Below are 54,631 nucleotides of genomic sequence, written 5' to 3' on the forward strand. Positions count from 1 at the left end.
GCATCCGTACCTGGTGGCCGGCGCCGGTACCGTCGACGACTGGACGCTGGAGCTGCCCGCGGCGGACGTGCTGCACGTGACGCCCGACCGTCTCATCCCGACGGAGCTGCGCGCCGTGGACGCCGATGACCCCGCACGGTTCGACTACCGCATCCCGCGGACAATTGGGGACGCCGAGATCGATCACGCCTACACCGGGCTTCGTCGCGACGGCGACGGCATCGCGACCGTGCGGGTGACGGATGCGGACGGCTCCGGCGTGGCGATGACGTGGGATGCCGCGTGCGGCTGGGTGCAGGTGCACACGGCCGACCTGCCGACGCGCGGGCCGGGGCATCGCGGCGGCCTGGCCGTTGAGCCGATGACCTGCGCACCGGATGCGTTCCACGCATCCGCGTACCCGTTCGACACGGGGCTTCTCGTGGTGGGACCGGGGGAGTCCGTCGACGCCGGGTGGCGTATCGCCGCCATCTGAGCGGGATCGCGCGCGGGTCGGCCGAGGCCGAGGTCAGGACGACCGCGGGCCTCGGGTGATCAGTGCCCGTGGCCCGGGTCGACCATGTGCTCGCTGTGACTCGGGGCGAGCTGGCCCGCCTCGGTGGACGCGAGGGCGGGAGTCACGAGGGCGCCGACGACGGCGGCCCCGATCAGCACACCGATCGCGCTCGCGCGGGCGGTGCGGGGCGCTGCCGTCGGATCGGTCGCCCGTGCGGTGCGCCGTGCCTGCAGGGCGCACGCGACGCCCACGACGACCAGCATTCCGACGGCGACGCCGACCGCGAGGATGCTCGTGCGGGCAGGCTCGACCATCAGCATGGCCGTCAGGACGAGGATCGAAACCAGGGCTCCCAGCATCCCGAGTCGCGGACCGACGATCCGGCCGCGGGTCAGGGAGAACGCGGCCCAGCCGAGTGCTGCCGGTCCGAGGACCAGCAGCACTGCGGCCAGGACACCGGGGCCGGTGGCGCGCGATTCGCCTCCGGCCCCGGTGACGACGCCCGCCGCGATGGCGAGCTGGATCAGCCCCGCACCGACCGCGGCCAGCGATGGCCACGACCGGGTGAAGCCGACGTCCTCTTTCACGCCACGGCCGTCCGCGTGTCGCGGTAGCCGCGCTCGGTGCCGAGTCCGACGCCCAGGAGCACGAGGGCGCTCGCGAGGTGCAGGAAGTGGTCAGCCGTGTTCAGCGCGAGGATGTTGGCGGCGGTGCCGGCGAGGAAGAAGCCGACGATGCCGAGCAGCAGGTAGACCGCGCCGATCGTGACGTTGACCGACTTGGCGCCGCGGACGGACGAGAGTCCGGCGACGAGGAGTGCCGCTCCGATGAGCAGGTGCGCGATGTTGTGCAGCGGGTTGACCTCGAAGATGCCCAGCAGCAGGCCACCCTCGGTGGCGATGAAGTCGACGCCACTCGTGGCGGCGAAGCCGAGTGCGCCGACGAGCAGATAGACCGCGCCGAAGATGGTCGCGACGATCCGGTTCGGTGAAGAGCTCATGTTCGTCCTCTCTGATTGATGCAGTGTGAGCGACGAATGCCGCACCATGTATTCGGACCGAGGGCCCGAATGGATGTGAGTTGGCTGAATCATCCCTGTGAGCACCATCCGGCTGGCCCGAACGTATTGCCCCGGTCGGGGCCGGATCCTGGGCTTGCGCGTGCGCGGAGCGGTATGCATTCCGGGGCGGCGGGAGCCCGCCATACTGTGCCTATGCGCTTCGAGACGACCCTGTCGCAGTTCGGGAACAACACCGGTATCGAGGTGCCGGCGGACGTGATCGAGGCGCTCGGGGCCGGGAAACGCCCGGCCGTGCGGATCACGGTCAACGGGTACGAGTACCGCTCGACGGTCGGCGTCATGAACGGGCTGTCGTTGGTGCCGTTCAGTTCCGACAAGCGTGCCGCGACGGGGATCGCGGGCGGCGACCCGATCGCCGTCGACATCGACCTCGATACCGCACCGCGCGAGGTCGAGGTGCCGACCGATCTCGCGGGGGCGCTCGATGGGGCCGGGGTGCGGGCCGCGTTCGACGCGCTCGCGCCGAGCCGGCGGAAGGCCCATGTGGTCGCCGTCGAGGGGGCGAAGGCCGCGGAGACCCGTGCCCGGCGCATCGCAGCGGTCGTCAGCGCGCTCGGCGACTGAGTGCCCGTGTCGGCGTGCTCGCGGATCTCGGTTCGCCCGGGGCGTGTCGGGGGCTCGCGGGTAGGATCGATGCGAGGGGAGTGTCGTGCCCGAAGATGAGGATGAGTCGGTCGCGCGCGGTGCGTTGAGCGCTGTGCGCGCGAAGCTGTCGCCCCGTCCGAGCCTCGCCGATATCGTCGCCGAGGGGCTGTACATCGCCGCGGCGGCCACGCGACTCGCGCTGAAGAACCGCATCCTGGTCGACATCCTCTCCGCCGGCGAAGGCTTCGACGCCGACCGGTTCGTTCCGGACGCGAAAGAGACGCTGCTGGCGCTGGCCGCCGAGGCGGAAGCGGATGCGGAGCGGGCGGAGCGCGAGCGGAAACTGGCCCGCCGGCGCTTCAGTGATTCGGATGGCACGCACGATTACCGCAGCCGCGACGTGCGGAACCTGCGCCGCCGGCGCAAGCAGTCCGAGCGCATCGCACAGGAGCTTCGGGAACGCGCCGAAGACACCGACGAACTCGTCGCGCTGGTCGAGGCCGCGCGAGAAGCCGCGTGGTCTGAAGTCGCTCGCAACATCGACAGCACGCTGCGGATCGAAGCGGCGCGACCCGACCTCGAACCGGGTTACGCGCAGATGCGGCAGGCTCGGATGCAGAGCCTCCGCCTCGTCGATCTGCCACGGCTCGCGGCGCATCGTCGTCGGGTGAAGGACCGCACCCGCGCCGACCCGAAGAAGGACTGACCGCGAAGCCCGTCTCGATTCGCGACGCGCTCGCGGTTGGGGTAGTCTCTCCTAGTGCCCGCGCGCCGGTTCGGACGCGGCACGAGCGCCCGTAGCTCAATGGATAGAGCATCTGACTACGGATCAGAAGGTTAGGGGTTCGAGTCCCTTCGGGCGCACACTGTGTTGAGACAGTGAAGACCCGGGATGCATCTGCATCCCGGGTCTTGTCTTTTTTCCCGGCGGCCGCTTCGCTCCGCCTGCGCGTCGCTGTCGCGTCGCGAGATTCGGAGATGCGACGGGATTCGGGCCGGATCGGGCGTCAGCATCCGAATCTCGCGACATCTCCGAATCTCGTGACGACTCAGAGCAACGGCGTCACTCGCAGGCGGGGCGCAGCTTCTCGGTCAGCGCCAGCAGGGTGCGTAGCTCGTCGTCGTCGAGCGCCGCCATCCGTTCGGCGATCGACCGGCCGTGCACCGCGGCGATCGACCGGAAGGTGCGCGCGCCCTCTTCGGTGGCGGCGACGAGGGCGCCGCGGCCGTCTTCGGGATCGGCGCACTTGCGCACGAGGCCCCGGGCCACCATCCGGTCGACGAGCCGGGACACGCTCGGCTGGCTGATGAGCATGTTGCGCGTGACATCGCGCAACCGGGTGGTCATCTCGGGTGCGCGGGTGATGGTGAGGAGCACGTCGTACTCGCCCTGAAGCAGCCCGGTGCCCTCGAAATCCGCGCTGATCTCGCCGAAGATCTCGTGCTGGGCGCGGAACAGGCTCTCCCAGGCATCGATGGCGAGGCGGCGGTCGGTCATGCGGTTAAGCGTATCGGCGACCTAGGCTGTCGGCATGACGGAGCGACGGATGCCGCACGCCCTGGTTCGCTATCTTCTCGCCGCCGCGGCGACCCTGCTGCTCGTGTGGGGCGTGGGGGTGGCGCCCGCATCCGCCGACGATGACGACGATGCGCTGAACGACTTCACCTTCACGAGTCTCGACGCCGACTACACGCTGACGCGTGCGGACGACGGGACGAGTCGGTTGCGGGTCGTCGAGACGTTTACGGCGGAGTTCCCGGATGCTGACCAGAACCACGGCATGCGACGCGCGATCCCGACCACGTACAACGGACAGCCGCTGCATCCGGAGCTGGTGTCGGTGACGGATGGCGACGGCGCTCCCCGCCCGGTCGAGACCGACACCGACGACGGCGCCTTCACGATGACGTCGGCGGACGAGGACTTCGTGCACGGCGCGCAGGTGTACGTGTTCACCTACGACCTCGAGAACGTCACCTGGCGCTTCCCGAACACGGATGCCGACGAGTTCTACTGGGACGTCAACGGGGTCGACTGGCCGCAGGACTTCGGGCGCATCACCGCGACCGTGCACGTCGCCCCCGAGCTCGCCGGCGCGCTCACGGGCGATTCCGCCTGCTACGTCGGGACGCAGGGCGAACAGGATCGCACCTGCGATATCGACCTCGACCGCAACCCGGACGACGCGGTCGCGGTGGCGTTCGCATCCGGGGTCGCTCCTCACGAGACCGTGACCGTGGCCGTCGGCTTCGAGCGCGACACGTTCGTGCTCTACGACACGGGCTACTTCGCGTCGCCCTGGGGCTGGTGGCAGGCCGGCTCGTTCCTCGTGCTGCTGATCGGCCTCGCGTGGGGGATCGTCGTGCGGGTGCGGGCTCTCCGCGATGCCCCCGGGCGGAGCGTCATCATCGCCGAGTACGAGCCGCCGGTCGGAGTGGACGCGCTGACGGGCGCCGTGCTGCTCGGCAAGACCTCGAAGGCCATCCCGGCCGAAGTGCTCGAGCAGGCGGTGGTCGGCAGCATCCGGATCGAGGAGGGCGAATCGTCGCGATGGGGCGGTGCCAAGCTCCGGGCCGTGCTCGTCGACCGGTCGCTCGCCGACGGCGACGGCACCCAACTGCTCGACGGAATCTTCGGGGCGGATGCGGTGCCCGGCGCCGAGTTCGAGTTCGGGTCGACCGACACGCGCCTGTCGTCGACCGCGCAGAAGCTGCTGGCATGGGCCGCGGGGCACCTCAAGGACGACGGGTACTACCGCGCGGTGCGACCCGGAACCCGGCTGATTCCCGCGGTGCTGGTCGGCATCGCCACGCTCGCCACGCTCGGCTTCGGGATCGCGGCGCTTTTCGCGTTCGTGTCGCCGGCGCTGCCGGTCACGCTCCTCGTGCTCGCTCTGCTGCTCGCCGTAGTGTTCGGTGTCGTCGTCGCGCATCGCCCGCTGAGCGCGCGCGGCGCCGAAGCGCGGGATCACCTCGAGGGCCTGCGCGAGTTCATCGCCTGGGCGGAGGCGGACCGCATCCGGATGCTGCAGTCCCCTCGCGGCGCGGAACGCACGCCGGTCGACACGGGCGATCCGGCGCAGGTGCTGAAGATCTACGAGCCGCTGCTGCCGTACGCGGTCGTGTTCGGCCAGGAGAAGGAGTGGGCGGCGCGTCTCGCCGACCTCTACGGCGACGGCGTCTCGCCCGCGTGGTACGCGGGAGCGGCCGCATTCAACGCCTCGGCGTTCTCGTCCGGGATCGGGTCGCTGTCGGCCAGCGCGATGGCGTCCTCGAGCACGACCGGCGGATCCACCGGCGGTGGTTCGGCCGGCGGCGGTGGAGGCGGCGGCGGAGGCGGCGGGGTCTGAGGCAGGGCCAGCGTTGCCTTCGCCGAGCGGCCCGCGACGGATGCAGTAAGGGCCGGTCGGAGAGGCTTCCGACCGGCCCTTGTCCCTTTGCACCAAGAGAGTCCTGCAATCACATGTCGGTAGCTGCCACAGCAAAACAACTACCGTTCCTGAACTGTATAACGGCGAGGTAACGGAACGGAAGGGCGCGCCGTTATCTTTTCGTGATTCTTTGGTGACGCATAGCTTCGGCTCCGCGGATGCATAAGAAATCGGCCCGGCGCCTTCGTGGACCCGGGCGTGGCGGAGCTACCTGGTGGGTTTCGCCGTAGCATCGTCACGTGTTGACGGCCGTCGATCCGATCCCACTCCGGCCGCGACGCATCGTGGTGGCGGGGGTGGCCGGAGTCGGCAAGACGACGCTCGCGCGTCGCATCGCCGAGGTCGCGAAAGTGCCGCACATCGAGATCGACGCGCTCTTCCACGGGCCGAACTGGACCCCGCGCCCGACGTTCCTCGGCGACGTCGACAGACTCGTGGTTCAGGATGCGTGGGTCACCGAGTGGCAGTACGCGGCCGCTCGGCCGCTGCTCGCGGCCCACGCCGACGTGCTGGTGTGGCTGGATCTGCCCTTCTGGACCCTGACGTTCCCGCGTGTGGTGCGCCGCACCGTGCGTCGGCGCGTGCGACGCGAAGTGCTCTGGAACGGCAACATCGAACCACCGTTCCGGCGGATCGTGACCGACCCGGAGTACATCGTCCGGTGGGCGGTATCGACGCGGCACAAGTATCGCGATCGCATTCCTCAGCTCGATGCCGATATGCCGGGCCTGTCGGTGGTGCGGTTGAGGTCGGACCGAGACATCGAGCGATGGATGGCGGGCCCCCTCGCGCGCGCCGTCGCGCCGCACGCGTCATAGACGCGGGAACGCCCGGGTATCCCTTTCGCAGACGCCCAGGTTGGATGGGCGGATGACGCGAGCGTGCGCGCCGTCTTCGCGTCGGTCGCGCTTCTCCCCCGGTCGGTCGATGACCTCGTTCAGACGTCGAAGGAGTGCAGTCCGAGGTCGGCGCTGAGCCGGTCGCTCACGCGGTGGCTGCGCACACTGGTCCCGCGTTCGTCCAGCGGCGGACTGACGACCGCCGCGCCCAGCACGCCCGGCGCGGCGAGCACGATCGCACCGGACACGCTCGACTTCGCGGGCACCCCGACCTCCCGCATCCAACGCCCGGAACCGTCGTAGACGCCGCAGGTCGCCATCACGGAGATCACGTCGCGGGCGACCTCGCGAGAGACGACGCGCTCGCCGGTGCGGGGGTTCACCCCGCCCGCCGCGAGGGTTGCGCCCATCGTCGCAAGAGCTTCTGCATCGACCAGCACCGCACAGGCACGGGCATAGACGAGGATCGCCTCGTCGGCGTCGACTTGCAGCGTGCCCTCCGCGCGCATGAGGTGCGCGAGGGCGTGGTTGCGATCGCCGAGCAGATGCTCGCTGGCAGCGATGTCGTCGTCGATCTCCAGTGATCGGCCGGCGAAGGCGGAGAGGCCCGAGACGATCCGCTCGGTGCGCGCATCGACATCGCCCCCGTCGACGATCGAGCTCGTGAGGATCGCGCCCGCGTTCACCATCGGGTTCGGCGGCCGGCCCGTGCCGCTCTCGAGCTTGATGGCGTCGAACGCCTCACCGGTCGGCTCGATACCGACCCGGCCAAGCGCCGCGCGACCGGTGTCGTGCAGCGCCAGCGCGAAGAGGAACGGCTTCGCCGCCGATTGGATGCTGAACGGCGCATCCGCATCCGGCGTCGTCCGCAGCTCGCCGTCGATCGTGACCACGGCGATCGCGCAGAGGTCCGGATCGGCATGTGCGAGCTGCGGGATGCTGTCGGACACGGTTCCCGAGGTCTCCGGCATCACGCGATCGCGGAGGGCGTCGAGGTCGTAGGTGAGGATGTCGGTGGCGGCAGTCACTCGTCCAGCCTGCGGGACGAGGCGGGCTTCGACGACCGCTTGCGTTGCCGCCGGCGTCTGCGCAGTCCGCGGCCAGAGTGCCGACATGGCCGTCGTCCGGGTAAGAAGAAGGGCCGGTCGAAGAGGCTTTCGACCGGCCCTATTCCCTCTGCACCAAGAGTTGTCCTGCAATCACATGTCGGTGACCGCCACAGCAAACGATCACCGTTCGATGACTATATAACGGAAAGATAACGGAAGGGAAGAGGTGTCGTTATCTTTTTGTGATCATGTGCTCGCGTTCGCCCGAATCCATTGTCCGATGACAACCCAGCTGTAGTTTCTGCCGTCGATTCTGTGGTTCTGACAGACGACCTGTAGTTTCTGCCAACCGATCTGTAGTTCGGGAGGTCAAGCAGGTCGCAGATCCAGTACGACTTCTGCGCGGGCGGGCCCGTCGTCGGCAGCGCGCATGACGGCCCGGCGCTCGGCATCGATGGGTCGAGGGGATTGGTCTGTCACCGACCTGGATTCGACCAGGTCCTCCGTCTCCATCGCGTGGACGATCACCGGCCCGTCGCCGGTGTCGATAAGCATCGCCGTCTCATGGGCGACGCCCTCCGCCGCGAGCGACTCGAGTGCTTCTGCGCGGCGCGGGCCGTCGACCTCGCCTAGCGAAGCTGCGACGCGGTCGCGCTGGTCGAGTCGGATCCGGCGGGCGACAAGGTGAATCACGACACCAGCGTACGAGTCGTTTGAGTGATGTAACGGTTAGTATCTGTTACATGACAGATGTCGCGACTCTATCGTTGAGTGAGTTGACGACGCTGTCGACGGCTGTGGCTCGCGAGATTCGCGCGCGGCGGTCGCCAAATCGGATATGCGCGGCTTGTGGGCGCGGCTTCGCAGCGCGCAGTGACGCGCTCTACTGCAGCAGTCGGTGTCGCGTAGCCCAGCACCGCCTGCGTCATCGGAAGGAACGAGACGTGAGCATCGAAGGAATCGGATACGAGGGGCAGACCGTCGACGCTCTAGTCTCGAAGCTGCGTATTCGCGGAGTGGCGACGCTCGTCGACGTGCGACTTAACGCGATCTCTCGCAAACGTGGATTCAGCAAGCGCGCTCTCGCGGCCGCTCTCGCGGAGGCGGGCATCGCGTACGTCCACATGCCGGTGCTGGGCAACCAGCGCGACAACCGCGCTGGATATGGCGAGCTCGACTCCCCGCTCGCCCGTCAGGTCCGCGAAAGGTTCACAGCGGAACTCGAAGCACAGGGCGCAAGGAAGGCTCTGGAGGAGCTGGCCGATCTCGCTCGAACGGGGCCCGTCGCGGTCTTCTGCTACGAAGCGGACGAGCAGCACTGCCACCGCGAGCAGGTGCTCGAGCAGGTGCGGGGGATCCTCGATCGCGATCTCGTCTCGCGCTAGAAGAGTGCCGGCTGGGGAGCGACGGCGTCTTCTGCCTTCGGCCAGTACACGCCCAACACGCTGAACTTGCCGCGGCGGGCCGCGAGTTCGAAGTTGCCCATGTAGAACCCCGTCCGCCGGTCCGAGGCGAACATCTGATCCAGGAACTTCTCTGTCACGCCAGCCTTGACGTCCTTCCCGTCGTGGCGGAGCCGGTTCTGCAGGGCCGTCAGTTCCCAGTCGAGGATTCGGCCCTGGTGTCCACGACAGGTTGTGCTCTCGCAGCGGTAGCGGTAGCGAACCTTGAACGCTGGCTCCTTCAACACGGAGGGTATGGAGCCGCTCATTGGAATGAGGGCCGTTGACTCCTTGAGAATGCGGTCCTGCATCTTCGCGAGTTGTTCCGGCGTCCACTTCGGGTGAGGCTCGAACTCGAGTCGGTCCACGTCGGCTGGGTAAACGAGTCCTAGGGACGTCGCCGCCGGGTCTGCGGATGCGGCGGTCATTAGCTCGCAGGTCGTGGTCACCGGGAGGCGGCCGATCACCTGGTGGCGCGACTTGCCTGGCCGGAGGTGGTTGATCTTGTGCCACGAGTCCTGGGCGGGGGAGTAGCTCTCCGTCCGGGTGTCGGAGTCTCGGCGGCGCACTTCGAGTTCGATGACGTCGTACTTCGCGAATTGAGACTCGCCGTCGAGCCATCGAAACGCGATCGGATAGAGGCGAATCCAGGTCAGCAGTCCCGATCGTGTCACGAGGCAAAGCGGCCGTGGAAGCCGCATTCGGCATGCGCCAAAGGACCCACAACAAGCGACCCGCCGCCCTCGAAAAGGCACTCATCGCCAGCTCGCATCGTCACCGCAGTTGCCTGCTCCGACACCTCAGCACCGTCCGGATCCAGATCCGCCCGTTCACACCCGGTCTCGCCGCGCCCAAGAACAGCGTGCTAATCAACCGTCGACCGCAGCCCGACTGAGACTTCAGTCCACGCTGCACTGAGACGAGAGCTGCATGTGAATAAGTCCATCGATCGTCGTGGAGTCGCGGATGCTCATCTTCTCCACCGGCAACGCGTCGCTGTAGCGGATGTCCTCTTGCATGGCTTGGTCTGGGGAGTAGCCCTCGGCATCCCAAACTTGGAGGATTCGTGCCAGCGAGGAGCCGTTATCCGCGGTCGCAAATGTGAACCCGAGCCCACTTCGGGAACCGTCCTCCCCGCACGCGGTCGCCACTACTGAGAGCTCAGCGGGGTCGAGCAGCCCCCCTGAAGAGTCGCGCACCGGGCCGACCGCTGCCTCCAATGACGCCGCGATCATGTTCTGGAGGCCCGCTCGTGCCTCATCCGCGTCGTAGGTCGGCGTTGCGGGGGCTGGAGGGATAGGCGTACGTGCGCCTGTGCTGACCCCGCAAGAAAGCGTGCGGTCGGTGAGCTTCGGGACCGTGAACGCAGGGTCGCCGTCGGCGGACACCGGCGTTGCCGAGTAGTCGACGGCGAAGCTGTACCAGACGTCGAGTGAATCGCCCGTATCGACCACGGTATACGCGCCGTCCGCGAAGGGGTGGTAACCGTCATCAGCGGTGAACTGGTCGACGGCGGTGACCAGCAGACCATCCCGCCGGTACACAGTCCCCCACGCCGCGAAAAGAAACGACTCCTCTTCGACTACGTATCCGGTTTCACAGCCCGCGGCCACCAGCGGCACGACGGTTGCCGAGGAAGTGAGTATCCACATGGCCCCGGTTAGCGCGGTGGCACCGATGGCTACGATGCGGGCAGGAATGAGCAGGAGGAGCCAAGCCCTACCTACTGGAATGACGCACAGTCCGACTGAGAGAGCGGCGAGAGCGATGCCAAGCGCAAGAGCGGCGAGTCGGTCCGAATCGAGAGTGCCGATTAGCACAGAGGTCTCGCCATCCGATGCTGTAGAGACGAGCAACAGCATCGCGAGCGCGGCGGTGGCGCACAGAAGGCTCGCTCCGGCGACCAAGAGACCGATGCGTCGACCTCTGCGCGGCAGCGGCGGCGGGTTGCCCTCAGCCGCAATTGCTGTCACAGGTGCAGTCGACACACTTAGAGAGTACGAGAAGCGCAGACCGAACCTGTCGCGGCCTCAATCGAATCCGCTACGGTCATGTCATGAAGCTCGCTGGCAAGGTCACTGCGGGGATCGCAGTTCTCGTCGTGGGCGGGCTCGTCGTCTTGGCTGCACCAGCCGTTGCTGCCGTGCATGGTGAGCTGTCGTCATGGAGGGTCTTCGCTCCAGTTGAAGAGGAAGAACCTGAGGTTGCGTCGGCAGACGACCCACTCGGCGAAAAGATGATCGACGAGCTGGGCGACGATTACGTGTACGTCGGGGGTGGGACCGCCATTCCGAAGGACAGTCCGCCCGGCTGCGATGAGCCCGCCTGGATGCATCTCGGTGCGATGAGTGCGAGCCTCAGCGGTAATCTCATCGACCGCGGCGCAAGCGACTTCGCGGCGGGGACCGTAGGCCTAGGTGAAGAAGGTCAGATCCTCACGTACACCGTGGAGGCCGGTGACGCGCTGTATTCGATCGGTGACAGATTCTGTATTGCGAATGCTCTGACGATCGCCACCCTCAATCACACTCGAACGATTCAACCTGGCGAGGTGCTTCTGCTCGCCCCAGACAGCTCCATCCCCTGGATCCCGTATTTCAACCCGGCTGACGCCCCCGCTGGTTATCAGCAGATCCCATATCAGCTGGCTGTCGAAGCGATGAGTTCCGCCGCGCAAGCGGGCGACGTCGGCGCGATGCGCGAGATCTTCGAAGGCGAGCTATCCGCGCTGTTCCCCAACTCAGCCGACGCTGACCTGATCGCCGATGCGCTCGAGACTGGCGATCTCAAAGTGCTGCGCCAGATGTTTGCATAGTCGACGGCAAGACGATTGTCGTCGGCTCCTCGCGGTGCCGAGCGCGAGTCTGCTTCCCAGGTCCAAGGTGCGCGCAGAGTCCACTCCGCGGATCCAAGCTTCGATGACGAACTACAGGTCTAATGGCGCGCGACCGCGCCGGGCGATTGGCGCCTCAGTTGCAGGTGCCGCGAGTTCCTCCAGACTCAGCCACAACATCGTTGACACAAACTACTGATGGCTTGTCATTGGACATCCATCCGCGTCGGTCCCGCGCAGCGGCCGAGGCCGTTCACGTGGTCCGTGGGCCCGCGAGAGTCCTAAGTGGCTGCGAAACCGGTCCGTAGATCTCCATCTAGCGAAGGAGGCCCAGCCAAGATGCTCCTCCTAACCTGGGAGACATGGACGACTTTCTTGGCTGGGGTGCGATCGTGGTTGTGCTCGCCATCCCGATCGTCTTCGGGGTGGTGGGAATCGCAACGCGCCGGCGCCATCGTGCAGGCGACGCTGGCGCGCCCTCATCCGCCGGTTTGCTCGGCTTTGATGAGCTCTTCCACCCGTCCGCTCACAACGCGCGGATCGCGTGGGAAGCCGAGCAGATGATTCCTGTCCCGGCACCGACGCCCGACAAGGGGCCGGGGGTCATCGACGGCGACAACAGGATCGTGATCGAGATCTCCGAATGATGCAGTCGTCGGACGACTGGCCTCGCTATCGCCAGAGCACATCTGCTCCGCGGAGGCCGGACACACGACACGGCGCACCCGGGATGTTCCCGGATGCGCCGTGTCGTGGTGCGGTCGGCGTGCTTACGCCTGGATGAAGGCGAGCAGGTCGGGGTTGATGACGTCGGCGTGCGTGGTCAGCATCCCGTGCGGGTATCCCTCGTAGATCTTGAGCGTCGCGTTCGGGAGGAGCTCGGCCTGCTTGAGGGCGGCGTCCTTGTACGGAACGACCTGGTCGTCGTCGCCCTGCGTGACCAGAACCGGCACGGTGATCGCCTTCAGATCTTCGGTCTGGTCGGTCTCGGAGAACGCCCTGATGCCCTCGTAGTGGGCCAGCGCGCTACCGGTCATGCCCTGACGCCACCAATTGTCGACGACCGGCTGCGAGAGCGTCACGCCGGGCCGATTGAAGCCGTAGAAGGGCCCCGAGGCGACGGCGACGTAGAACTCGGCGCGGTTCGCGGCCAGCGCGCTGCGGAATCCGTCGAAGACCGAGACCGGGGTTCCGTCGGGGTTCGCGTCGGTCTGCACCATGAGCGGCGGCACGGAGGAGACGAGGATCGCCTTCGCGACACGGCCCTGCGGCTCGCCGTACTTCGCGACGTAGCGCGCGACCTGCCCGCCCCCGGTGGAGTGCCCGATGTGGATGACGTTGCGGAGATCGAGGTGCTCGACGACCGCTGATGCGTCGCTGGCGTAGTGGTCCATGTCGTGGCCGGTACCGATCTGCGACGAACGACCGTGACCGCGGCGGTCGCTGGCGACGACGCGGTAGCCCTTCGAGAGGAAGAAGAGCATCTGGGCGTCCCAGTCGTCGGAAGACAGCGGCCATCCGTGGTGGAACATGATCGGCTGGGCGTCGGTGCTGCCCCAGTCCTTGTAGAAGATTTCTGCGCCATCTTCTGTGGTCACAAACGGCATGATCGACCTCCGAGTTCGTCTCGCGCCGAGTCGTGCTCGGAACGATTCCTGGGAAATTCGCTCCTCGACGAATGCGAGGCGCGCGATCACCGTAACGCGGTGGGGGCGGCCCGGTCCCGGCTACGGGCGAAGTCCCGACACCTGTTCAGTCGCGTTCGTTCCGATGTCGATTTCTCGGCGGATGCCGGTGCTGCCGAGTGACCGCCCCGCGAGCGGGGTGGGGGTGGGTTCGCGCTCGAGCGCGGGGCGGGGCGTGCTCAAGTGGCGCAATCCGTCGCCCCCGGATGCGGATCGCGACACGTGAGCGGGATGGGGGTGGGTTCAGGTGGCGCAATCTGTCGGGTCGGGGCGCGGATTGTGACACGTGAGCGGGGTGGGGCGGGTTCGCGCTCGAGCGCGGGGCGGGGCGTGCTCAAGTGGCGCAATCTGTCGCCCCCGGATGCGGATCGCGACACGTGAGCGGGGTGGGGGCGGCATTCATGATCGGACCGCTGGCCCAGTTCTGGCTGATCCCGTACATGAACACGGATGCGGGGCGAAACGCCTGGGGGTGGCTGCTGGGTGACGGCGAGGCACGGGGGATCGCGCTGGTGTTCGTGCTCGCGAGCCTCGTGATGCTCGTGCTCGTTCTGCTCGCCCTGATGTCGCCGCCGTACCGACGGCTGTCACGGTCGTACGCGAGTGCCGCGCCGCCCCTCCCGGCGGAGGTCCCGGCCTGAGCCGCGGCGGAGCAGGCGCCCCGGGCGGGGGAGGATGGAGGGGTGACCGCATCCGCATCCGTTCCCGTGCTCGCTGACCGACTCGACCTGCGGCTCGTCGCCGTCGACATGGACGGCACTCTGCTCGACGAACACGGCCAGGTGCCCGAGGGGCTGTGGCCGATGCTCGACCGGCTGCGAGAGCGCGGCATCCTCTTCGCCCCCGCCAGTGGCCGCCAGTACGCGACGTTGCGGCGAGAGTTCGGCGCCCACGGCGATGACATGGTGTTCATCGCCGAGAACGGAACGTACGTCGTGCAGCACGACGAGGAGATCAGCTCGGATGTGCTCGCGCCCCCGGTCGTCGCCGACGTCCTCGCGGCAGCCCGCGCGCTCACGGTCGACGCCGGCGTCGTGCTGTGCGGCAAGCGTTCGGCGTACATCGAACGGACGGATGCCGCGTTCCGCGCCGAAGCCGACCGCTACTACGCCGAACTCGCCCCGGTGTCGGACCTCGGCGCCGTCGACGACGACATCATCAAGATCGCGGTCTTCGTGTTCGGCAACGCCGAGACCGAGGTGGCGCCGGAACTCGAGCGCTTCCGCAGCTCGCTGCAGGTCGTCGTGTCGGGTGAGCACTGGGTGGACGTGATGAGCACGGGCATCAACAAGGGCGAGGCGCTCGGGCGACTGCAGACCGCCCTCGGGGTGACCGCGGCGCAGACCGTCGTCTTCGGCGACTACCTCAACGATCTCGAGATGATGGATGCGGCTGAGCACTCCTACGCGATGGCGAACGCGCACCCCGAGGTCGCGGCGCGAGCCCGCCATCGTGCCCCGTCGAACCGCGACCACGGCGTCATCCGCGTGCTCGAGCAGCTGCTCGATCGCTGACCCGGGCCGCATTCGCGCGACCGACTCGCCCCGCGCTGACCCGGCCCGCGATCGCGCCCCGCGGGGCGCCCGCTCAGGCGCTCCGAGACAGGCGCGGGAGAAGCACGGGAGTGCGCCGCTTGTACGCCTGATAGTCGTCGTCGCCACCCCACTTTCGCTCGGCCTTCGCCTCGAGCAGGGGGATGCCGCTGACCCGGGTGAGCAGCAGGATCACGAAGAGCGGCGAGATGACGGCGATCCACTGCCAGCCCGACAGCACCGGCGCGGCGACGAGGAACACCCCGATCCAGAGCACGATCTCGCCGAAGTAGTTGGGGTGCCGCGACCGGGACCACAGGCCCGACGCGATGAATCGCCCGGAGTGGGCGGGATCCGCGGTGAAGGCGTTCTTCTGCGCGTCGGCGATGACCTCGATCGTCATGCCGAGCACCCAGACGAGCACTCCCACGATCGTGAGCCAGCCGATCGGCTCGCGTGCGGTGCCGCTCATCGCGATCCAGGCGGCGGATGCGGTGAGGCTCACCCATGCGCCCTGGATCACCCAGACCTGCAGGAACCGCACCGGATCGCCCTTGATGTCATCGAAGCGGTCGTCGGCGCCCGAGCGGCGGATGCGCAGGAACAGGAACGAGCCGAGCCGTACCGCCCACAGCGTCACCATCGCGGCGAGGATTCCGCTCCGCACGTCGGCGCCGGGCGAAAGCACGAACAGCCCGATCGAGATGAGCGTGAAGGTCACGGCGCCGGTGAGATCGAAGAAACGCTCCGTGCGCGCGATCACCGACGGGATGTAGACGAGAACCTGGATGCCGAACGCGGCGGCGACGGCGATCGCGAAGAGCGGGATGCCGCCGAGCGTGGCGCCGCTCGCACTGCCCGCGAGGGCGACGAGGGCGCCGATGACGAGGGCGACGACGATGGTCGCGATCGAGGTGCGGGTCTTCTTGGTTGCCATCCGTCGGAGGCCTTTCGGTGCAGAGGAGTGCGATTCGGATGCGGACGCGGTCCGCGGGGTCAGCGGTAGAGGTTCTCGATCGACGAGGCCGCGCGGGCGAGCACCGCACGGCGCTTGATCTTGAGCGTCTGGGTGACGAGCTCGGTGTCATCGAGGTCGGCGAGCACGATCGCGAAGCGTCGCACTTGCTCGCTGCGCGAGACCCGCGCGTTCGCGCTGTCGACGATCCCGCGCAGATGCGCGCGGAGACGCGTGTCGGTCACCTCGGTGAGAACGCCCGCCGCATCCCGCTCGAGCGCACTGCCCGCCGCATCCGCCCACGTACCGGCGGCAGCGGGGTCGAGCACGAGGAGCGCGGAAAGGTACGAGCGGCCTTCGCCGATCATCACCGCGTGGGCGACGAGCGGGCTCGCTTCGACGGCGCGTTCCCAGACGCTCGGCACGACGGTCTTGCCGTTGCTCGTGACGATCACGTCTTTCAGGCGACCCTCGAGCACGACCCGGCCCTCTGCGTCGAGGCGACCGAGGTCGCCGGTGCGGAAGAACCCGTCGACGAAGGCGTCGGCCGTGTCCGCGGGATCGCGGTAGCCCGCGAACACGCCCACGCCGCGCGCGAGGATCTCGCCCTCGGCGGAGATACGCACGGTCGACCCGGGGAGCGGGCGGCCGACCGTGCCGGAGCGGATGTCGCGGGGCAGGTTGCCGGTGAGGGGCGCGGTCGTCTCGGTCAGCCCGTATCCCTCGATGACGGGAACGCCGATGCCGCGGAAGAACAGCGACAGCTCGGGGTCGAGAGCCGCGCCGCCGGAGAGCACGTAGTCGACTCGGCCGCCCATCACGGCGCGCAGCCTCCGGAAGAACAACCGGTCGAAAAGGGCGCGGCGGGCGCGCACCGAGAGGCGCGCAGGCGCGCGGTCCTCGGCGGCGGAGCCCGCGGTGACGGCCGTGGACACCGCGGCAGCCCACACCCGGCCGAGCCGCGCGTCGGCGGCTTTCTGCGCCGCCGCGGCCTGGATCTTCTCGAGCACGCGCGGCACGGCGACGAGGAACGTGGGGCGGATGGTGCCGAGCGTCTCGACGACGCGGGTCGTGTCGGAGAGGTGGGCGATCCGCATCCCGCTCGCGAGGCAGATGAGCTGCAGCCCGCGGGCCAGCACGTGGGCGAGGGGCAGGAAGATGATCGTGTTGCCGCCGGGATGCACGACCTCGCGGTAGGCGGCCGCGATGTTCAGCACCTGGCCGACGAAGTTGCGGTGGGTGAGGATCGCGCCCTTCGGCTCGCCGGTAGTACCGGACGTGTAGACGATGGTCGCCGGAGCATCGAGGTCGGCGTGAATGCGTCGCCGCTCGAGTTCGTCGTCATCGACCTCCGCGCCGCGAGTCGCGAGCAGGGCGACGCCGTCCGCCGCATCCATCGACCAGGCGCCGAGCCCCCCGGTGCCGGTCTGAGCGAACGCCTCGCGGAGCACGTCGATCTGGGCCGCGCCTCCGATCGCCAGGCGCACCCGGGCGTCGCGCACGATCGCGGCCACCTGGGCCAGTGACGAGGTCTCGTACACGGGCACGACGACGCCCCCCGCGAACCACGAAGCGAGATCGGCGACCGCCCAGGCGTACCGGGTGGGAGCCATGATCGCGATCGCGTCGCCCGGCGCGATGCCCGTGGCGATCAATCCCTTCGCGAGTTGCCGCACCTCGGCGAGGAACTCCGCGGTGGTGACCGGATGCCACGGCGCGGCGGGGTCCGCATCCGGCACCTCGAAAGCCACGTGCTCGGGTGCCATCGCGGCGCGCTCGATGAGCAGATCGGTCACATTGCGCCGGTCGTCGATATCGACGAGTGGTTCGGTGGTGTGCTCCTGCATAGCGCGGGTGGTCCTTCCTGCCGTGATCTGCCGTGCGCGCTGCGGTGACGACAGCGGGGGCGCACGCGGAAGCAGCCGCTTCCGCCCCGGAGCACGATCGGCTCGGGCGCCCGAAAGGTCTTCGGAGCGGTCGGCTCAGCGGATGGCAGGAGGATGCAGCGGAGGGTTACGCGTTCTTGAATGCGCGCAGGCGCGCTAGCAGCGCGGGAGCGTTGCGATCGAAGGAGCGACCGCCGAGGAACACCCCGCCCACCGCGAATACGGCGCCGAGACCGAACCCGGCGACCAGCGCGACCCAACCGAACAGCGCCTGTCCGGTGGCCGCGGCGAGGATGGCGGGCACGAGCGAGGGGAGCCCGAGCACACCGATTCCGAGCCAGATGCCGAGCATCGTCAGGCCGGCGAGGGCGTTCGTGCCGGGGACCCGCTTGAACGGGCTGTCGCCGGGCGCCGGAACCGGCACCACGATGTACGCCGACGTGACCGCGCTGACGCCGTATCCGGTGAGCAGAAGCCCGATGCTCGCACCGAGCACCGGCGGCAGCAGCTCCCAACGCCCCGACAGCCCCGTCGCGAGCAGGTCGATGGCGATGATCAGCGGCACGCCGATCGCGCTGGCGGCGAGGATCCGTCCGGCGCGGTCTTGACGGCCCCGGATGCCGGTGGTCAGCACCGTGGCGAACGCCGTGCCGTCGTACGACACGTCCGCGTAGGGCACGACCCCGAGGATGAACGCGACGAGCACCCCGGAGAATGCGAACAGCGGACTCGTCACGTCGCCGCCCGAGTAGAACAGCATGAGCAGCGGGAAGATCGGCACGACCAGCAGCTGCCGGAGGTAGCGCGGATCGTGCAGCCAGTAGGTCTGCGCGCGCGCCCAGGTGGCGCCGGTCGGGCTCGTCCGCATCCGCCCGAACCAGCCGAGCTTTCCGGACTTCACGGTCGCGGCGCTCCGGTGCGAGGGCGAGGTCAGCGCGGTGACGAGGCTGAGCCGCCAGAGCAGCCACAGTGCCACGAGGGTGGCGATCGCGATGAGCAGCTTGCCGAGCGCCGGCAGAAGAGCTCCGGCGGCGAGATCGCCGGGCACGGCCCAGACTGCGGCGAGCGGCGTCCACGAGAGTGTCGCGACGAACCCGCTGATCCGGCCGAGGGGGTCAGGTCCTGCCGTGACGCCCGCCTCGACGAGGTTCAGGATGCCGAGGGTGAGGGGGCCGGCGAGCAGGATCACGAGGAACGCGGCCCCGCCGATCAGCTCTCGCGTGCGCCGGTTGCCGCCGGCTCCGCTCGTGAGCGCGGCCACCAGGCGCGACGCGACGACGACCGTGAGCAGGCCCAGCGGAACGCACAGCACGGCGGCGGCTGCGGCGGCCGGCCAGCGGAAGTACGCCAGGAAGATGCCGAGCGCGCCCACGGTCGTGGCCAGGCCGGGAACGCCGGTCAGCCCGGCGAGGGTCAGGGCGCGCATCAGCTGACCGGTCGTGATGGGGAAGGGCGCGAGCTTGGCGGGATCGAGCGTCGTGTCGACACCGGCGATGAACAGCGGGCCGAGCGTCCACCCCAGGAGGAGCACGGCCCCGGCGATCGTCACGACGAGGCGACTCGCATCCAGTCCGGCGAAGCCGACCGCGAACAGGCCCGCCCAGACGAGCGCGAGCATGCCGAGCGCACCGAGGGTGCCGAGGATGAAGCCGACGAGCTGCCAGGGGCTCGAGGCGAGCGTGTTGCCGAGGACGCGGAACCGGATCCTCAGGAGAGTCGCAACCACTCGGGGCCTTCCGTGTGGTGGCGGCCGCCGACGAGTTCGACGAAGCGATCCTGCAGGGTGTTCGCCCCGCGCACCTCGTCGACGGTTCCGGCCGCGAGCACGCGCCCGCCGGCGATGACGGCGACGTGATCGCACATGCGCTGCACGAGGTCCATCGAGTGGCTGGAGACGATGACGGTTCCGCCGCTGCTCGTGTAGCTGCGGAGCACGTCCTCGATGTTCGCCGCAGAGACCGGGTCGACCGATTCGAAGGGCTCGTCGAGGACGAGGATGCGGGGCGCGTGCACGAGCGCGCAGGCGAGGGCCACCTTCTTGGTCATGCCGGCGGAGTAGTCGACGACGGGGGTGCCCGCGGCCTGACCGAGATCCATCAGCGCCAGAAGATCCGCGGTGCGACCGGCGAGCTGGTCGCGCGGGACGCCGAACATCATGCCCGTGTAGGTGATGAGCTGCTCGCCGGTCAGCCGGTCGAAGAGCCGTACGCCGTCGGCGAGGTTGCCGATCATGGCCTTCGCGGCGACCGGGTCGCGCCAGACATCCACTCCGTGCAGGACCGCCGCACCCGCGTCGGGGCGGAGAAGTCCGGTCGCCATGGACAGGGTGGTCGTCTTTCCGGCGCCGTTCGGGCCGACGAGTCCGTAGAACGACCCGGTCGGCACGTCCAGATCGAGCTGGTCGACCGCGACCTTCTCGCCGAACCGTTTGAGGAGACCGCGCAGCTGCAGCGCGGGCCCTGCGGCGGAGGGGACATCGATCGGAGGAATCGCGGCTGCCGGTGTCGTCACGGCCTCATCCTAGGAGGTCGCCGCGACCGGGATCCAGATTCCTCGCCCGGGCGACGCCGTTACAGCTGTGCGCCGTCGTCGTCGCGATCGTAGATTCCGACGTTGCGCCCGCGCCACGACTCGTAGGCGATCACCCAGCCGACCGAGACCGCGGCGGCGATCAGGAGGCCGACCCACACGCTCCCGAGGGCGAGGCCGACGAACACCCCGACCGCGAAGAGGAGGACGGTGCCGAGGGCCCATGTGGTGCGGCCACGCGGCCAGCCGGTTCCGGATGCGCTCATGGACTCAGGCTAGGGGACCGCGTCCGGATGCGGCGCATCACGCGTCGGCCGCCACCATCCACGGGATCCCGAAACGGTCGATGAGCATGCCGAACTTTCCGCCCCACGGCGGGATCTCGTACGGCAGCGTCACCGTTCCGTCTGCGGCGAGCCCGTCCCACGCGGCCTGCAGGGCCTCGCTGTCGTTGCCCGAAAGCGAAACCGAGACGCCCGCGGCCGCCTGATACGGCATGCCGGGCGGGGTGTCCGACGCCATCAGGACCAGGCCGCCCGGGGTGGTGAGCTGCGCGTGCATGACCAGATGCATGTCATCGGGCGAGATGCCCATCTCCTCGTAGCCCTCGAACGTGTCGATCACGAGGTCCCCACCCAGAACGGACTGGTAGAACTCCATCGCGGCACGGGTCTCGGCCTGGAACGACAGGTACGGATTGAGGCGCAACATGGTTTCTCCTTCGAAACGGGTTCGGACACGGCCAGTGTGACCGCGGGGCCCGACGGCCACAAGAGGGGGTCAGCGCGCGCGGTGGTCCTCCGGATGCAGTCGAGGCCCTCGGCGCGGTTCCTGCACCCCGCTCGCGCCGATCAGCCGGATGACCCGCTGGCGGTGCCCGGCCCAGGGGGCGAGCAGCGCGAGCATGCCGTCGTCGTCGGTGCGGGTTCCGGTGAGGGCGTGACCGACCTGGTGCGCGAGGTGGTAATCGCCGACGCTGACCGCATCCGGATCCCCATAGGCGCGGATGCGGGTCTCGGCCGACGTCCACGGCCCGACTCCGCGGAGGGCGGTGAGAACCGATTCGCGCGCTTCGCCGCCCGCCGCGGCGTCGAGGGTGCGGACGAGGGAGGTTCCGCGCGCTGCGACCTGCACGACCGTCCGGGACTGGGCCGGCTCGAGGCCGGCACGATGCCACGACCACGACGGAATTCGCCGCCACTGGTCGATCGAGGGCGGTGCGAACATGGGGCGCGGCGTCGGGCCGGGCGCGCGCTCACCGAACCACGTCACGATCCGTCGCCAGGCGCCGAACGCCTGCATCCCGGTGACCTTCTGCTCGAAGATCGCGCTCGCGAGGGCGTCGAAGACCAGGTCGGTGCGTCCGAGCCGCAGCCCCGGGTGGCGGTGATGGCTCGACGCGATGAGCGGATGCCGATCGGCGTCGAAGCCGTCGGGATCGTCGTGGGCGCCGCAGAGCGCGGGCACTTGATCGAGCGCCCAGTCGGCGCCCGGTCCCCATGCCGCGGCGCGCACCGCGCCTCCCGCCGTGGCGCGCAGGGCGACCGTGGCGATCCCCGCCGGGGTGCGGCTCGCCCGCCAGATGACCGGCCCGTCGACGACGAGGCTCGGGTCGTTGCTCCCGTGCCGTTGGTGCACGACCGTGCGGTGCAGATCGAGCGCGTGCCGTGGCGTGTACGTCGTCTCGAGCCGGGCGTGCGGGGCGCGGGGCGCGTCTCGCTCCGCCGGTGCCGGTCGCTCGGCCTGCTCCGCTCGCTCCACCGGTGCCGCGCGCGGAGCGGTCGCGGTTCCGGTCGGGGTCATGGGCTCACCCTAAGCGTCCCCCGCCGACATCCGCCGTCCGCATCCGCCGTCTGCCCGGTCGATCCCGGACCGCGAGACAGCAGTCGAGCGGCGAGACAGCGGCTGTCGACCAACGTCTCGCCGCGAAAGTGCAGTCTCGCGGTCAGAAGCGGTCGGGGGAGGGAGTGCCGTGGCCGTAGCGGATGGCGACGTCGGCGTGCCGGTCGAAGCGGTAGCCGACACCGCGCACGGTGCGGACGATGTCTTCGAAGCGACCCAGCTTGGCGCGCAGACGCCGCACGTGCACGTCGATCGTGCGCTCGCCGGGGGCCTCGTCGTCACCGAGCTGCCAGAGCGAGGAGACCAGTTCGGTGCGCTCGATCGTGCGTCCCTCGCGGAGCACGAGGTACTGCAGCAGCTCGAACTCCTTGAACGTGAAGGCGGCGGACTCGCCGTCGATCAGCACGCGCTTGCGAGAGATGTCGACGACGACGCCGGCCTCGGCGCGCTCTTCGACCTCGATCTCGGGCTTCGTGCGGGCGACCGCGGACGGCTCGTGCAGGGCCAGACGCACGACGTCGACGTCACGGCCACCGGCGCCGGCCGGGGCGAGCGCGACGGTCGCGTAGGTCTCGGCGTCGGGGGCGAGCTCGTGCAGTGTGCGGCGGAGGGCCTCGACGATCCGGCCGAGCGAGACACCGGATGCGGCGGCCTTCGCCTCGTCGAACCCGACGTACAGGCCGAACCCGCGCGGTGCGGTGCCGGCGGGGATGCTGCGGTCAGCGGCGGGCGCCTCGGGGGCGGGGGCGGATGCGGCGACGGATGCGTCGTCCACGATGCGGAGGGCGGGACGCGTGGCGGGGGCGGTGTGGTCGATGAGGGCAGTGGTCGACATGGCAGAAGTCCTTGCGGAGAGTGAGCCGGCGCGCGGCGCCCGGCTCTTCGTGTTGTTGTTCTCGGCCCGTCGTGGGGCCGGGTGCGCGGCACTCGCTCAAATGAACGGCACCGGGGACTCGCTGCGAGGATTCAGCGGGCGAGTCCGACGGGGGTCACCGATTCAGCTGCACATTCGACAACACAGAACAATGCGACCGGCCATCATGGTGCCGGCAGTCCCGTTCGCCTCCCAGGCGGACAGAGAACGTGCATTGTCAGTCATGACCCCGATTATCACGGAGTCCGCTGTGCCCGTCAAACTGCGCCGCCCCGGCCCCGGCCGTGTGACGAATTATGACGGTGCCCGCGAACGGATCCGGGGCCTCCCCGGCGGCGTAGCCTGGGCGGGTGACCGATCTGCGATTCACGGACGAGAAGGATGCCTCGCGCTACACGCTGCACGATGGCAACGATCTGGTGAGCGTGCTCGATTACCGCGATGACGGCCGATCCGTGGCGATGACCCGGGCGTTCACCATCCCCACGTTCCGTGGTCACGGCTACGCGGGAGCGCTCGTCGAGCGGGCCGTCGCGTCGCTCGAACAGCAGGGCGACCGCGAGGTCATCCCGGTGTGCTGGTACGTCGCCGAGTGGTTCGACGCGCACCCGGAGCGCGCCGGAATCCTCCAGGCCCGCCGCTCCGCGTAAGCGGACTACCCTCCCGCGCCGCCCGCGCCTCCGTCGCGGTCGGCGGACCTACTCACCGCATCCGGCAGCGTCAATCCCCCGTCCCACGCACGCGCGGCCGAGGATGCTGGGGGCAACAAGAGGAGTACGCCATGGACGATCGTGATCTGCCCGAAGGTGTCATCAACGCGAACCCGCCCGGCGGATGGGAGAGCGGCGACGTCGCCGACGCGGAAACCGAAGCGCAGAACGCCGAGGCCATCGACTCACCCGAACTGATCGAGTCGGACGAGCCCGGACAGGCCGCCGACCCCGACCTCGCGACCGGAGAGTGACCATGGGCGACAACGAGAAGTACAGCGCCGACGCGCAGAACGAGCGGGAGGATGCAGCGGCCGCCACCGAGACGGATGCCGCACCGACCTTCACCGACCCGAACCAGTCCGACACCGAGGCCTCGTCGCCGCATCCAGGGGAGACGCAGGACGCGCCCCTGATGGATCAGCACGACGCGTCGATCGACGACAAGATCAACGGCATCGTCGCGCAGACGCGGATCGATGTGCCGGGCGCCGACCACGACCGCATCGTGGATGTGCTGCGGCAGCGGTTCTCGGATGCGGGCATCGGCGGCGTGGACGACGACCGGTTCGCCGCTCTCGCGAAGCGCGTCGCGGCGGGCTGACCGCTCCCGCACGGCCCCGGGCGTCAGTGTGCGATCGCCGCGCCGCCCGGGAGCCCGGGGGACTCGGCGACCACGGTCGCGAGATCATCGCCGAACGTGAAGGTGGCGCCTGCCTGCCCGCCGCGGAGAACTCCGGGGAGCCACCGGCGGGCGTCGTCCCACATCCGCTCGAACGGTACGTCGTCGACCGCGAACCATGCGGGCACGATCTCCTCGGTCTCGGCGGGAGTTCCGGCGAACTGCCGGCAGACGAACACGTGCGATCGCTGCGACCACGACGGTTCGGCGGGGAACAGGTAGTCGAAGACCCCGACCGGTTCGAGATCGGCCGTCGAGATCTCCAGCTCGGTCTCTTCGCGCACTTCGCGGACGGCGGCATCCGTGATGCTCTCGCCGGGTTCGACCTTGCCGCCGATGCCGACGACGCGGCCGAGTCCAAGACCGGTGCGCTTGTAGCCGAGCAGAACCTCGTCTACCCCGGCGCTGCGGCGCAGGAGATAGACGACGCAGACCGCGCGCAGTTCCATGAGTGAAACCCTATGCGTCGTATGTTTCGTGTTCGTGTTTCGCCCGCCCGGGCGCGGGATCACGGCGGTGTCGGAGGCTCGACATAGCGTGAAGGCATGCGCATCCTGCACACCTCCGATTGGCACATCGGGCGCACCTTCCACGGGTGGTCGACGCTCGAGGCGCTCCGCGGTGTGCTCGAGACGCTCGTCACGCAGGTGCGCGAGAACGACGTCGACGTCGTGATCGTGGCGGGCGACGTGTTCGACTCCGCGACTCCCGCCGCCGAGTGCTACACGCTCCTCAGCGACACCCTGCGCGGTCTCGCTGATACCGGTGCGCGGGTCGTCGTCACGAGCGGCAACCACGATTCCGCCGCACGCCTCGGCTTTCAGGCCGGGCTCCTCCGTGAGGGCATCCACGTGGTCACCGACCCGCTGTCGGTGGGCTCGCCCATCACGATTCCGGATGCCGACGGACCCGTGCATCTCTACGGCATCCCCTACCTCGAGCCCGCCCGCGTGCGTCACCTGTGGGACGGCGTCGAGCTGCGCACCCAGGCGCAGACCCTCGCGCACGCGATGGATCTCGTGCGGGCCGACCTCGCCGTCCGCGGCGGGCGCTCCGTCGCGATCGCGCACTGCTTCGCGGCCGGCATCGAGGCCACCCCGGGCGTCGAGCGCGAGATCCGCCAGGGCAACCTCGACGTCGTGCCGCTGAACGTCTTCGACGGGCCAGACTACGTCGCGCTCGGGCACATCCACGGGCGCCAGCGGCTGTCGGAACGCGTGCGGTACGCCGGGGCGCCGCTGCACTACAGCTTCGGAGAGAAGGGACGCCTGCGCGGGTCGTGGCTCGTCGATCTCGATGTGTCGGGGCTCGCCGACGTCACCTGGCTCGACCTGCCTGTGCCTCGCCGCCTCGAGGTACTGCGGGCGCCGCTCGCCGAGTTGATCGAGAGCGACCTCTACGCGGGCGCCGCGGATGCGTGGGTGTGTGTGGAGTACACCGACACCCTGCCGCAGCGCGATGTCATGCGCCGGCTGCAGGAGCGGTTCCCGTTCTGCGCGACCGTGAGCCACACGCCGGCCGTTGCGCCTGCCGATGATGGACGCACGTACGTCGACCGGGTGCGGGCCGCCCGCAGCGACCGCGAGCTGATCGACGCGTTCCTCGTGCACGTTCGCGAAGGCGAGGCGGCGAGCGAGCGCGAGGCCGAACTCATCGGCGACCTGATCGCCGACGACCGTCCGATCGCGGCCGTGCTCGCCGAGGCGCAGAGGTGAAACTGCACCGTCTGGAGCTCACCGGGTTCGGCCCGTTCCGCGACACCCAGACGGTGGACTTCGATCGATTCGATGCCGACGGCATCTTCCTCATCTCGGGACGCACCGGCGCCGGTAAGTCCAGCGTGCTCGACGGCGTGTGCTTCGCGCTGTACGGCAACGTTCCCCGCTACGACGGGCCTGACCGCCGGCTCCGCAGCGACCACTGCCGACCCGACGACCCGACCGAGGTGCGGCTCGAATTCACGGTCGGTGGCTCCCGCTGGCGGGTGATCCGGGCGCCGGAGTACTCGCGCCCGAAGCTCCGCGGCGATGGAGAGACCCGCGAATCCGCGCGCGCCGAGCTGTTCGAGCTCACGGACGGTGGGTGGGTGGGTCGGGCGGGCAAGCCGCGCGACGTGGCCGAAGTGCTCGACGGGGTCCTCGGGCTGAACCTGCAGCAGTTCCAGCAGGTCATCCTGCTCGCGCAGAACAAGTTCTCCCGGTTCCTGCTCGCCAAGAACGACGAACGCCAGGCGCTCCTTCGCACCCTGTTCGGCACGCGGCGCTACGAGGACTACGCGCGGGCGCTCGATGAGCTGCGGAAGACGGCGCAGCAGCTGGTCCGAGACCGGGGCGTGGGCGCCGCGAGCCTGCTCACCGAAGCCGAGCGGCTGATCGCCGAGCAGCATCTCGAGGGCGCCGAACCGGCTCCTGCCGAGGATGATCTCGGCGCGCGGCGGCAGGCGGCGGTCACGGCCGTGCAGCGCGCCGAGTACCGCGTCGAGGTCCGCGCACAGGAGCGGACCGCCGCCGAGGCTGCAGCTGTCGTTGCGGCGGCCGAGCACGCCCGGGTCAGCGCGCTGCGTGCAGCGCAGACCGCACGGGATGCGGCGGCGACGCAACTCGCCGCGCTCGAGGCGGAAGCGGCCGACATCGACGCCGATCGAACGCGAATCGAACGCGCCGTCGCCGCCGAGACGCTGCGCGCGTCGCTCGACGCCGTCGCGCAGACGGCGGCGACGCAGACCGCCGCGTCGGATGCGGTGCGCGTCGCGGCCGATCGCTGGGAGGCGGGCGGCGACGACCCCGACGTCGACCTCGTTGCGCTGGATGCGCTCGATGACCAGCTGACGGGTGGCCTCGCCCGGTGGCAGGCGGCCGAGAGCGCCGAGCGCGACCTGGTGAGCGCGGAGGCGACGCACACGGCGCTCGTCGATCGCGCGGCGACCCAGGAGGCGGCGCTCGCGGCCCTGCGCGGCAGTCGCGCGACGGTGCCTGCCGAGCTGGCGTCGCTCGACGATGAGCTGGCGACCGCTCGCGCCGCGGCGGGTGCGGCCGAGGCCCTTCGCGCCGCGCTCGCGGCTCTCGCGCAGCGGCTCGAGGCGGCGCGATCCGCCGAGACGCTCCTCCCCGAGGTGGCGGCGGCGGATGCGGCCTATGCGGCGGCGCTGGATGCGTCCGCCGCGGCGGGGAGCGCCCTCACCGCACTCCTGCAGCGACGCCTCGCCGGCCACGCCGGCGAGCTCGCAGCGGCGCTGGTCGACGGCGAGCCCTGCGCCGTGTGCGGTGCGACCGCGCATCCGCATCCGGCGGCGCCGACCGACGAACCCGTCACCGACGACATGATCGCGGCGGCCGAGCGTGCCCGCGAGGAAGCGGTGGCGGCGGAGCGCCGTGCGGGAGACGAGGCGCGCGAGCATCGCAGTGCGCACGCCGCGCTCGCCGCGCGCGCCGGCGGGGAGCCCGTCGCCGACCTCGCCGCACAACTCGCGGAGGCCGAGGCTCAGGTCGCGGCCGCGACGGCCGCCGAGACCCAGCGGGACGCGCTGCAGGCGCGCCGCGCAGCGCTCGTGGAGCGCGAGGCCCAGGCGGCCCGCGATGTCGAGTCGCTCGCGGCCGAACTCGCCGTCGTCCGCGAAGACGCCGCCCGCGCGGCGACCACGGCCGACGCCCTGCGCGGCGCGGTCGAGACCGCGCGCGGCGCGTTCGCGTCGGTCGCCGAGCGCGTGCAACAGGCGACCGCGCGGCGGGAGCGCGCCCGCGCGCTGCGTGCCGCGATCCGCGCGCAGGCGACGGCGGATGCCGCGGCGGCGGCAGCCGCATCCGACCTCGCCGACCGCCTCGCCGCCTCGCCGTTCCCGGATGCGGAGGCCGCGACCGCAGCCCTCCTCCCGGCCCCCACGGTGCAGCGGCTGCGGGACCGGGTCGCGGAACACGACCAGCAGCTCGCGGTCGTGCGGGCGCGCCTGCTCGAGCTGCAACTGGAGCTGGCGGGCATCCCCGACGAGCGCGTCGACCTTGCCCCGGCGGAGGCGGCGCTCGCGGCGGCCGATGCCGCGCGGGCCGAGTCCATCACGGCGCTGAGCGTCGCCCGCACGACCGCCGAGCGCCTCCGCGATCTGGTGCAGCGCACCGACACCGCGTACGCCGAGATCGCCCTCCTCGACGAAGATGCCGCCGTCGTCGCCAGGCTCGCCGACACCCTGCAGGGGCGCGCGCCCAATACCAGGCGCATGACGCTCGAAACGTTCGTGCTCGCCGCCGAGCTCGAAGACATCGTGGGCGCCGCGAACCTGCGACTGGCCGACATGTCGTCGGGCCGGTACTCGCTGCTGCACACCGATTCGCTCGCCGCGCGCGGCGCTGCATCCGGGCTCGGCATCGAGGTCATGGACGCCCACACCGGGCAGTCCCGCCCACCGCAATCGCTGTCTGGCGGTGAGACCTTCCTCGCCTCGCTCTCGCTGGCGTTGGGCCTCGCGGAGGTCGTTACGAACCGGGCCGGCGGGTTGCGTCTCGACACGCTCTTCATCGACGAGGGCTTCGGTTCGCTCGATGCCGAGACGCTCGAGTTCGCGATGCGCGCGCTCGACGAGCTGCGCGCGGGAGGGCGAACGGTCGGAGTCATCAGCCACGTGGAGGCGATGAAGGAACAGCTTCCCGCGCAGTTGCTCGTGGAGGCGACACCGCAGGGACCCAGCGTGATTCGGATTCCCTCTGGCCGCGCCGTCACAGGTCGGTCGTAGGCTGGACCGGTGACAAAGAACAGCCTCTGGACTCTCCTCGGCGTGGTCGCAGCCATCGTGATCGGCTGGATCCTCGTCAACATCCTCTTCTCGGTGGTCGCGTTCCTCGTGAAGCTCGTGCTCGTCGCGATCGTCGCCCTCGTGGTGTTCTTCGTCCTGCGGTCGGTCTTCGCCCGGCGCGATCAGCCCTGATGCCCGGCGCCGCGAGCTCGCCGAACACCGGCGCGAACCCGATCACGACCGACATTCCGCTGTCGCCCGCCACTCGTTGGCGGGCGTTCTGGGTGTGTGTGGCGGTCGCGGGCCTGACGATCCTCGACCTGTCGAAGGTCAATGTGGCGCTGCCCTCGATCGAGACCGCGTTCGGTGCGGGCTCGACCGAACTGCAGCTGATCGTCTCCGGCTACGTGCTCACCTTCGGCCTGTTCCTCGTGCCGATGGGACGCATCGGCGACCAGCGATCGCGTCGCGCGCTGTTCCTCATCGGGCTCTCGGTCTTCACCCTCGCGAGCGTTGCCTGCGCGGTCGCCCCGAACACGGGCGTGCTGCTCGCGGCCCGGCTCGTGCAGGGCATGGCGGCCGGCACGCAGATGCCGCAGGTGCTGGGGCTCATCCAGCAGCTGTTCCAAGGCAAGGAACGTGGGCGGGCGTTCGGGCTCTTCGGCGCGACGATCGGTGTCGCGACGGCCTTCGGTCCGACGCTCGGCGGCCTGCTGATCGCCGTCGGCGGCGAGACCGACGGATGGCGCCTCATCTTCTGGATGAACCTGCCCCTGGGGCTTGCCGCGATCGCGGCGGCCGTCTGGCTGCTCCCGACGACACGCACCCGATCGTCGCGCCCCCTCGCGCTCGACCCGATCGGTCTCGTGCTGTTCGGACTCACGATCGTGGCGCTGATGGCGCCATTCCTCTTCACGACGGGGTCGCCGAGCGATGATCCGCGCCGCTGGTGGCTGCTGGTTGCCTTCGTGCTCGTCGGGGCGGGTTTCATCGCGTGGGAGCGCCGGTACGCCGAGCGCGGTAAACAGCCCCTGATCCCCCTCGGTCTCTTCAAGATCGCGTCGTACCGCAACGGCACGATTCTCCAGGCCGCGTACTTCACAGCCGCCCCATCGATGTTCCTGCTTACGACGCTCTATCTGCAGAGCGGGCTGCACATCGAACCCGTATTCGCGGGCATGGTCACGATCGGCTTCGCGCTCGCGAGCGCGGTCTCGTCGTGGGTGGGCGGCAACCTGGTCGGCACCTACGGGCGCCCGGTCGTCGTCTGGGGGCTCGCGCTGGTGCTCGTCTGCGTCGCTGGTCTCGTCGCGACGGCGCTGTACGTGCCGGATGCGGCGACGCCCTACGTGATGGCGGGTGTCATGATCATCGGCGGTATCGGTGGCGGTCTCGTGATCTCGCCGAACCAGACCCTCACCCTCGCCGACATCCCGGTGCGTCAGGGGGGCCTGGCGGGTTCGGTCGGGCAACTCGGCCAGCGCATCGGCACCGCCGTCGGAACGGCGATCGCCCTCGCGCTGTTCTACGCCACGGTGTACCGCGAGCAAGACGTCGCGGTCGACGCGGTCGTCTTCCACGACGCGTACGGGTTCGGCATGGTGTCGGTCGGGATCGCGGTGGCGATCGCGTTCGTCATCTCGGTCGTCGACCTCTCGGTGCGCCGGCGTTCGCAGAAGCTAGCCGACGCGTCGTCCTGACCGCGTCGCCGCGGGCTATGGCGAAATGCACAGGCAAAGCTGTGCAGAGCGGCTCATCGGAGGCGCTCGGATGACGCATACTGGTAACGCACGTTCCCCGCGAAGGCTCGTGTGACATAGGTCCCGACCATCCGCACGATGGTCGGGACCTTCTTATGTCGCCGCATGAGCCACCCGCGAGCTCGAAACCAGTTCACCGCATCCGTGACGGATCCGGTATCGGTTATTTGGGGGACACGGAGCCGCCGGGTGCATCGTCGACCGACACCTCGACGTCGGGGCCTTCGAGCGAGGCCGCGTCGGTCGCGCCGAGGTTCTCGGCGATCTCGTCGCTGCCGTCACGGTTCTGCGGGTTCTCGGATCCGGACATGGGGTTCTCCTCCTGTGGGCGAACGAATGGTGCCTCGACCGTAGAACGCGGCGGGCCGGGCGCGCGGGGGTGGACACCGCCCGCGCGCGGCGCGTACCGTGCTCCGGTGTTTGCGAGGATGGGGGGATGCCGGCCCGCGCGCACCGTCGCAATGCCCCCGATGTCACCGTCGACGTCACCCGAGTGCGCCGCGGCGCGGTCTACGCGCGGGTGTCGACAATCGCCGCCGAGGGCGAGCGGGCCTTCGTCCTGGTCGCCGGCATCGGCGTCGCCGCGACGTACTTCGAGCGGCTCGCCCCGCACCTGAACGAGTTCGGGGCCGTGCACGCCCTCGACCTGCCGGGTTTCGGGGGCGTTCCGCATCCGGGTCGCGCCATGACGATCGGGCAGTACGCCGACCTGGTCGAGGCGGTGATCGACGATCTGCAGCTCCATGATCCGATCCTGATCGGGCACTCGATGGGCACGCAGCTCGTGGCTGAGGTCGCCGCGCGTCGCGCCGACCTGCAGACCGTCGTCCTCATCGGTCCGGTCGTCGACCCGCACGCCCGACGACTCCCGGTTCTCGCCTGGCGGTTCCTGCGGGCCACCTGGCACGAACCGTTCAAGGTCAAGCTGCTCGCGTTGAGCGCCTACCTGACGTGCGGGTTCCGTTGGTTCTTCCGCATCCTGCCCGTGATGATGCGGTTTCCGATCGAGGACCGGTTCGCGAAGATCCGTGCACGGACGCTCGTCATCCGTGGTGAGCACGACGCGGTCGTTCCGCGCGAGTGGGCGCAGCGGGTCGCCGAGAGCATCCCGTTCGCCTCGACGTGGGAGATCGGCGGCGCCGGGCACTCGGTCATGCACGGCCACGCGGACGGGGTCGCGAAGCTGTGCCTGGAGTTCGCGCGGATGCCGCGCGACACCGACGACCTGTTGAACCGCATGTCGGATGCCGAGGCCGAGGTGCGCGAGCCGCTCGCGGCCACTCCGGGAGCCGCATTCCGTGCGCTCGTCGGCCGGCTGCGCGAGGCGGTCGGCGTCTGGCGGCGGGACGATCGCCTGATCGCCCGAGGGAAAACCGAGCACGCGCGGGCGATGGCCGAGGACCGCCCCCGATCCACGGTGGGGGACTGAGGCGTCAGCCGAGCACGGTGACGCGGGCGGATGCGGAATCCCACCGACGGAGCGACACCAGCGCGCCCTCGATCTCGGGGCCGAGCAGGTCGAGCGCCTGCGGGAGCGTCTCGAGCCGGAGTCGCCGCGCGAGCGTGATGTGCGGCGTCCACGCGCCGGGAGCGGTGTGCGGCGCGTCCGCCTCGGTGTCACCCGCCGCCGTGTGCACACCGCGATGGACCGCGAGCAGATCGCCGGTCGGCACCACGTGGCGCGCGAGCACGCGACGGTCGCCCGCGCCGAAGAGCAGGGCGGCCCCCAGCCGCACCGGGATCGGCAAGCGCGCGACGACCCCGGAGACATCGAGGGCCGCGAGCGTCGGCCGGGCCAGCAGGGTCAGGTGCGGGCGATTGCTTGGCGACGTGTGCGCGGCGAGGCTCGAGAGTCCGGCATCCGCGAGACGCTGCCAGTCGGCGCGCACGGCGGCCTCGCTCTCGGGGTCCAGGAGCAGCTCCAGGCTGACGACATCGCTCACCGTGTCAGCGTAATTCGCTCCGATGCGGCGCCGGGAGGAGAATCGTGCCGTGACCACTGCGCTGCCCGATCTGACGTCGATGCCCGAACCCCAGTACGTCATGGCCGGTGACGGCCAGCGGATCGCGACCTATTCGTGGGGCGAGGACACCGGCCTCACCGTGCTGCTCGTGCACGGCTTCGCCTCGAGCACCCGCGACAACTGGGTGAACACGGGGTGGGTGCGCGATCTGCAGCGCGCCGGGTACCGCGTGCTCGCGCTCGACCAGCGTGGCCACGGCCGCAGCGACAAGCCGCACGATCCTCTGCAGTACGGGCTGCGCACGATGGCCGATGATGTCGAGGCCGTGCTCGACACGTACCTCGTCGACACCGCGTTCTACGTCGGCTACTCGCTCGGTGCCCGCGTCGGGTGGGAGGTCGCGCAGGACTTCCGCGGCCGGGTCGAGCGCGTCGTGCTCGGGGGAGTGCCGGATGGTGTGCCCCTCAGTCGTCTCGATCTCGACCAGGCGCGGGCTTTCGTCGAGGACGGCACACCGGTCACCGACAAGGTCACGCAGAACTACGTGCAGTTGATCGAGCGCGTCGGCGGCAACGATCTCCGGGCGCTCCTCGCGATCGCGGAGGGGATGCGGGCGTCGGGCGTCGCCGATCCGTCGCCGGACCGGGCGCCGACCCAGCCGGTGCTGTTCGCGACGGGCTCGCTCGACGGCATCCTGGAGGGCTCGAAGTCCCTCGCTGCCGCGTGCGAGAACGGACGATTCCTGGAGATTCCCGGGCGGCACCACTTCAACGCGCCGGGCTCCCGCGAGTTCCGCACCGCGGCGCTCGCGTTCCTCGCCGAAGCCTGACACCCCACGGTGCAGGGCCGAGGATGGCGCCGCGTCGCCCGCACGATTTCTCACGTACGCGGACACGTAACCTCGGCGAAAAGCCGGCGGGATAGCCTGCGGGTGACCGTGCCTCCGCGGTCGTCTTCCGCTTTGGAGAGGCTACGGCCATGACCCACTCGCGTTCCGACCAACGCAGCATCCGCGCGGCAGAGAAAGAGCGAGCGAAGGTGCATGCCCGCCATTCCCGATCGCGTGATGCGCGCATCCGGCGCCAGGTGTCTCAGCGCCGGCACTGGAGCGTGTACGTCGGCGTGACGATGCTCGCGCTCGGGGTCGTGGCGCTCGTGGTGGCGGCGATCATCACGCGCTGAGACCGCTGTCTCCCTCGAACGAGACATCCCCTCTCGCGACACCGCGAGAGGGGATGTGAGCGAAGAGGTCGAGACCTCGCCTAGCTCGGGGTGCTGCCTGTTCGGGCCTTCGCGGGGAGCGAACCGACAACGCTTATTCGTACCACACTGAACGGTTCACGTCCGCTCATTTCGGGCACGGTGGATAACTGATCAGGCGACGCGCGAGAGCGCGGGCTGCGGGCGACGGCTGCGGGTCGACATCTGCGCGGGCAGTTCGCCGGCCGCGTCGAGGTCGACGGTGAGTCCGGCGGTCGAGTTCGCCTGTTCGGCGAGCCCCCGGAGCACGGCTGGGTCGAGGCGAACGGGCTCGGCGGATTCGAACTGGAACCGGAGGGGGATGGAGGGCTGCAGCCACAGTGTCTCGCGGCCGGCCTTGCCTCCGACGGTGCGTCGGAGCGTCAGCGTGAACGATTCGCTGCGGCGCAGCTTGGTCGATGCCACGACCTGGAGGTGTGCCAGCAGCGTGTCGTCGATCTCGACGGCGGTGTCGGTGTTGGCGTAGAAGAGCTGACCCATGGTGACGACTCCAGTGTGAGAGGGGGTTAGAGGAACGTGATCGACAGGGTGGCGGCGCACGCGGCGAGGGCTGCGGCGCCGCTGACGACGGCCGTGAGTGCCATCGTGGATGCGGTGATCTGCGGGGCGCGACGCGGCGCGGCAACGAAGGTCGCGCGGCGAGGGGCGCTCGGGCGGCCGGTCGTCGTGTGGAGAAGCGTCATGTCGAGTCCCTTGATCGGATCCGGTGTGCCCGGCGAGATTTACCTTAGCAAACTATCTAACAAACTTAGGTAAAATTCCGAGAGAGTCTGACTTATCCCTAAGTTCGTTAGGTAATCTCACGACTTATCGTCGGTTCTCGTGTCACGATGGACGGATGGTGAGTTCCACGACGCGCGAGTCTTCCCTGGCCCGCGCTCTGGCCCGGTACATCGACGCTCGAACCGACGCGCTGCGGGAAGCACGCAAGACGCTCGGCATCAACGAGATGGACGCGCGGGCGCTGCTGTTCATCGCCGAGAACCCGGGTCTGAAATCCGGCGAGCTGCGCGACCACTTGAACATCACGTCGGCCGGTGTGACGACCCTGATCGACCGGTTGGCCGAACGGGATGCGGTGCGCCGCGAGCCGGATGCATCCGATCGGCGGGTGAGCCGCATCCACCTCACGATCGACCTCCGGGCCGACCCGTGGAACATCCTGACCCGGTTCGACGACGACCTGACGGCGGCGGCCCTCAGCAAAGGCGCCGAGGTCACGGATCCGTTCGCGGAGCTTCTCGAGGAACTGACGGCGTCCGCATCCGGGCGTTGACCCGGTCGCTTGGCGCCGGGCCGTGTCAGTGCGCGGCGGCGAGGAACTCCTCCGACTTCGCCTGAAGGAAGAAGCACAGCGCCGCGACGGTAGCGAGTTCGCCCGATAGCTTCTGCAGGCCGGCCGCGTCCAGCACGACGACGTCCTCGCGCGGTTCGAGCGTGACGATCCACTGCACCGATCCGGGAGCGGCGGGCTCGAGATAGGTCACGGTGCTCGCGTTCGCCAGCTGCACGCGGACGAGTCCGACCTCACCGTCGTCGTCGACATCCTGGCTCAGCACCTTGAGCGCCCGAACCTCCGGGTGCCCCTGGGTGATGAACTCCGTCAACCACGACTGCAACGTCTCCATGCTCCGCAACGGCATCGCGTCCCCCATCCCCAGATCGTCGGCATCACCGCCGATACCTGATTATCACCCACGCGGGATGCCGAATCCGACGCGCGGGGGTGGGAAGTCGGAACGAGTCAGACCGCGGCCGGAAGAAGACCCTGCGCGCGGAGGTCGTCGGCCTCTGCCCAGGTCGTCGCTCCGTGCGCGAATGCCCCGCGGTACCGGGCCGCGGGGTGGCGCTCGTTGAGCAGCGGCGACCCGAACAGCTTCTGGCGGAGCGGTCCCGGCGCGTACTCGCTCTGGGCGAGTCCGCGCTCGCGCAGCACCGGCAGCACCTTCTCGGCGAACTCTTCGAACGAACCCGGCAGCACCCAGTTGACGACGTTCACCCCGTCGATGCCGGCGGCCTGCCATTCGACGAGCCGGTCGGCGATCTGGTCGGGCGTGCCGACCACGCGTGAGCTTCGCCTACTGATCAGCGCGACATCCTCGACGAGCGGCTCTCGGTCGGTGACAGCCTGCGACGTCCACGACAAGAACCCGCGTGCCGTGTTCGTGTCGATGTCTTTCAACGGCGTCTTCGGGTCGTACACGCGACCGGTCTTATCGACCAGAGCCGAGTGCGCGAGGTAGCCCTCGGTGCTCGCGTACCGCTCGTACTCCTCAGCCTTCTCGTGCGCCTCGATCTCGGTGTCGCCGATGATGAAGCTCAGACCCTGGAAGAACGTTATGTCGTCGGGCTCGCGCCCGTACTCGACGGCTAGGGCGCGGGTCTCGTCGATCTGGCGCTTCGCGATCGCGGGCGAGGGCGCGATGATGAACGTCGCCTCGGCGTTCGCTGCGGCGAATCGGCGCCCCGACGCCGACGACCCGGCCTGGAACAGCAGGGGTGTGCGCTGCGGGGAAGGGGAGGGGAGGTGCGGACCCTCGACGCGGTAGCGCGGGCCCTCGTGGTAGATCTTGTGGATCTTGCTCGCGTCGGCGTAGATGCCGCGCTCCTTGTCTTTCAGGAGCGCTCCGTCGTCCCACGAGCCCTCCCACAGCTTGTAGACCACGTCGACGTACTCCTGCGCCCACCGGTAGCGCTCGCTGTGGTCTGTCAACTGCGGCAGCCCGAAGTTGCGCGCTCCGTTGTCTTGCGTGCCGGTGACGATGTTCCACGCGATCCGGCCGCGCGAGATGTGATCGAGGGTCGACACCTGCCGGGCGAAGTTGAACGGGTGGTTCTGCGCGACGTTCGAAGTGAGCGCGAGCCCGAGATCGGTGGTCGAGACGGCGAGGGCGCCGAGCAGCACGGTCGGATCGTGGCTCGGAATCTGCAGGCCGTGCCGCGCGTAGACCTCGAAGTCCGCATCCGCGTCGCCGTAGAGCCCCGTCACGTCGGCGAAGAACATCGCGTCGAACTTGGCGTCCTCGAGCAGCCGGGCGAGGTCGATCCAGAGATCGACGTCCTGGAAGTCGACCTGCCGGGCGTCGGGTCGGCGCCAGTGGCCGTGCTGGATGTGGGAGTTCGTGTGCATCACGAAGGCGTTGAAACGCAGCGGGCGGGTCATGAGTTCGCTCTCTTCTGATCGAGGGGCTTCTGATCGACGGGCTTCTGATCAAGGGTGGGCAGCGCTCCGACGAGCTCCTGCGTGTACGGATGCGCGGGCGCCACGAAGATCTGCTCGGACGTGCCGCTCTCCACGACCACGCCGTTCTTCATGACCAGCACGCGGTCGCTCATATGGTGGATGACGCCGAGGTCGTGCGAGATGAAGAGGTAGCTCAGGCCGTAGTCGTTCTGCAGATCCACGAGCAGGTCGAGGATCTGCGCCTGCACCGACACGTCGAGCGCGGACACGGCCTCGTCGAGCACGACGATCTCGGGGGAGGGGGCGAGCGCGCGGGCGATCGCGATGCGTTGACGCTGGCCCCCCGAGAGTCGCAGCGGGAACCGTCGCAGCGTCTCGGGCGGGAGGGCGACCTGTGCGAGCAGGTCCCGGGCGCGCTGCACGCGGGCGCCCCGCCCGAGGCCGGCGTCGGCGGGGATCGCATCGAGCAGGATGCGTTCGACGTTCCACCGGGGATCGAACGAGCTGAGCGGATCTTGCGAGACGACCGAGATGCGACGGCGGAGGACCCGCCGTCGTGATTCGGGCACGGCCGTCCACGGCTGGCCGAGCAACCGCACCTCGCCCGCATCCGCGGCCTCGAGCGCGAGCGCGATGCGCGCCGTCGTGCTCTTGCCCGACCCCGACTCGCCGACGATGCCGAGGGTTTCGCCCCGGTGCAGGGTGAAGCTGACGTCGTCGACCGCGACGGTGGGCGTGCCGTCGGGCGCCGCGAACCGTTTGACGAGTCCGCGCGCCTCGAGCACGGGCTCGGCCCTGTCCGTCGTGGCGGTGCCGGAGAGCGTGTCGGCGCGCGCGAGATGGAGGCTCGGCGGCGCGGCGATCTGCGGCGCGAGGCGCTCGCCGCGGGTGTGTCCGCCCGGCACTGCGTCGATGAGGCTCCGCGTGTACGGATGCTGCGGATGCCGCAGCAGTACGTCGGCCGGCCCCTGCTCGACGACCTCGCCGCCGCGCATCACGAGGATCTCGTCGGCGAGGTGCGCGACCACGGAGAGGTCGTGGCTGATGAGAACGAGCGACGCGCCACGCGCCTTCATATCGTCGAGCAGGGCGAGCACCTGCGCCTGCACCGTGACATCGAGCGCGGTCGTGGGTTCGTCGGCGATCACGACGTCAGGGTCGAGGGCGATCGCGGAGGCGATCAGCGCACGCTGGCGGAGTCCCCCCGAGAGTTCGCCGGGCCGCTGCCGTGCGCGACGCTCGGGGGCGGGCACGTCGACGCTCGCGAGCAGTTCGACGGCCTTCGCCCGCCGGGCGGCGCGGTCGCCCCAGCCGTGCAGGCGCAGCGACTCCTCGATCTCGCCCCCGACCGGCCGGAGCGGGTCGAGCGAGACGAGGGCGTCCTGCTGGATGAACCCGATGCGCCGGCCCCGGATGCGGCGCCAGCCCCGCTCCGACTGCGCGGTCAGGTCGGCGACGTGTTCGTGGCCCTGATCTGGGGCCGCGCCGAGCAGGACGCGTCCGCTCTGCACGCTGCCCGCGCCGGTGAGGCCGACGAGCGTGCGCGCGGTGACGCTCTTGCCGGAACCGGATTCGCCGACGATGGCGACGCAGCGGCCCGCGTGCAGGTCGAAGGACACCCCGCGGACCACCGACCGCGTCTCGCCGTCGCGGGTGAACCCGACCTCGAGGTTGTCGACGCGCAGGCGCCGTGCCGGGTCGACCGGTGCGGCCGGGGCCGCGGGCTTCGTATCGAGCAGTGTCATGTCACTCTCCCGTTTCGAGGCGGTTCTGGATGAAGCGGCCGACCGTCGTCGCGGTGAGGGCGAGCACGAGGATCACGAGCCCCGGGATGACGGTGAGCCACGGCGCCTGCAGCAGGTAGGCGCGGCCGGCGTCGAGGAGGGCGCCCCATTCAGAGGACGGCGGGGCGACCCCGAGGCCGAGGAAGGCGAGGCCGGAGGCCCACACGATCGACTGGCCGATCGACATCGTGAAGATGGCGATGAGGGGGCGCATGGCGTTCGGCAGGATGTGCTGCCGGGTGATGCGCCACCGGCCGTGGCCGAGCGCCCGGGCGGCTTCGACGTAGCCGGCGTTCCGCTCCGACAGGATCTGACCGCGCACCATCCGGGCGTAACCGGGTGCGGTGCTGACGCCGACGGCGAGGATGGCGGTGCCGGCCGAGGGGCCGAGGATCGCGACGAGCAGCAGCGAGAACAGCAGCGTCGGGAACGCGAACACGACCTCGAGCACGCGGTTCACGATCGCGGCGGTGACCCGGTCGCCGAGGGCGGCGAGCGTGCCGAGCACGAGCGCGATGACCATCGCGAGCCCGGCGGCGCCGACGCCGATCGCGAGCGACTCACGCGACCCGAAGACGACCCGGCTGTAGAGGTCGCGGCCGCCCTCGTCGGTGCCGAACCAGAACTGCAGCGACGGGGGCTGCAGAGCGTGCGCGAAGTCCTGCGCGGTCGGGGAGTGCGTGGCGAGCAGCGCCGGAGCGACGGCCGCCACGACGAAGAACACCAGTACGAGCACGGAGGCGGTCGCCCCGAGATCGATCCGGATGCGGCGACGCGGTGCGCGGGCCGCCGCATCCGTCCGGGGGGAATCGAAGGTCGTCATGACGTCGTGATCCTCGGGTCGATGATGGTGTAAAGGATGTCGACGAGCACGTTCGCGAGCACGTAGACGAGAGCCACGAGCACGACGATCCCGGTGACGACGGGCAGATCCTGCGAGCTGACCGCGGTGACGAGGGTGTCGCCGATTCCGGGCCGGGAGAAGATCGACTCGACGATCACGGCGCCCGAGATGGTCGCGCCGATCGCCCAGCCGGTGAGCGTGATCGCGGGGATCGAGGCGTGCCGGAGCACGTGCCGGAGCCGGATTTCGAGGTCGCCCATGCCCCGCATCCGGGCGCTCAGCACGAACGGCTGCTGCAGGACCCGTTCGAACTCGGCCCGGGTCGCCTGGCCCATGAAGCCGGCGAGCGGGATGGCGAGGGTCAGCGCGGGAAGCAGGAGCCCCTCGATGCCCGAACCGCCCATGACGGGGAACCAGCGCAGCTGCAGGGCGAACACGAGCAGCAGCAGAATGCCGAGCCAGTACGGCGGGAGGCCGGCCGCGAGCGTGTCGACGCCCGAGCCGAATGCGCGGATGCGGGGGCTCCGAACCGCGGTGAGGGTGACCCAGAACACCATGATCAGCCACGCGAGGGCGATGCCACTGAGACTCAGGGCGAGCGTCGCGCCGAGCTGCTCGGAGATGATGTTCCACACCGGACGGAACTGCTGATACGACGTGCCGAGGTCGCCGCGGAGCAGCCCGCCGAGGTAGCCGAGGTACTGCGTGAGCACGGACTGGTCGAGTCCGTACTGCGCGATGATCGGGGCGAGCTCGTCGGGCGTGCGTTGCTGCGCCTGGCCGGTGCGGATGTTCAGGATGGCGGTCGCCCGGTCGCCGGGGAGGGCGAGCTGGGCGAGGAACGCCGCGGTCGCGGCGCCCCACAGCACGATGATCGCGCTGCCGACGCTGCCGACCAGGGGGCGGACGCGGCGGCCGAGACGTGAGCGGGAGCTCGAGGCCCGCGCGGGTGCGCGGACCTCGAGCGCGGGCTCACTCGACGAAGTGAGCGTCATAGAACGTCGGTCCTCCCTGTGCGTGCTCCTGCCAGACGCCCTGGAGGTCGGGGCTGACGGCGAGCGTGCTGAGCCGGTCGTAGAGGCCGACCGAGGTGGCATGGTCGGCGATGTAGTTCTGCGCTTGGGCGTAGAGATCGTTTTGCGTTGCCGGGTCGGCCTCCGAGTTCGCGGCGAGGATGAGTCGCTCGAGTTCGGGGTCGCTGTAGAACGCGGAGTTCGAGTAGTTCGGATCATCGTCCGTGCTCGGGCGCCAGTTGATGTAGAGGATGCCGGCGTTGATGGCCGTCCAGTACCCGACCGACAGGTCGTACGAGTCGGGGGTGCTGTAGTCGCCGCCCCAGAGGTCGGCCTGGCTGAGCGGGCGCAGTTCGACCTTGAAGCCCACGGCCTTCGCCTGCTCCTGCACGGCCTGCAGGATCGAGGCGCCGTCGGTGTTGATGATGGAGCCGGCGCCGTAGGGGAGCAGGACGTCGAGCACCTCGCCGTCCTTCACGCGGTAGCCGTCGGCGTTGGTCTCGCTCCAGCCCGCCGCATCCAGCAGCTCGTCTGCCTTCTCCGGGTCGTACGTGTAGAGGTCGGCGGCTTCCTGGCTGTAGGCCGGGGTCGTCTGGCTGACGGCGCCGTTGCCCTCGTAAGGGATCACGCCCTGCCCGATCGTGTCGACGATCTGCTTTCGGTCGAGCGCGTAGACGAAGGCCTTCCGCACGTTCTCGTCGACGAACGGGCCCTCGGCGGTGTTGAACGAGATCTGCTGCGGGCGGCCCGCCGTCACATATTTCTCGAGGGTGTACCCGGCGGTGTCGAGCGTCTCCCAAGAGGTCGCCGGTACGTCGTAGATGAGGTTCGCCTGGCCGGACTGGAGTGCCGCGACGCGCGTCGTCGGGTCGGCGACGAAGCGCCAGTCGACGGTGTCGACGTACGCCGGTCCGGTGTGCTCGGCGTTCGCGGGCCACGACGTGTAGTCGTCGTTGCGCGCGAGGATGACGTTCTGACCGCGGTTCCATTCCTCGACCGTGAACGCGCCGGAACCGATGGGCGCGGCGCAGTTCTCCTCGTCGGTGCGGGTTTCGAGCGCGTGCTGCGACTGGATGCCGAAGTAGCCCTGCGTGAGGTTCTGGATGAAGTTCGTGTACGGGCGCGACAGGTGGATGGCGACCGTCGTGTCGTCGACGGCCTCCGCGGACTCGTAGTAGCCGCCGAGCCAGACGCGGGCCGTGCTGTTGCCCCCGCCCACCCAGTAGTCGAAGTTGTACGCGACGGCCTCGGCGTTCACGGGGGTGCCGTCGGTGAACGAGACGCCCTTCTTCAGAGCGATCGTGTAGGTGAGTCCGTCGTCGGAGACCTCCCACGATTCGCCGAGCCACGGCACCGCGTTCCCGTCGGCGTCGAGCGAGAACAGGCTGTCGAGTACCTGGTACGAGATGTACGCCTGCTCGATCCAGCCGCCGAAGATGCAGGAGGGCTCCTGTTGGTGGGCGTAGACGATCGTGCCGCCCTTGACGAGTTGGGCGTCGGCGGCGGGCCGGGCGGCGGCGGAGCCGCTGCACGCGGTCAGCGCGAGAGCGGCGACGGATGCGGCGGCAGCCAGGGGGACGAGACGGCGAAGGGTGCGGTGGGCCATGGCCCCGAGCGTCGCACCGGGCGGTGCGGCGCCCCCACCGGGTGTGACGCATCCGGACTTCCGTCGTCATACGGGTTCATGTGCCGCGGCGCCGCGTCGCAGGGGCCTACGCGCCCGCAGCGGGGGGAACGCCGCGGGCTGCCATGCTCCCCCAGGACGTCATGCCAGCCCGCGGCTCCGTGCTGGCCGCCGCGTTCGCGCACGTCCCCCGACGGTGGGCGCGCGGCAGCATCTCGCACCCGCCGAACGTATCCCCTCGCCCCGCGCGGCGGCGGGCGTTTCGACGATTCCCGGACAATCTCGGACACCCCGGTCGCTAGGCTGCGATCGCGGGAACGACCGCGAGCACGAGACACATGGGGCGGATGTGGACGACGGCACGAGCGAGACCTTCGACGACATCGCGGGCGATCTGCAGGCGCTGCGCGCCGATGCCGGTCACGTGTCGTACGCCGAGATTGCTCGACGCGTCGCCGAGCGACGGCAGGCGGCCGGGATGCCTGCGTCGGCGGCCCGACTGGCGCGCAGCACCGTCTACGACGTCTTCCGCCCCGGTCGGGCGCGCATCAGCGCGACCCTCGTCGGCGAGATCGCCGCCGTGCTCGGCGAAGGCGACGCCGCGGTGGACCGCTGGGTCGCGCGGTGCCGCGCGGCGCGGGCCCGTGCCGAACGGCCGGCGACCACGACCGCAGACACCAGCGACGTCGCCGTGACGGGAGCCGGCACGGACACGCGCCGGTCGCTCACCCGGGGGAGGTTCGTGGTTGCGGTGCTGGCCGCATCCGTGCTCGTGAACCTCATCGCGATCACGATCGAACCGAGCCTCCACCTGCCGCTGTATCTCGACATGATCGGCACGTCGGTCGCCGCGATCGCGCTCGGGCCGTGGTTCGGCGTGCTGGTCGCGGTGATCACGAATCTCAGCGGTGCGGCAGTGGGCAACCCGGATGCGGCGCCCTTCGTGTTGGTGAACATCGCGGGCGCGCTCGTCTGGGGCTACGGCGCACGCCTCGGGCTCGCGCGCACCGTGCCGCGGTTCTTCGCGCTCAATCTGCTCGTCGCGGTAACGTGCACGCTCGTGGCGGTGCCCCTGCTGATGCTGATGTTCGAGGGCGGCGCCGGGCATTCCGCCGACACCCTGATGCACCGGATCCTGGGTCTGAGCGGTGCCATGGTCTGGTCGGTGTTCGTGTCGAACCTCATGGTGTCCGTGCCCGACAAGCTCATCGCGGGGTTCGTGGCGCTCGCGGTGGTCGACGGGGTGCAGCGGCGGTGGCGGGTCTCGATCCCCGTCGAGGTGCCGACGTCGGCGAGCTCCCCGCCCCGCTGATCACGCTGCGGAGCGGAGCGCGGACGCACGGGGAAGGGCCGGCGGGCTGCCATCCCCCCACGACATGGCAGCCCACGCTTCGCGTCCGGCCGTCGCCGCTACGCGATCCCCACGGCGATGTTCTCCACGAGGTCGCGTTCTTGTTCCCCCGCAAGACGCGCTGACCATCGGTGAAGCGCATCGCCGCATGTCATTCGGAGCGGCGGCGGATTCGGATGGAGAAGTTGTCAACAAGAGCCGAGAACGTCCGCGCTCACCCCGCGGGGCAGAGCGGGATGCCGTCGAGCTTGTCGTTTGCGAGCGGCGTTCCGCCGAGCGCGGCGACGACGCGGACGGCGCGGTCCCAGTAGCGCGCGTAGTGGTTGGCGTCGGCGTTGATCTGCGTATTGTGCGCGACGATCGTCGGATCGAGGGCGGCGCGGTCGGGAACGCGGGCCGCCATCGCCCGGTAGAAGAGGGTCGCCGCCGTGTACGCGTCGAGGCGTTGCTCGCGGGTTCCCCAGTTGTCCTGCTGCTGGAAGAGCCCGATCGAGGTCGTGCGCGAGCCGTCGGGGTTGGTGACCCCGCTCGTCTCCCAGTCGCCGTAGTCGATGTTGCGCAGCGACGACTCGCCCATTGCGGTCATGATCGCGATGGTCTGGTCGCGGTCGTCGAATCCGAGGTCGCGCCCCGCGCGCAGGATGGTGCACGCGTTGCCGAGCTGCTCGACGCCGTACCCGGCGATGTTCGGGGGAACGGGCGCCGGGGGGAGCGCCGCATCCGGGTCGAAGGCCGGCACCGTCACGCCGTCGACGGCGTCGTCGAGGGCGGCCGCGAGTGCGGTGAATGCGAAGCCGCCGCCCCAGACGAGGCCGCCGCCGATCAGGACGGGAATCAGGATGCCGACGGCGATGAGCCACGCCCGCCGGGTGCGCCGGCGTCGCGCGGGGGGCCGGCGGGTCTGGCGCCGCGCGGGAGGACGGGCGTGCATCCGTTCCCCTCCGGTCGGTGTGCGGGCGGCGTCGATCCAGCGTAGGGCGGACGGCTGGGCGATCTCCCCGAAGTGCCCCTCAGTCCGCGTGACCGCGTCGGTCGCGGGCCGCCGCGGCGCGGCACGACGCCGAGCAGTACTTGACCTCGTCCCACTGATCCCGGCCGCTCCACCGTTTCCTGTCGGTGAACGGGCGTCCGCAGTGTGCGCACGGCTTGCTGCGTTTCGGGCTGGTCATGACGGCTCACCGTATCGTGGCTCGGCGAGACGGCTCGGGCGTATCGTTCAGGCATGTCTCCGAAACACCGCGTAGCTGCGCTGGCCGCGAGTCTGGCGGTTGCCGCTCTCGGACTCACCGGGTGTGCGGGCGGTACGCGCTGGTCCGACCTCGACCGGGAGCCGTCGGCCGACGATGCGATTCCGGGGTCGGTGACCTGGGTTGACGGCGCGGACGAATCGAGCGTGCGGTTCGTGGGCGAGTACGAGGGGACGCGGTTGTGGCTGCTGCGCACCGAACGCGGAATCTGTCTCGTGCAGTACCCCGAGAGCAAGGAATGGGCGAGCGGCTGCACGGAACCTGCGGGCGAGTTCGCCACGAGCGGGCCGGGCGGCAGCTTCCGGGTGTACCCCGACGACGGGATCCCGCCCGACGATGCGGTGCAGATCTCGGAGAACGTGTACGCGACCAGCTGATCCGGTCAGTCGGCGATGTGGATACCGAGCGCCTCGGCGAGAGCGGGCGCGAGCGCCTGCAGCTGATCGGTGCTGAGGCTCGCGCCGCGCAGGCCCTCGATGCCGTCGATGCGCCCCGGGTCGAGGGTGCGCAGGTCGACGTCGGTGAGGCGCGCGCCGTGCAGCGTGAGCGCGCGGACGGTCGTGTCGCGGAACGCCATCCGGCTGACGACCGCCGCACTCAGGTCGAGCTCGTCGATCGTGCAGTCGGTGAAGAGCAGGTCGGTGAGGCGCGCGGAGCGCAGGTTGAGGTAGCCGAGGCGGCATCCGGTGACGTGCACGGACTGCCAGGTGGAGTCGTAGAGTTCGGCGGATCCGATGCGGGAGTCCTGCACGACGACGTCGCGGAGCGACAGGGACGCTGCCCCCAGCACCGGTGCGTCGACTCGCTCGAGCCGGGTCTCGACGAGCGACGCGGAGCGCAGGTGCAGCTCGCGCGCCGAGATGTCGCGCAGAAGCGATTCGCTGAGCCCGATTCCCTCGAGGTCGACGCCGGTGAGGTCTCCCGAGATCTCGACCAGCTCGAGGTTCGAGTGCGTCAACAGGCTCGCGGACTCGATCGGTTCGCGCGTGACGTCGACGATCGGCGTGATGCGGGGCGGCCGGGGTCGCTCGGCCTGGGCGCGGCTGCGGTTCGTCACCGGTCGAGCTTACGACCCGCCGCCGCCCTACGCTCGAGGGAACGAATCGAGGGGAACGACGATGGACGGCAACGATCAGGGCACCCCGGATGCGGTGTCCCCGGGCGTGTACGCGCACTTCCGCGGCGCGCGGTACGAAGTGATCGGCGTCGGTCGGCACAGCGAGACCGAGGAGTGGCACGTCTTCTACCGCCAGCTGTACGGCGACGGCGGGTCATGGGTGCGCCCCCTTCAAATGTTCGTGGAGGAGGTCGACCGCGACGGCTATCGCGGCCCCCGCTTCGCTCGCGTGAGCGACTGATCGCCGCGGCCGACGTGCTCAGCGGTAGCTGTTCGCCGAGCGGACGATGTCGGTGATCGAGTCGAGGGTGACCTCGATGGAGATTCCGACAATGACTCCGCCGGCGATCAATCCAGCAAGGTTTGCGAGGCCCACGGCCCACAGCACGCCCGCTCCGCGGCCCGTGCGGCGGATGCTGACGATCGCGCGCCCGACCGCGTAGACGGAGTTCAGGAACGCCCACGGCCACGGGAACGGCCGGTCGATTCCGCGGGCGCGCAGTTCGCGGTGGTCGAGATAGGCGAACCACACGATCAGTCCGCTGAGGACGATCCCGACGAACATCGCCAGCAGGTACCAGGGCGAGGTGTAGATGCCGAGCGACGCGAACGGTGCGCGCCGAGGGTCCATGCTCGCCGCGATGGTCTCTTCCAGGATCGAGCGCCACGGCACGATTACGATCGTGAGCACCGACACCAGCGGCAGCAGCGCGATGAGCCAGATCCACACGGTCTGCGTGTTCACCTCGGGGGTGCGCGTGGGCGGCGCCTGCACGTGCGGAGCCTGCACGTGCGGCGTCCACACGGCGCCGTCCCAGTAGCGGACGACGCCGGGCGCCCACGGATCGGCGTACCAGCCCGCCGGCGTCGCGCCCGTCGGTGCACCGGATGCGGAGATGTTGTCGGTCACGAAGCTCCCCCTCTTCATCGACCCCTCCACCGTAACCGGCGCGCGGCCGGGAGTCAGGGGGTGAGGACGGTGACCCCCGCGGCGGACAGCGCCGCGGCGAGGCCGGAGGGCGGCTCCTGATCGGTGATCAGGTAGTCCACGCCGTCGAGCGGGGCGACCTGTGCGAACAGGCGGCGCTCGAGCTTCGTCGAGTCGGCGAGGATCGCGGTGCGGTCGGCGCGGCGCACCATCTCGGCCATCATCGACGCGTCGCCAAGGTTCGAGGCGGAGTAGCCCGATTCGTCGACCGCACCGACGGCGACGAGCGCGATGTCGCAGCGGATGTCGACCTCGGGGCTGGTGGCGCTCATCGGCAGCGAGACGGGTCCGGTCGTCGCCTGGGTGAGGGTGCGAACGGCCCCGCCGAAGATGTAGAGATCGCGGAAGACCGTGGGGGAGATCTCGCTCGGCACCCGCAGGTTGTTGGTCGCGATGGTCAGGTCGCGGTGGTTGCGCAGCGCCCGCGCGACGGCCAGGGTCGTCGTTCCCGCATTCAGCATGAGGACGGAGCCGTCCTTCACTAGCTCGACGGCGAGCTTCGCGATCTTGTCCTTCTCGGTGACCTGCATCCGGAGTCTGACATCGAGTCCGCGGTCGCGCCCGGGGCCCTCGGTGGCGCTCACCGCGCCGCCGTGCGTGCGCACGAGGGCGCCCTCGCGGTCGAGTTGATCGAGATCGCGCCGGATGGTGTCGATCGAGACACCGAAGTGGGCCGCGAGGTCGGCGACCGTGACCCGGCCGAACTGGCGGACGTACGCGGCCAGGTCGGCTTTGCGGCCGGCTGGAAGGCGGCGGCCTCGTTCGGGATTTTGAGCTTCCATCCCGACATATCTAGCACATTGCGGCAGATGCCGCGCAAATTCGTGCAGGAAACAGCACGCCGTCACGCGGCAACGGAGCCCCTCGCACGCAGGAAAGTTGTTGACTCGTTCGAGTTTCCCCTGCATACTCATGCTGAAAGAGGCAGAAACCCGCAGAAGAGCGCGTAATGCCGCAGGATCTCGAAGAGGAGACACCATGGCTATACATCGGCGCATGCACCGCCGAGCAGTGATGCTCGCAGGCATCGCAACCACCGCAGCGGCCGTCGTCGTATTGACGTCGTGCAGTTCCGGCGGATCAGGAGAGAGCGCGGACGGTGACGTCACCATCGAGTTCGCGCAGTGGTGGGAACCGGAGCTGCCCGACGGGGAGTTCCGTGCGCTGATCGACGACTTCGAAGCAGCGAACCCGGGCATCACCGTCGACCTCGTCAGCGGCCCGTACGCGTCGACGAAGGAGCAGCTGTTCGCCGGGGCGGCGTCAGGAACGATGCCCGACGTCGTGGGTCTGGACGGCGCGTGGGTCAACGACTTCGCCTCGCAGGGCGTCATCGCCGACCTCAGCACGCTGATGGCCGACAGTGGCTACGACGACAGCGAACTGGCGAGCCAGGTGCAGGTCGACGGCAAGACGTACATGATCCCGGTGGTCAACTTCGTCTACCCGATGTTCACGAACGACGACCTGCTCGCGCAGGCAGGAATCGACGCCCCGCCGTCGACCCGCAGCGAGTTCGCGGATGCGGCCGAGAAGGTCTCGGCGCTCGGCGATGACGCATCCGGATGGGTGCTCCCGCTGTCGCTCGAGGCGCCGAACGGTGTGCAGAACGACGTCATGTCGTGGGTGTGGGCATCCGGCGGATCGATGCTCGCCGACGGTCAGCCCGACCTGACGAACGACGACGTGACCTCGGCCACCGAGTTCATCGGCGACCTGTGGGACTCGGGCGCGATCGCCTCCGGCAGCTTCACGATGAAGGAGCAGGACAAGGTCGAGGAGTTCACGAACGGCCGGGTCGGCATGATGATCGACTCGCTCGCGCACATCAACCTCATCCGCGAGACGAACCCCGACCTGAAGTTCTCGATCTCGGCCATCCCGGCAGAGGACGACTACACCGGTGAACGCGGCATCCCGTACGCGTCGTGGGGCATCGGCGTCGCCGAGAACTCCGAGCACAAAGACGCGGCGTTCAAGCTCGTCTCGTACCTGATGAGCGAGGAGACGAACTCGAAGCTGTCGACCATGGCGAACGCGTTCCCCGGCAACACGAAGTCGGTTCCCGAGTTCGTCGCCGACGACGACCTGTTCGCGACGGCGTTCGAGATCTACAAGGCGGGATACCCGGCGAACGAGTTCACCGGACTCCCCGTCGCCGAGGAGCTCATGCGCCAGTTCGGCGAGCAGTTCCAGGCGGCGCTGGATGGGCAGCAGTCCATCCCGGATGCGCTGGAGAAGGCGCAGACCGCCTGGACAGCCGAGTTCTGATCCCTCCCGACCGGGTCGGGTGCCGCGCACCCCTGGGTTGCGGCACCCGACCCCTCACAAAGGCGTTCCCATGACTATGCGATCACTGACGGCTCCGGATACCGAGACGCTCGTCACTGGCGTGCCGGCGGCGAAGAAGCGCCGCCACCTGCGGCGGGCCGCGGAGTCCTACGGATTCCTCGCCCCCACGCTCATCCTTCTGTTCGTGCTGATGATCGTGCCGATCGTGATGGTGATCAGCTACTCGTTCCAGGACCGCGCGATCATGGGCTCGTCGACCGACCTCGTCGGCTTCGACAACTACGTCGCCATCCTCACCGACCCGGGGTTCTGGAAAGCGACCGGCAACACGCTGATCTTCACGGTCACGAGCGTCGCCGCCCACCTCGTGCTGGGACTGACCTTCGCGATGCTGCTGAACAGCCCGCTGATCAGCGCCGTGCCGCGGGCGATCTTCCGGGCCATCTACGTGCTGCCGTGGCTGTTCACCGCCGCGGTGATCGCGGTGCTGTGGCGGATGCTGCTCGCCCCGAACGGCATCATCAACTTCCTGCTCGACTCGAACATCGAGTGGCTCGCCTCCCCCCAGCTCGCGCTCGGCACGGTGACGTTCATCAACATCTGGGCGGGGTACCCGTTCTTCATGGTCAGTCTGCTCGCGGGGCTCCAGGGCATTCCGCAGGACCTCAACGAAGCCGCCCGCGTCGATGGCGCAAGCAGTGTGCAGCGCTTCTGGAACGTCACCATCCCCCAGCTGCGCCCCATCATCATCAGCCTGCTGCTGCTCGACCTCATCTGGACGTCGCAGCAATTCGCCCTCATCTGGATGACCACCGGGGGCGGGCCGATCGATGTGACCGAGGTGCTCAGCACCTATACCTACAAGCTCGCATTCGCGAACTACGACTTCGCGCAAGCCGCGACGTCCGCCGTGCTCGTGCTCCTGATGTCGATGGTGCTCGCGGTGTTCTACGTGCGTCACCAGAAGGCGAGGGACTGACATGTCGATCTCCACGAAGTCGCGGACCCGATCGGATGCGGCGCTGATCGCGGGCCCCCGCCCGCGGCCCGGTACCCGCGCGAAGAAACGCACCCGCCTCGCCCGCGCCGGCGTCATCATCGGCCTCCTCCTCGGCGCCGTGTTCGCCGCGGCCCCGGTGCTTTGGATGCTGTCGAGCTCGTTCAAGTCGAATCGCGAGATCTTCGAGCTGCCGCCGCGCCTGATCACCGAATCGTTCTCGTTCGACGCGTACGCGGCGATCCTGACGAACCCCGAGACCGTGCGGTTCTTCATCAACAGCTACGTGGTCGCGGGGGCGGTGACGATTCTCACGCTCCTCGTCGCCATCCAGGCCGCGTACGCGTTCAGCCGGTTCGAGTTCCGCGGCAAGCGGGTGCTGAACGTCGTGATCGTGAGCGTGCAGGCGGTGCCGCCGATCACGCTGTTGATCCCCTACTTCGGCCTGATGGTCGGGTTCGGGCTCTACAACACCTACGCGGGGCTGATCCTCACGTACATGGTGTTCACGCTGCCGTACGCGATCATCATGATGACCGGCTACCTGAATACGCTGCCGCGCGAGCTCGACGAGGCCGTGCGCATGGACGGTGCCGGGTCGTTCACGGCCCTCTGGCGGGTGCTCGTGCCGATCGCCGTTCCGGGCATCGTCTCGGTCGGGATCTACACGTTCATGATCGCGTGGAACGAGTACCTGTTCGCATTGACGCTGACGCGCACCACCGACATGCGCACCGTACCCATCGGCATCCAGTTGCTCATGGGCCAGCACTCGTACGAGTGGAACCAGATCATGGCGATGAGCATTCTCGGCTCGATCCCGGTGCTCATCCTGTTCCTCGTTCTGCAGCGCTACTTCATCAGCGGGCTGACGGCCGGCTCCGTGAAGAGCTGACGCTTTTCCGATCCTCGAACCACCTCACACGAAGGAGAACCACAGTGCTGTACACCGGCAAGTCCATCCTCGACGTCGCGAACGACCACAACTTCGCCATCCCGGCGTTCAACATCAGCGACTGGGCGATGTTCAACGGAATCATGGACATCAGCGAGGAGAAGGCCGCCCCGGTCATCATCGCGATCCACCCCGATGAGGTTTCGCACGTCACGACCGACCTGATCCAGGCGATGCACGCCCGTGCGCACCGCTCGAGCGTGCCGGTGGCGATCCACTGGGATCACGGCGGCACGTACGAGCAGATGATCGTCGCGATCCAGGCGGGGTTCACCTCGGTCATGATCGACGCCTCGCTGCTGCCGTTCGATGAGAACGTGGCGCTGACGCGGAAGGTCGTGGAGGCCGCCCACGCGGTGGGCGTGCAGGTCGAGGGCGAACTCGGCACGATCGGCGCGAACGACAGCTACGGCGAGTCGGGCGCGGCGGAGATCATCTACACGAACACGGAGGATGCGGTGCGCTTCGTGGCCGAGACGGGCGTCGACAGTCTCGCGATCGCGATCGGTACCTCGCACGGGTTGTACCCGGCCGATAAGAACCCGGAACTGCGTCACGACCTGCTCGAAGAGATCAAGGCGGCCGTCGGCATCCCGCTCGTGTTGCACGGGGGGTCGTCGAACCCGGATGCGGAACTCGCCCGCGCCGTGTCGCTCGGCGTCAACAAGATCAACATCTCGAGCGACATCAAGGTGTCGTACCACAACCGCATGCGCGAGATCCTCGGCACCGACGAACGTCTGCGCGAGCCGAACGCGATCCAGCCGGAGGCCATCGCGGCGATGAAGGTGACCGCGGCCGAGAAGATCGATCTGTTCGGCGCGGCCGGCAAGGCGTCGCTGTACTAACGCCGCAGGAGGATCAGGATCGCGTCATGGGTAGTTCTCTCGTTCTCGGGCTCGGCGGCACCGTCGATTTCGAGGTGCACTGGGATCCTCGGGTGCTCGAGGAGCTCGCCCGCTCGTACGCGATCCGGGTCGGTGAGCTGTCGGCGACCGCGCCGATCACCGATGAACGGTCGCTGGTCGTCACGATCCTCGCGTTCGTGGCGACCGGCGCCGGCGGCGAGTTCTTCGTCGAGTCGTCGGAGACGCTCGAGAGGTTCGCGTCTCGGTTCACGACGAAGGTGACGCTCGGCGGCACCGGGGTGCGGGCGGGGCTCGCGCTCGATCAGGTGGGCGTTGCGACCGTGCAGCATCTGGTGAGCATCGACGAAAACGTGCGGCGGTTGCTGCCGGCGTCGATCACGTCGGTCTGTTCGGCGACCGAGGACACGCTCGATCCGCACCTGATCGTGCAGTACCCGGCGGCGACGGTCGTGCGGTTGGTCGATGGCGAGGTCGTCTCACCGGCCCCGAATCGGCTGATCTTCGCGAACGATCCACCGAACCGGGAGATGGCGATCGCGGCCGATCTCGGTGATGCGCTCGCCGACGCGCGCGTTTTTCTGGTGTCGGGATTCAACACGATGCAGGACCACGATCTGCTCGTGCGACGGCTGGGTGAGCTGACTGCAGCGATGGTGCGGCTGCCGGAGGACGCCCTCGTGTACTACGAGGACGCGGGCTTCTACGTGCGGGAGTTCGCCGAGACGATCCGGGCGCACCTGCTGCCGTGGATCGACGTGTACGGCATGAACGAGGACGAACTGCAGGAGTACGTGCAGCGTCCGGTGGATCTACTCGACCCCGATGATGTCGTCGCGGCGTTGGCGGAGGTGCGCCGGTTGATTCCGGCGCCCGTCGTCGTCGTGCACACGCGGTACTGGGCGATCGGGGTCGGACCGAGTGCCGCGACGACGCGCACCGCGCTCGACAGCGCGGTGCGGATGGCGGCCACCCGGTACCGGCTCGGTGACGTGTTCGATCGCGCGGATCTCGACGTGACGGGGGAGCTGCCCCGGCATCCCGGGGGGCTGGCCGTGGTGGCGGCCGTCGAGGGTGCGGTGCCGGATGCGGCGGGCGTCGCCGCCCACGTCATCGATACGGCGTCGCCGACGACGATCGGCCTCGGCGACACGTTCGTCGGTGGATTCCTCGCGGGCGTGGTGAGTCGCAGCGAGGCGCCGGCCTGAGCGAGGTTCCGGCCTGATCGGCGAGTTCGCGTCGTCGCCTCCGGTTGTCCACAGTCTGCGCGGCGTTGCGGGATGCGGGTGGATGCCCGGTATGCTCGCCGAACCAGAGCTCCTCGCTGGATCGCCGTGGACATTGGAGTCCTCATGGTTCGTCCCCGCCCCACCGCTCTTGCCGTGTTCGCCGCCACGATCGGGATGCTGCTGCTCGTCGCAGGCATCGTGCTCGCCGCGGACGGATCGCTCATTGACGTTCGTCTCGCCAGGATCATGCTGTTCGCGGGCGTCAGTGTGCTCGCGATCGTCGCGGTCGTGTCGGTCGAGTACTCCCGCCTGCGTGCCGGTCGCACCCGGATGCGGGTTCGCTGACCCTCACGCGAACGGCAGGGTCGACCCATCGATCAGAACGGTGGGGGAGGCCCGCCGGGATCGTCGGGAATGAAGTGCACGGTCGGGGCGGGTGGGGTATCGATGTAGGTGGCGCCGAGTGGGGAGGTCCATTCGAGTACCCCGCCGCCGAGTTGCCGCACGCGCCAGGCGGTGAATTGCTTCATGCTGTGGTGGCGTTGGCAGAGGGCCTCGCAGTTGTCGACAGCCGTGGGGCCGCCGAGGTGATGGTCGACGGTGTGGTCGATTTCGCAGCGGATGGCGGGCACGCGGCATCCGGGAAAACGGCAGTGTCGGTCGCGGGCACCCAGGAATCGGCGCATCGGTGCACTCGCGAGTCGCGCGTCGGTGTGCAGCACGGCGCCGGTGACGGGGTCGGTGATCAGGCGGTCCCACGCTTCATCGACCGTGCCGGCGAGAAGCCGCGCGGTCTCGGCTTCGATGGGTGAGCGACCGACGAGGTCGGCGGGGTGCTCGTCGCCGCGAAGAAGGGTGAGCGCGGGCACGACGACCTGCACCTTCGCGCGGATGGCGCCGAGCGCGCCGGGCCCGTCATCAGCGCGTGTGGGGTCGGCACCCGGCTGCGCGGTGAGCAGCATGTCGGTGAGCAGGTCGACCC

The 54,631-nt window shown here is 69.3% G+C and carries 63 protein-coding genes and 1 tRNA gene (2 of these 64 running past the window's edge); 31 read left to right on the plus strand and 33 right to left on the minus strand.

What is annotated here, in order from left to right; translation table 11 throughout:
- A protein-coding gene (locus tag LQ938_RS02440; protein ID WP_223722472.1) for an aldose 1-epimerase family protein crosses the window boundary here: on the plus strand, nt 1-475 show its 3' portion. It extends 470 nt beyond the left edge of the window; 475 of the gene's 945 nt are visible here — the last part of the coding sequence; its start codon lies off the left edge, out of view; its stop codon occupies nt 473-475.
- 59 nt (nt 476-534) lie between these two features.
- Here the strand turns inward: LQ938_RS02440 and LQ938_RS02445 are convergent, their stop codons facing one another.
- Both LQ938_RS02445 and LQ938_RS02450 read right to left on the minus strand, forming a co-directional pair.
- Nucleotides 535-1,083, minus strand: coding sequence for a hypothetical protein (locus LQ938_RS02445; RefSeq protein ID WP_223722473.1), 549 nt, complete (start codon nt 1,081-1,083; stop codon nt 535-537).
- On the minus strand, nt 1,080-1,496 hold the full coding sequence (locus LQ938_RS02450; protein ID WP_223722474.1) for a DUF4383 domain-containing protein: 417 nt from the start codon (nt 1,494-1,496) through the stop codon (nt 1,080-1,082). Before LQ938_RS02450 ends, LQ938_RS02445 begins: the two co-directional genes overlap by 4 nt.
- Before the next feature lie 213 nt (nt 1,497-1,709).
- On the opposite strand from LQ938_RS02450, the gene LQ938_RS02455 reads away from it, so the two are divergent.
- The 3 genes from LQ938_RS02455 (at nt 1,710) to LQ938_RS02465 (ending at nt 3,026) form a co-directional block, all read left to right on the plus strand.
- Nucleotides 1,710-2,141 (plus strand): YdeI/OmpD-associated family protein, encoded by a 432-nt coding sequence (locus LQ938_RS02455; protein ID WP_223722475.1) that lies wholly within the window; start codon nt 1,710-1,712, stop codon nt 2,139-2,141.
- Nucleotides 2,142-2,226: 85 nt separating this feature from the next.
- Entirely contained in the window at nt 2,227-2,868 is a 642-nt protein-coding gene (locus LQ938_RS02460; RefSeq protein WP_223722476.1) for an asparagine synthase, read from the plus strand.
- Between the two features lie 85 nt (nt 2,869-2,953).
- A tRNA-Arg gene (locus LQ938_RS02465) sits at nt 2,954-3,026 on the plus strand.
- Nucleotides 3,027-3,225: 199 nt separating this feature from the next.
- Here LQ938_RS02465 and LQ938_RS02470 read toward each other — a convergent pair.
- Complete coding sequence (locus LQ938_RS02470; RefSeq protein ID WP_223722477.1) at nt 3,226-3,660, minus strand: MarR family winged helix-turn-helix transcriptional regulator; 435 nt, start codon at nt 3,658-3,660, stop codon at nt 3,226-3,228.
- A 34-nt stretch (nt 3,661-3,694) separates the two neighbouring features.
- On the opposite strand from LQ938_RS02470, the gene LQ938_RS02475 reads away from it, so the two are divergent.
- Nucleotides 3,695-5,512, plus strand: coding sequence for a DUF2207 domain-containing protein (locus LQ938_RS02475; protein ID WP_223722478.1), 1,818 nt, complete (start codon nt 3,695-3,697; stop codon nt 5,510-5,512).
- Between the two features lie 320 nt (nt 5,513-5,832).
- Nucleotides 5,833-6,411, plus strand: a complete 579-nt coding sequence (locus tag LQ938_RS02480) for an AAA family ATPase (RefSeq protein WP_223722479.1) — start codon at nt 5,833-5,835, stop codon at nt 6,409-6,411.
- Between the two features lie 119 nt (nt 6,412-6,530).
- Here the strand turns inward: LQ938_RS02480 and glsA are convergent, their stop codons facing one another.
- Nucleotides 6,531-7,460 (minus strand): glutaminase A, encoded by a 930-nt coding sequence (glsA, locus tag LQ938_RS02485; protein ID WP_223722480.1) that lies wholly within the window; start codon nt 7,458-7,460, stop codon nt 6,531-6,533.
- Between the two features lie 390 nt (nt 7,461-7,850).
- Nucleotides 7,851-8,174, minus strand: coding sequence for a DUF6176 family protein (locus LQ938_RS02490; protein WP_223722481.1), 324 nt, complete (start codon nt 8,172-8,174; stop codon nt 7,851-7,853).
- Nucleotides 8,175-8,425: 251 nt separating this feature from the next.
- Between LQ938_RS02490 and LQ938_RS02495 the strand changes: the two genes are divergently transcribed.
- The gene (locus LQ938_RS02495) at nt 8,426-8,866 is read left to right on the plus strand and encodes a DUF488 domain-containing protein (RefSeq protein ID WP_223722482.1); all 441 of its coding nucleotides are present in this window, start codon (nt 8,426-8,428) and stop codon (nt 8,864-8,866) included.
- Here LQ938_RS02495 and LQ938_RS02500 read toward each other — a convergent pair.
- A complete protein-coding gene (locus LQ938_RS02500) occupies nt 8,863-9,597 on the minus strand; it encodes a hypothetical protein (RefSeq protein ID WP_223722483.1) in 735 nt (244 codons plus the stop codon). The genes LQ938_RS02495 and LQ938_RS02500 overlap by 4 nt on opposite strands.
- Before the next feature lie 225 nt (nt 9,598-9,822).
- Complete coding sequence (locus LQ938_RS02505) at nt 9,823-10,911, minus strand: hypothetical protein (protein WP_223722484.1); 1,089 nt, start codon at nt 10,909-10,911, stop codon at nt 9,823-9,825.
- A gap of 68 nt (nt 10,912-10,979) precedes the next feature.
- Between LQ938_RS02505 and LQ938_RS02510 the strand changes: the two genes are divergently transcribed.
- Both LQ938_RS02510 and LQ938_RS02515 read left to right on the plus strand, forming a co-directional pair.
- Nucleotides 10,980-11,738 (plus strand): LysM peptidoglycan-binding domain-containing protein, encoded by a 759-nt coding sequence (locus LQ938_RS02510; RefSeq protein WP_223722485.1) that lies wholly within the window; start codon nt 10,980-10,982, stop codon nt 11,736-11,738.
- Nucleotides 11,739-12,148: 410 nt separating this feature from the next.
- A complete protein-coding gene (locus tag LQ938_RS02515) occupies nt 12,149-12,403 on the plus strand; it encodes a hypothetical protein (RefSeq protein ID WP_223722486.1) in 255 nt (84 codons plus the stop codon).
- A 123-nt stretch (nt 12,404-12,526) separates the two neighbouring features.
- Here the strand turns inward: LQ938_RS02515 and LQ938_RS02520 are convergent, their stop codons facing one another.
- Entirely contained in the window at nt 12,527-13,363 is an 837-nt protein-coding gene (locus LQ938_RS02520; RefSeq protein ID WP_223722487.1) for an alpha/beta fold hydrolase, read from the minus strand.
- Nucleotides 13,364-13,842: 479 nt separating this feature from the next.
- Here LQ938_RS02520 and LQ938_RS02525 point away from each other — a divergent pair, with 479 nt between their 5' ends.
- Complete coding sequence (locus LQ938_RS02525; RefSeq protein ID WP_223722488.1) at nt 13,843-14,082, plus strand: hypothetical protein; 240 nt, start codon at nt 13,843-13,845, stop codon at nt 14,080-14,082.
- Nucleotides 14,083-14,124: 42 nt separating this feature from the next.
- The gene (locus LQ938_RS02530; protein ID WP_269216564.1) at nt 14,125-14,955 is read left to right on the plus strand and encodes a Cof-type HAD-IIB family hydrolase; all 831 of its coding nucleotides are present in this window, start codon (nt 14,125-14,127) and stop codon (nt 14,953-14,955) included.
- A 73-nt stretch (nt 14,956-15,028) separates the two neighbouring features.
- Here the strand turns inward: LQ938_RS02530 and LQ938_RS02535 are convergent, their stop codons facing one another.
- The 8 genes from LQ938_RS02535 to LQ938_RS02570 all read right to left on the minus strand — a co-directional run bounded on the left by LQ938_RS02535 (nt 15,029) and on the right by LQ938_RS02570 (nt 23,020).
- Nucleotides 15,029-15,910: a DUF1295 domain-containing protein gene (locus LQ938_RS02535; RefSeq protein WP_223722489.1), complete on the minus strand. Its 882-nt coding sequence runs from the start codon at nt 15,908-15,910 to the stop codon at nt 15,029-15,031.
- Between the two features lie 59 nt (nt 15,911-15,969).
- Complete coding sequence (locus LQ938_RS02540; protein ID WP_223722490.1) at nt 15,970-17,775, minus strand: AMP-dependent synthetase/ligase; 1,806 nt, start codon at nt 17,773-17,775, stop codon at nt 15,970-15,972.
- 166 nt (nt 17,776-17,941) lie between these two features.
- Nucleotides 17,942-19,540, minus strand: a complete 1,599-nt coding sequence (locus LQ938_RS02545) for a hypothetical protein (RefSeq protein ID WP_223722491.1) — start codon at nt 19,538-19,540, stop codon at nt 17,942-17,944.
- Complete coding sequence (locus LQ938_RS02550) at nt 19,522-20,325, minus strand: ABC transporter ATP-binding protein (protein ID WP_223722492.1); 804 nt, start codon at nt 20,323-20,325, stop codon at nt 19,522-19,524. Before LQ938_RS02550 ends, LQ938_RS02545 begins: the two co-directional genes overlap by 19 nt.
- Nucleotides 20,326-20,384: 59 nt before the next feature.
- Nucleotides 20,385-20,609 carry a hypothetical protein gene (locus LQ938_RS02555; RefSeq protein WP_223722493.1) on the minus strand — a complete coding sequence of 75 codons (225 nt, stop codon included), beginning with the start codon at nt 20,607-20,609 and terminating at the stop codon, nt 20,385-20,387.
- A 37-nt stretch (nt 20,610-20,646) separates the two neighbouring features.
- The gene (locus LQ938_RS02560) at nt 20,647-21,054 is read right to left on the minus strand and encodes a VOC family protein (RefSeq protein ID WP_223722494.1); all 408 of its coding nucleotides are present in this window, start codon (nt 21,052-21,054) and stop codon (nt 20,647-20,649) included.
- A 69-nt stretch (nt 21,055-21,123) separates the two neighbouring features.
- Nucleotides 21,124-22,146: a DNA-3-methyladenine glycosylase family protein gene (locus LQ938_RS02565; protein WP_223722495.1), complete on the minus strand. Its 1,023-nt coding sequence runs from the start codon at nt 22,144-22,146 to the stop codon at nt 21,124-21,126.
- A 142-nt stretch (nt 22,147-22,288) separates the two neighbouring features.
- Entirely contained in the window at nt 22,289-23,020 is a 732-nt protein-coding gene (locus LQ938_RS02570; protein WP_223722496.1) for a winged helix-turn-helix domain-containing protein, read from the minus strand.
- Between the two features lie 389 nt (nt 23,021-23,409).
- Between LQ938_RS02570 and LQ938_RS02575 the strand changes: the two genes are divergently transcribed.
- The 3 genes from LQ938_RS02575 to LQ938_RS02585 all read left to right on the plus strand — a co-directional run bounded on the left by LQ938_RS02575 (nt 23,410) and on the right by LQ938_RS02585 (nt 24,373).
- A complete protein-coding gene (locus LQ938_RS02575; protein WP_223722497.1) occupies nt 23,410-23,709 on the plus strand; it encodes a GNAT family N-acetyltransferase in 300 nt (99 codons plus the stop codon).
- A 131-nt stretch (nt 23,710-23,840) separates the two neighbouring features.
- The gene (locus LQ938_RS02580; RefSeq protein ID WP_223722498.1) at nt 23,841-24,023 is read left to right on the plus strand and encodes a hypothetical protein; all 183 of its coding nucleotides are present in this window, start codon (nt 23,841-23,843) and stop codon (nt 24,021-24,023) included.
- 2 nt (nt 24,024-24,025) lie between these two features.
- Complete coding sequence (locus LQ938_RS02585) at nt 24,026-24,373, plus strand: hypothetical protein (protein WP_223722499.1); 348 nt, start codon at nt 24,026-24,028, stop codon at nt 24,371-24,373.
- Between the two features lie 23 nt (nt 24,374-24,396).
- Here the strand turns inward: LQ938_RS02585 and LQ938_RS02590 are convergent, their stop codons facing one another.
- Nucleotides 24,397-24,900, minus strand: coding sequence for an 8-oxo-dGTP diphosphatase (locus LQ938_RS02590; RefSeq protein WP_223722500.1), 504 nt, complete (start codon nt 24,898-24,900; stop codon nt 24,397-24,399).
- Nucleotides 24,901-24,996: 96 nt separating this feature from the next.
- On the opposite strand from LQ938_RS02590, the gene LQ938_RS02595 reads away from it, so the two are divergent.
- From LQ938_RS02595 to LQ938_RS02610, 4 genes are read left to right on the plus strand one after another with little or no spacing between them, the layout of a single operon-like run.
- Complete coding sequence (locus LQ938_RS02595; RefSeq protein ID WP_223722501.1) at nt 24,997-26,166, plus strand: exonuclease SbcCD subunit D; 1,170 nt, start codon at nt 24,997-24,999, stop codon at nt 26,164-26,166.
- Nucleotides 26,163-29,174, plus strand: a complete 3,012-nt coding sequence (locus LQ938_RS02600; RefSeq protein WP_223722502.1) for an AAA family ATPase — start codon at nt 26,163-26,165, stop codon at nt 29,172-29,174. Before LQ938_RS02595 ends, LQ938_RS02600 begins: the two co-directional genes overlap by 4 nt.
- A 9-nt stretch (nt 29,175-29,183) precedes the next feature.
- Nucleotides 29,184-29,366, plus strand: a complete 183-nt coding sequence (locus LQ938_RS02605) for a hypothetical protein (RefSeq protein WP_223722503.1) — start codon at nt 29,184-29,186, stop codon at nt 29,364-29,366.
- On the plus strand, nt 29,366-30,874 hold the full coding sequence (locus LQ938_RS02610; protein ID WP_223722504.1) for an MFS transporter: 1,509 nt from the start codon (nt 29,366-29,368) through the stop codon (nt 30,872-30,874). The genes LQ938_RS02605 and LQ938_RS02610 overlap by 1 nt, the downstream gene beginning before the upstream one ends.
- 223 nt (nt 30,875-31,097) lie before the next feature.
- On the opposite strand, the gene LQ938_RS02615 is transcribed toward LQ938_RS02610, so the two are convergent.
- Complete coding sequence (locus tag LQ938_RS02615) at nt 31,098-31,244, minus strand: hypothetical protein (RefSeq protein WP_223722505.1); 147 nt, start codon at nt 31,242-31,244, stop codon at nt 31,098-31,100.
- A gap of 126 nt (nt 31,245-31,370) precedes the next feature.
- Here LQ938_RS02615 and LQ938_RS02620 point away from each other — a divergent pair, with 126 nt between their 5' ends.
- A complete protein-coding gene (locus tag LQ938_RS02620) occupies nt 31,371-32,363 on the plus strand; it encodes an alpha/beta fold hydrolase (protein ID WP_223722506.1) in 993 nt (330 codons plus the stop codon).
- A 4-nt stretch (nt 32,364-32,367) separates the two neighbouring features.
- Here LQ938_RS02620 and LQ938_RS02625 read toward each other — a convergent pair whose 3' ends face one another.
- Nucleotides 32,368-32,877 carry a 2'-5' RNA ligase family protein gene (locus tag LQ938_RS02625; protein WP_223722507.1) on the minus strand — a complete coding sequence of 170 codons (510 nt, stop codon included), beginning with the start codon at nt 32,875-32,877 and terminating at the stop codon, nt 32,368-32,370.
- A 49-nt stretch (nt 32,878-32,926) separates the two neighbouring features.
- On the opposite strand from LQ938_RS02625, the gene LQ938_RS02630 reads away from it, so the two are divergent.
- Nucleotides 32,927-33,727: an alpha/beta fold hydrolase gene (locus LQ938_RS02630; protein ID WP_223722508.1), complete on the plus strand. Its 801-nt coding sequence runs from the start codon at nt 32,927-32,929 to the stop codon at nt 33,725-33,727.
- A gap of 149 nt (nt 33,728-33,876) precedes the next feature.
- Nucleotides 33,877-34,080: a hypothetical protein gene (locus LQ938_RS02635; protein ID WP_223722509.1), complete on the plus strand. Its 204-nt coding sequence runs from the start codon at nt 33,877-33,879 to the stop codon at nt 34,078-34,080.
- A 192-nt stretch (nt 34,081-34,272) separates the two neighbouring features.
- Here the strand turns inward: LQ938_RS02635 and LQ938_RS02640 are convergent, their stop codons facing one another.
- The gene (locus tag LQ938_RS02640; protein ID WP_223722510.1) at nt 34,273-34,638 is read right to left on the minus strand and encodes a DUF7882 family protein; all 366 of its coding nucleotides are present in this window, start codon (nt 34,636-34,638) and stop codon (nt 34,273-34,275) included.
- 26 nt (nt 34,639-34,664) lie between these two features.
- Complete coding sequence (locus LQ938_RS02645; RefSeq protein ID WP_223722511.1) at nt 34,665-34,841, minus strand: hypothetical protein; 177 nt, start codon at nt 34,839-34,841, stop codon at nt 34,665-34,667.
- Nucleotides 34,842-34,996: 155 nt separating this feature from the next.
- Between LQ938_RS02645 and LQ938_RS02650 the strand changes: the two genes are divergently transcribed.
- Nucleotides 34,997-35,434, plus strand: coding sequence for a MarR family winged helix-turn-helix transcriptional regulator (locus LQ938_RS02650; protein ID WP_223722512.1), 438 nt, complete (start codon nt 34,997-34,999; stop codon nt 35,432-35,434).
- A gap of 25 nt (nt 35,435-35,459) precedes the next feature.
- Here the strand turns inward: LQ938_RS02650 and LQ938_RS02655 are convergent, their stop codons facing one another.
- From LQ938_RS02655 to LQ938_RS02680, 6 genes are all read right to left on the minus strand, one after another.
- Complete coding sequence (locus tag LQ938_RS02655; RefSeq protein WP_223722513.1) at nt 35,460-35,813, minus strand: protein-L-isoaspartate carboxylmethyltransferase; 354 nt, start codon at nt 35,811-35,813, stop codon at nt 35,460-35,462.
- Between the two features lie 89 nt (nt 35,814-35,902).
- Entirely contained in the window at nt 35,903-37,321 is a 1,419-nt protein-coding gene (locus LQ938_RS02660; protein ID WP_223722514.1) for an NtaA/DmoA family FMN-dependent monooxygenase, read from the minus strand.
- Nucleotides 37,318-39,087: a dipeptide ABC transporter ATP-binding protein gene (locus LQ938_RS02665; protein ID WP_223722515.1), complete on the minus strand. Its 1,770-nt coding sequence runs from the start codon at nt 39,085-39,087 to the stop codon at nt 37,318-37,320. Before LQ938_RS02665 ends, LQ938_RS02660 begins: the two co-directional genes overlap by 4 nt.
- 1 nt (nt 39,088) lies before the next feature.
- Nucleotides 39,089-39,949 carry an ABC transporter permease gene (locus tag LQ938_RS02670; protein ID WP_223722516.1) on the minus strand — a complete coding sequence of 287 codons (861 nt, stop codon included), beginning with the start codon at nt 39,947-39,949 and terminating at the stop codon, nt 39,089-39,091.
- On the minus strand, nt 39,946-40,965 hold the full coding sequence (locus tag LQ938_RS02675) for an ABC transporter permease (protein WP_223722517.1): 1,020 nt from the start codon (nt 40,963-40,965) through the stop codon (nt 39,946-39,948). Before LQ938_RS02675 ends, LQ938_RS02670 begins: the two co-directional genes overlap by 4 nt.
- On the minus strand, nt 40,943-42,589 hold the full coding sequence (locus LQ938_RS02680; protein ID WP_223722518.1) for an ABC transporter substrate-binding protein: 1,647 nt from the start codon (nt 42,587-42,589) through the stop codon (nt 40,943-40,945). Before LQ938_RS02680 ends, LQ938_RS02675 begins: the two co-directional genes overlap by 23 nt.
- A gap of 367 nt (nt 42,590-42,956) precedes the next feature.
- On the opposite strand from LQ938_RS02680, the gene LQ938_RS02685 reads away from it, so the two are divergent.
- A complete protein-coding gene (locus tag LQ938_RS02685) occupies nt 42,957-43,919 on the plus strand; it encodes a hypothetical protein (RefSeq protein WP_223722519.1) in 963 nt (320 codons plus the stop codon).
- 253 nt (nt 43,920-44,172) lie between these two features.
- Here LQ938_RS02685 and LQ938_RS02690 read toward each other — a convergent pair whose 3' ends face one another.
- Together LQ938_RS02690 and LQ938_RS15505 are read right to left on the minus strand one after the other, a co-directional pair.
- Entirely contained in the window at nt 44,173-44,889 is a 717-nt protein-coding gene (locus tag LQ938_RS02690; RefSeq protein ID WP_223722520.1) for a peptidase M23, read from the minus strand.
- Nucleotides 44,890-44,968: 79 nt separating this feature from the next.
- Nucleotides 44,969-45,127, minus strand: a complete 159-nt coding sequence (locus LQ938_RS15505) for a DUF2256 domain-containing protein (RefSeq protein ID WP_223722521.1) — start codon at nt 45,125-45,127, stop codon at nt 44,969-44,971.
- Between the two features lie 53 nt (nt 45,128-45,180).
- Between LQ938_RS15505 and LQ938_RS02695 the strand changes: the two genes are divergently transcribed.
- Nucleotides 45,181-45,582, plus strand: a complete 402-nt coding sequence (locus LQ938_RS02695; protein ID WP_223722522.1) for a hypothetical protein — start codon at nt 45,181-45,183, stop codon at nt 45,580-45,582.
- A gap of 5 nt (nt 45,583-45,587) precedes the next feature.
- On the opposite strand, the gene LQ938_RS02700 is transcribed toward LQ938_RS02695, so the two are convergent.
- Nucleotides 45,588-46,262, minus strand: coding sequence for a pentapeptide repeat-containing protein (locus LQ938_RS02700; protein ID WP_223722523.1), 675 nt, complete (start codon nt 46,260-46,262; stop codon nt 45,588-45,590).
- A 61-nt stretch (nt 46,263-46,323) separates the two neighbouring features.
- Between LQ938_RS02700 and LQ938_RS02705 the strand changes: the two genes are divergently transcribed.
- Complete coding sequence (locus tag LQ938_RS02705; protein ID WP_223722524.1) at nt 46,324-46,563, plus strand: DUF1653 domain-containing protein; 240 nt, start codon at nt 46,324-46,326, stop codon at nt 46,561-46,563.
- A gap of 18 nt (nt 46,564-46,581) precedes the next feature.
- Here LQ938_RS02705 and LQ938_RS02710 read toward each other — a convergent pair whose 3' ends face one another.
- Both LQ938_RS02710 and LQ938_RS02715 read right to left on the minus strand, forming a co-directional pair.
- Nucleotides 46,582-47,232, minus strand: coding sequence for a DUF2510 domain-containing protein (locus LQ938_RS02710; protein WP_223722525.1), 651 nt, complete (start codon nt 47,230-47,232; stop codon nt 46,582-46,584).
- A gap of 53 nt (nt 47,233-47,285) precedes the next feature.
- Nucleotides 47,286-48,092 carry a DeoR/GlpR family DNA-binding transcription regulator gene (locus LQ938_RS02715; RefSeq protein ID WP_223722526.1) on the minus strand — a complete coding sequence of 269 codons (807 nt, stop codon included), beginning with the start codon at nt 48,090-48,092 and terminating at the stop codon, nt 47,286-47,288.
- A gap of 214 nt (nt 48,093-48,306) precedes the next feature.
- Here LQ938_RS02715 and LQ938_RS02720 point away from each other — a divergent pair, with 214 nt between their 5' ends.
- The 6 genes from LQ938_RS02720 (at nt 48,307) to LQ938_RS02745 (ending at nt 53,994) form a co-directional block, all read left to right on the plus strand.
- On the plus strand, nt 48,307-49,581 hold the full coding sequence (locus LQ938_RS02720; protein ID WP_223722527.1) for an ABC transporter substrate-binding protein: 1,275 nt from the start codon (nt 48,307-48,309) through the stop codon (nt 49,579-49,581).
- 70 nt (nt 49,582-49,651) lie between these two features.
- Complete coding sequence (locus LQ938_RS02725; RefSeq protein WP_223721644.1) at nt 49,652-50,581, plus strand: carbohydrate ABC transporter permease; 930 nt, start codon at nt 49,652-49,654, stop codon at nt 50,579-50,581.
- Nucleotide 50,582: 1 nt separating this feature from the next.
- Nucleotides 50,583-51,494 carry a carbohydrate ABC transporter permease gene (locus LQ938_RS02730; RefSeq protein WP_223721645.1) on the plus strand — a complete coding sequence of 304 codons (912 nt, stop codon included), beginning with the start codon at nt 50,583-50,585 and terminating at the stop codon, nt 51,492-51,494.
- A 44-nt stretch (nt 51,495-51,538) separates the two neighbouring features.
- Complete coding sequence (locus LQ938_RS02735; protein WP_223721646.1) at nt 51,539-52,402, plus strand: ketose-bisphosphate aldolase; 864 nt, start codon at nt 51,539-51,541, stop codon at nt 52,400-52,402.
- Between the two features lie 26 nt (nt 52,403-52,428).
- Nucleotides 52,429-53,628, plus strand: coding sequence for an ADP-dependent glucokinase/phosphofructokinase (locus LQ938_RS02740; protein WP_223721647.1), 1,200 nt, complete (start codon nt 52,429-52,431; stop codon nt 53,626-53,628).
- Nucleotides 53,629-53,772: 144 nt separating this feature from the next.
- Nucleotides 53,773-53,994 (plus strand): hypothetical protein, encoded by a 222-nt coding sequence (locus LQ938_RS02745; protein WP_223721648.1) that lies wholly within the window; start codon nt 53,773-53,775, stop codon nt 53,992-53,994.
- 32 nt (nt 53,995-54,026) lie between these two features.
- Here LQ938_RS02745 and LQ938_RS02750 read toward each other — a convergent pair whose 3' ends face one another.
- Nucleotides 54,027-54,631, minus strand: the 3' end of a protein-coding gene (locus tag LQ938_RS02750; protein ID WP_223721649.1) for an HNH endonuclease signature motif containing protein. It continues 781 nt past the right edge of the window; only the last 605 of its 1,386 coding nucleotides appear in the window; the start codon falls outside the window, past its right edge — the gene reads right to left on this strand; its stop codon occupies nt 54,027-54,029.

It is taken from the genome of Microbacterium sp. cx-55 (assembly GCF_021117345.1).
Lineage (GTDB): Bacteria > Actinomycetota > Actinomycetes > Actinomycetales > Microbacteriaceae > Microbacterium.

Excerpts from the sequence above, each read along its gene's own strand:
- LQ938_RS02450 (WP_223722474.1), bottom strand. The coding sequence starts at position 1,496 with ATGAGCTCTTCACCGAACCGGATCGTCGCGACCATCTTCGGCGCGGTC.
- LQ938_RS02455 (WP_223722475.1), top strand. The coding sequence starts at position 1,710 with ATGCGCTTCGAGACGACCCTGTCGCAGTTCGGGAACAACACCGGTATC.
- LQ938_RS02470 (WP_223722477.1), bottom strand. The coding sequence starts at position 3,660 with ATGACCGACCGCCGCCTCGCCATCGATGCCTGGGAGAGCCTGTTCCGC.
- LQ938_RS02475 (WP_223722478.1), top strand. The coding sequence starts at position 3,695 with ATGACGGAGCGACGGATGCCGCACGCCCTGGTTCGCTATCTTCTCGCC.
- LQ938_RS02510 (WP_223722485.1), top strand. The coding sequence starts at position 10,980 with ATGAAGCTCGCTGGCAAGGTCACTGCGGGGATCGCAGTTCTCGTCGTG.
- LQ938_RS02520 (WP_223722487.1), bottom strand. The coding sequence starts at position 13,363 with ATGCCGTTTGTGACCACAGAAGATGGCGCAGAAATCTTCTACAAGGAC.
- LQ938_RS02525 (WP_223722488.1), top strand. The coding sequence starts at position 13,843 with ATGATCGGACCGCTGGCCCAGTTCTGGCTGATCCCGTACATGAACACG.
- LQ938_RS02535 (WP_223722489.1), bottom strand. The coding sequence starts at position 15,910 with ATGGCAACCAAGAAGACCCGCACCTCGATCGCGACCATCGTCGTCGCC.
- LQ938_RS02540 (WP_223722490.1), bottom strand. The coding sequence starts at position 17,775 with ATGCAGGAGCACACCACCGAACCACTCGTCGATATCGACGACCGGCGC.
- LQ938_RS02555 (WP_223722493.1), bottom strand. The coding sequence starts at position 20,609 with ATGAGCGCATCCGGAACCGGCTGGCCGCGTGGCCGCACCACATGGGCC.
- LQ938_RS02560 (WP_223722494.1), bottom strand. The coding sequence starts at position 21,054 with ATGTTGCGCCTCAATCCGTACCTGTCGTTCCAGGCCGAGACCCGTGCC.
- LQ938_RS02565 (WP_223722495.1), bottom strand. The coding sequence starts at position 22,146 with ATGACCCCGACCGGAACCGCGACCGCTCCGCGCGCGGCACCGGTGGAG.
- LQ938_RS02570 (WP_223722496.1), bottom strand. The coding sequence starts at position 23,020 with ATGTCGACCACTGCCCTCATCGACCACACCGCCCCCGCCACGCGTCCC.
- LQ938_RS02580 (WP_223722498.1), top strand. The coding sequence starts at position 23,841 with ATGGACGATCGTGATCTGCCCGAAGGTGTCATCAACGCGAACCCGCCC.
- LQ938_RS02585 (WP_223722499.1), top strand. The coding sequence starts at position 24,026 with ATGGGCGACAACGAGAAGTACAGCGCCGACGCGCAGAACGAGCGGGAG.
- LQ938_RS02590 (WP_223722500.1), bottom strand. The coding sequence starts at position 24,900 with ATGGAACTGCGCGCGGTCTGCGTCGTCTATCTCCTGCGCCGCAGCGCC.
- LQ938_RS02595 (WP_223722501.1), top strand. The coding sequence starts at position 24,997 with ATGCGCATCCTGCACACCTCCGATTGGCACATCGGGCGCACCTTCCAC.
- LQ938_RS02610 (WP_223722504.1), top strand. The coding sequence starts at position 29,366 with ATGCCCGGCGCCGCGAGCTCGCCGAACACCGGCGCGAACCCGATCACG.
- LQ938_RS02615 (WP_223722505.1), bottom strand. The coding sequence starts at position 31,244 with ATGTCCGGATCCGAGAACCCGCAGAACCGTGACGGCAGCGACGAGATC.
- LQ938_RS02620 (WP_223722506.1), top strand. The coding sequence starts at position 31,371 with ATGCCGGCCCGCGCGCACCGTCGCAATGCCCCCGATGTCACCGTCGAC.
- LQ938_RS02635 (WP_223722509.1), top strand. The coding sequence starts at position 33,877 with ATGACCCACTCGCGTTCCGACCAACGCAGCATCCGCGCGGCAGAGAAA.
- LQ938_RS02640 (WP_223722510.1), bottom strand. The coding sequence starts at position 34,638 with ATGGGTCAGCTCTTCTACGCCAACACCGACACCGCCGTCGAGATCGAC.
- LQ938_RS02645 (WP_223722511.1), bottom strand. The coding sequence starts at position 34,841 with ATGACGCTTCTCCACACGACGACCGGCCGCCCGAGCGCCCCTCGCCGC.
- LQ938_RS02650 (WP_223722512.1), top strand. The coding sequence starts at position 34,997 with ATGGTGAGTTCCACGACGCGCGAGTCTTCCCTGGCCCGCGCTCTGGCC.
- LQ938_RS02655 (WP_223722513.1), bottom strand. The coding sequence starts at position 35,813 with ATGGGGGACGCGATGCCGTTGCGGAGCATGGAGACGTTGCAGTCGTGG.
- LQ938_RS02660 (WP_223722514.1), bottom strand. The coding sequence starts at position 37,321 with ATGACCCGCCCGCTGCGTTTCAACGCCTTCGTGATGCACACGAACTCC.
- LQ938_RS02665 (WP_223722515.1), bottom strand. The coding sequence starts at position 39,087 with ATGACACTGCTCGATACGAAGCCCGCGGCCCCGGCCGCACCGGTCGAC.
- LQ938_RS02670 (WP_223722516.1), bottom strand. The coding sequence starts at position 39,949 with ATGACGACCTTCGATTCCCCCCGGACGGATGCGGCGGCCCGCGCACCG.
- LQ938_RS02675 (WP_223722517.1), bottom strand. The coding sequence starts at position 40,965 with ATGACGCTCACTTCGTCGAGTGAGCCCGCGCTCGAGGTCCGCGCACCC.
- LQ938_RS02680 (WP_223722518.1), bottom strand. The coding sequence starts at position 42,589 with ATGGCCCACCGCACCCTTCGCCGTCTCGTCCCCCTGGCTGCCGCCGCA.
- LQ938_RS02690 (WP_223722520.1), bottom strand. The coding sequence starts at position 44,889 with ATGCACGCCCGTCCTCCCGCGCGGCGCCAGACCCGCCGGCCCCCCGCG.
- LQ938_RS15505 (WP_223722521.1), bottom strand. The coding sequence starts at position 45,127 with ATGACCAGCCCGAAACGCAGCAAGCCGTGCGCACACTGCGGACGCCCG.
- LQ938_RS02695 (WP_223722522.1), top strand. The coding sequence starts at position 45,181 with ATGTCTCCGAAACACCGCGTAGCTGCGCTGGCCGCGAGTCTGGCGGTT.
- LQ938_RS02705 (WP_223722524.1), top strand. The coding sequence starts at position 46,324 with ATGGACGGCAACGATCAGGGCACCCCGGATGCGGTGTCCCCGGGCGTG.
- LQ938_RS02715 (WP_223722526.1), bottom strand. The coding sequence starts at position 48,092 with ATGGAAGCTCAAAATCCCGAACGAGGCCGCCGCCTTCCAGCCGGCCGC.
- LQ938_RS02720 (WP_223722527.1), top strand. The coding sequence starts at position 48,307 with ATGCACCGCCGAGCAGTGATGCTCGCAGGCATCGCAACCACCGCAGCG.
- LQ938_RS02725 (WP_223721644.1), top strand. The coding sequence starts at position 49,652 with ATGACTATGCGATCACTGACGGCTCCGGATACCGAGACGCTCGTCACT.
- LQ938_RS02730 (WP_223721645.1), top strand. The coding sequence starts at position 50,583 with ATGTCGATCTCCACGAAGTCGCGGACCCGATCGGATGCGGCGCTGATC.
- LQ938_RS02740 (WP_223721647.1), top strand. The coding sequence starts at position 52,429 with ATGGGTAGTTCTCTCGTTCTCGGGCTCGGCGGCACCGTCGATTTCGAG.
- LQ938_RS02745 (WP_223721648.1), top strand. The coding sequence starts at position 53,773 with ATGGTTCGTCCCCGCCCCACCGCTCTTGCCGTGTTCGCCGCCACGATC.